This window comes from Schaalia hyovaginalis (assembly GCF_014208035.1).
GTDB lineage: Bacteria > Actinomycetota > Actinomycetes > Actinomycetales > Actinomycetaceae > Pauljensenia > Pauljensenia hyovaginalis.
This window is the reverse complement of the sequence record NZ_JACHMK010000001.1, coordinates 2,290,383-2,347,260: the sequence shown is the minus strand read 5'-3', so window position 1 is coordinate 2,347,260 and position 56,878 is coordinate 2,290,383. Positions and strand designations below refer to the sequence as shown.

Here is a 56,878-nt window from a genome sequence, read left to right as displayed (position 1 = left end):
ACGCATTATTCGACGCATTCCACGGATGCAACGGTCAAGTACCGGCTCTCCCAATGTCGTGGTAGGCGGTTGCAGGAAGGGATCGGACGTCCCCCGAATACGGCTACCGATCATTTACGAGACGTGATAGGTGCTTGGAGAATCACTGATTCCTCACCATGGAACCTTCATCAGTGAGGTGAGTAGGTTCTTGCCCTTCTGGCTGCCGAGAAGCGAACGATCCTCAGGGTGTTGAGAGAAGTGGATGATGAGTGCTTCCAGCTGAGAGGGGGTCATCGCGCCCGCCTCCATGATCACCGAATCGACCCCTGATGCATGAGGCGCAGTCTTCACGACAGAAAGCCCCCTAATGGACACAAAGCCAGAAACTACCGGACCGTCGCACCATTCCCATCTCACCGGTTCGCCGTACAACGGACGAACCTCGATACCATCCGGGTCCAGAATCACGATCGGCGGCTCTATAACTCGCCACTCCATAAACGGATGCTCTAATATCACGGTGTATGTACAAAGAACTGCGCACGCAATCAGCCATCGGAATGAAGCTGCCTCTCCGAAACTGACCCATCGATAGAGAACGACAAGACAGATCGGAAGAAAGGAAAGCATCGACACTCGTTGCGCTAGTGACAAGAAGTGAACGAACCTATTTCCTTGAATTCTCCAGCCGTAGCCATCGTATTCGAGGCGATTCTTCACGCCGATTCGTGTGAGAAGAATACTGATCGCGCTCAGACTCACTGCTGCGATCGATGAGATCATGCAGGACATGAGCAGAAGGGTGCCGATAGCAATCGAGTCCCGCTGCCTAAGGATTACAATCGCCGCAAGGTAGGAGAAAAGGAAAAGCGCAAATCCAGCAATCATCGAGCCGCGTTCCACGGCTCGCAGATCATAAGATCTCCGCTCTCTACCTCGCATTTCGGTCCAAATCACCAGGCGAACCCAACACACTCACGGGCATCACGGATTCCTTCATCAAACCAATCGCGCCACTCCAAGGGCGTCGCATATTCGTATGTAGTTCGTGTAGCCGCATCGCCGGCAACTCCCGCTGCGACGCCAATTGCAATTGGTAACCCTGGAATTGCAGCAGCCAAAGGAACGCTCAAGGTTCCACTCACCGCACCAGAGCCAATCCCGCCGATGCCGCCAGCAAGGCGTGCGGAGGGTGATTCCTCTGTGGTGGCCACGTCCCATGCGACGAAGGCTGCGCCGGCAAAAGTCGCGAACTCGCTCGCGCCCCGGGCGAGCCCGGCGGCTTTCTTCAATGTGGTGGATCGTTCGAGTGCCGCCTCCAGTTCCGGTGCCGACACCGCCTTCTGCGGATTTCCAGCGCGAGCCTTGATCTTCGCCGTTTCACGAGCGGTAACCGCGTCTTCGACAGCCAACACCCGGTTGTCGAGCACCTGCGAGAGGTCAGCGAGATTCCTGGTGATCCAACTCTGATAGCGAGTGATGGTCCCATTTTCGTCGGCCAATGGTTCTGCTTCCTCCATGGCATTCTCACCATGGAACCTTCACCAGTGAGGTGAGTAGGTTCTTGCCCTTCTCACTGCCGAGAAGCGAACGATCCTCAGGGTGTTGAGAGAAGTGCTCGATGACGTTCTCCAACTGCGAGAAACTCATTGCCCCAGCTTCCATGATGACTCGCCGCGTTTGTACCGAGCGGCCACCGCGGGACGTGAGGAGTGCCGAGACGGGAGGTGCAAGACCCTCAAAACAGACTGTGTCTATCCATGAAGCAGAGAAGCCCTCACCCCACATGGGACGAACCACAATCCCTTCTGGGCTGAGTTCCACGACGGGGTCCTCGAAAATCAGCCAAGACTTGAATGGGTGCTCAACTATTATCACGTAAACTGAATACAGCAAGATCATGAACATTAGTCGACCAGGTATCTCTTCCCCTAATTTGAAGACGCGGAAGAAGATAAGTCCGTAGGCGGGAAATGTCAACAATGCGACGATTCGCTGCAGAATGCTGAAACAGTGGGCCAGTCGATCCCCTCGAAAGCGCCATGCCTCCCCGGTGAAAGAACTCCTCCTCATTATGAAAATGCGCGCAGGAATGGCAAAGACCCCTGCAAAAGAACCGGTGAGGAACAGGGAAAAGAAGAGTGCGCGGTACAGGAACTCATTAACTGTGGTCTTTGGAGTTTCGCGCAGGACGATGATCGTCCAAGAAAAATAGGCGACTAACAGGAGTGAGCTGATGGCATATGATGCACGGTCTAGGGAGCGAGCTGAACGATTACCACGCAAAGCCGATGGCCTCCCTCTGATCGCGGAGAGATTCGTCAAACCAATCCCTCCATTCAAGGGGCATCATTTGCTCATAGGCATTCGTACCGGACGCATTCGCTGCAGAAGCGACTACCGCTCCTGCTCCGAGTGCGGCGAAGACATTGCCTTCGAGCGCAAGACCAGTTGCAGAGCCTGCTGCGGCTCCCGCGACGAGGCCAAGTGCTCCACCGATCAAATGTGCGGAGGGTGATTCCTCTGTGGTGGCCACGTCCCATGCGACGAAGGCTGCGCCGGCAAAAGTCGCGAACTCGCTCGCGCCCCGGGCGAGCCCGGCGGCTTTTTTCAATGTGGTGGATCGTTCGAGTGCCGCCTCCAGTTCCGGTGCCGACACCACCTTCTGCGGATTTCCAGCGCGAGCCTTGATCTTCGCCGTTTCACGAGCGGTAACCGCGTCTTCTACAACGGACACCCGGTGGTCCAACGCTTGCGTGACGGCGTCAGGGATCAGCTGTTGCGGTTGATCGAGTGTTTCCTTCAGATTCGTGAAGACCTTCTCAACGAGCATGCTCCCAAAACACGTATCCGAAACCTCACCGAAGTTCCTGGTGATCCAACTCTGATACCGACTGACGATGTCGTCCCTCTTCGCTGCCAGGAGCGGATATTCATTCCAACGCCGCACAAGATCTTCATACGCCTGCGCCGCGACGATCTGCACGTCTAGAGGATCATTCACGCTTGCAGCGGGTTCCTCTGGTAAAGGATCCGGCGCTAGGATCTTCTCGACCTCGATCGAGAACCCCTCAAACGCTGCGTGAGCCATCAAATCCTGCATGTCCTCACGGCGGTACTCGATCTGAGCGGCGAAGGCCCTTAGGACCTCGGCAGCGTCCTCGATCGCGGTATCGAGTTCCCGAGTCGCATTCTCCACATCCATCCGCACATTCTCGTAGGCGGTCGCCGTGGCACCCATCCAGACGTCGAGCGGGACAGTCATCAGGCCGGTCTCCTCGAGAAGCAGATCGTTGACAGCCGAGGCGAGAGTCTCAAGCCTCGAAGCCGCATCTCGAATCGCTTGCGGATCCCCTGTAATAGAAGTGTCGATGAATCCTTGTTCCTCTACGCTCATTTTCAGACATCAACTCTCTTGAGAGCATTTGCAATGCCCTGATCATCAAGCTCTACACTCTTGACGACCTCACGCAGTGAGTCGTTCATCAATTCGCAAACCGTCGTGAGCTTCTTGGCGAGGTCCACGATCCGGGAGGTGAGCGAATCAACCATCTCAGCGACATCACCCACATCCACCGTGAGCGGAACAGCTTCCGCCGCAGCGTCGATCTGTTCTTGAGCATTCGAGTACCGTTTCGCGACTTCCAGCAGATACCCCGAAGAGAGCCTGAACTCAGTTTCATTCATGGCAGAATCTTTCGTCGCTCCGGCGGCACGACCAGATCGAGCGCCGCAGTATCAGCACCCCACTTGGTCAAGAGGCCACCAATCGCCTCTGTCCGAATGACGACCCACTCCTGATCCTCCCCCAACCCGTCAATAAGGCGATCCAGCGCACTGTATGCGAGCAGCGCCTTCCGCCCGCCCTCAAAGACCGCGACACGCGGCATGTAACCACCATCAAGACGCTCAACCACCTGCGCCATCACAACAGGCACATACACGAAGGGCGGGATCAGTCGACTATTCCCGGAAGAGACCGCCACCCGTTCAGCCTACTCGCGAATCCCGGCGGCACACAAGCAAACAGCTACGACACCCTCGCCCAAGCAAGACGCGTTCGGCGTCACATACCCCGAGCCCAGGCCGGTGAGTTCTTCTGTCGCGCCAGAGTGGCGGCAGGGTTACTGCGGTTCTCAACGTGGGGGCAGTGGGCCCGCTCAGGCCGGTGCGCCGGTGTTTCACCGACTCTCCGAGAGCTTGGCTGAATACAAGAAACCTGCACAGGTCCTCGCCGTCGGGGATGCGCCCGAACTTGAGCCTACCCGCATGGACCGGGCCGTCCGGCCGTTCTTCTCGCAGCGCAGGGGATCGGATCTGTGTGCCGCCAGCGAGGCGGCCCGATCCACGTCTGCGAGGAGCGGCATACGACATCGCGACAGAATCTGTTCCAGCGTCGAGCGGACCAGATGCAGGGCGAGAGCCTGCGGTCCGCGCCCCGGCAGCGCGTGACGCACAGAACGATGATCCGGACGCAGGTCATCTCGAGGACTCGAAGCACCGCGGCCTCATCGTTGCGTGCGGCACTGGTGGCACGGTCAAAGCCGACGGGTGGCGCAAGATCCTCGATGACATCACGAGCGAGTACGCCGGGCAGACGACGGTCTTCCTCCTCGATCCAGGCGCTACGGAGATGGTGAATGCCCGCGTTTCGCTCAAGCGCGCGCTCCCGCCCGATCCTCTCCTGCGCAGGCTCGACACGATCAGCGACGCCGAGTTCGATCGTGCAACCCTCTCAAATTCAGGAAGGCCGAGGATCGAGGCCGGGATGTGCCATGGCCCTCTGTCTTCGCGCGCCCGATGGACGAGGCCAGGGACGTCGTACCCGGCGACGACTCGGTGTTCCTCGTCAACGCCTGGATCCGGCAGGAGGCAATCGTCGGACCGAGCACTTCGCTTGCGGAGATGGCCAATGAGGCCGTACCCGGGGAGCCTGCCCGCGCGGAGGATCTCGGTCTGAAGTCCTCCGGCGCGAGGCGCTGAGTGATCTCGGTGTCGGCGTCTTCGCCGGTGAGGAGATGGTGATCCCACCAGAGGAAGAACTCGTGGTGCTTCTGAGTCTGCAAGCGGGGCTCGAGTCGCTTGCAGAAATTTTCGACGAGAGAGCTATTCAATCGGGACCGGGATGGGAAGAGATTCACGGACATGAGAGGCTCCCCTGCATCGTGCAATCGTTGCGCGACAAGACTGTCATTCTTCTGTCATGCCCTTCAAGAAGGAGGAACAGCTTTCCTCACGGATTCGTTGCCTTGGTACCACCGCCGAACGGTGCCGGTCGCTTCAGGCCGACACGACCTCGAGTTCCTTCTCCAGCCAGGTGAGGAGCGGCTGCCAATCCCCGGGGCCGCTGTAATGGGCACGGCGGACTTGGTCGTTCCGACGGCCCGCCACCTTGATCCGTTCCCATTGCTCAGGGCTCACCGTCCCAAGCCGAGCGAGCAGACGGGCGGTCCTTTCGGAGGTGTTGAATGAGTTCGAGCTCCCGAGTGCTTCAATCCACGAGTCCGCGAGCAATGGCCTTATCTTCTCCCGGCGGATCAGCCAATTCGTCGTTTCCTTGGCAGTGCGTGCCGGAGTCGAAGACTTGGCGTTGAGGACCTGCTTGAAAGCGAGAAAGCCGCAGGGAGGCTCCGCGGGATCGTAGCTCACCCACAAGACGGGGACGTGGCGCCCCAGGGCCCAACCGATCTCCTGCTGACACCACGCGCTTGCCGACACGCCCGTCGTCCCGACGACGACCAGCGCCGACGACTCCTCCAGGAAGTCCTTGATCCATTGCGCCCAGTCCTCACCGGCGGGGATCCGTTCGGGGGCCATGATCGCTTCGATGTAGCGTTTTTCAAGCTCATCGCGGAGCGAAGAGGCTGCATCGCGCCCGGCCTCATCCTCGACGTAGCTGAGGAAGATCTTGATTCGGCTCATCGGTCCTCTTTGGCTCCTTCGAACGCCCTGCGTTTCGTCATGCCCTTGATGACAAGCCCGGCCACATCGCACGGTCGGCGTGTCGAGGCGAGTGCTCGAAGGTCCTCGGCTCCGAGTCCGGTCGAATCTCGATCAAAGAGCTGAAGGATTTCCTCGACGGTGTCTCTCGCGGGAGAGTGGGCGATGAAGGCCTCGCGCGTCTCCGCATTGATCGGAAGCTTGTCGGCAAGCCCCAGCTCCTGCGCGAGCACGGCTGCCGCCCCTCCGAAGCCGCCGGCGACATACAACGGTTGACCAGCTCGAACGGTGTATAAAGCCTCTTCGACGATCCCGGGGAGTGCGCCCGAGTATCCATCGGGATGCCTCGAAGACTTCGCGCGCGTCTTCCCGCCGATGATGAGCCGTGCGTCGCAGTGATGAGGGAGCGCCCGACGGATCGCTCTCAAGGCCTTCGCGGTGTCCGCCGCACTGCGCTCGGACCACGGGAGAGCCTCACTGAGGCGGATGTCATTTCCGTCCTCGGTGAGAACCCTGATTTCGCCGGTCGAACAGCTCCGAGTAGAAACGGCACGAAGCTCGGCGATCGCCTCCTTGCTCGTCAAGACCGTGCAGGGAGGCGTCAGGAGGAACATCCTTCCCGGATGAATTCCCTGGTCGGCAGGAGTGTTTGCACCGTACCTCCGGTGCTGCTCGAGCTTCGCGGCCTCGACGTACCGGTTGATGGTGTCGACCACCGAGGCGGTCAAGTCCGGATCATGTGTGCCGAGTGCGCCCGCGTAGGTGATTCTGCCGCCGGCGAGGAGCATCACTTGGGCGACCTCGGCGATGACGAGGCTGAGGTGCTTCGTGCGCAGTCCCAGCGCCTCGCAATCCTCCGACGCGGCCATCGACACGCCGAGTGTTACGCCCGCCAGCGGACGATCGACCATGATGTTGCCGCTCGAGAGGTGCGGCGCGGCTCCATGGAGGGAGCCTCCACCCGCGAAGTAGGTTCGAGGGGTCAGCAGGTGGACCTTGTCGCGGTCGTATCCGGACAGCGCGCACAGATCAGTCATGATCGCGTGCTCAGGAGGCAAGAGCGGCGGATCGGGGTGGAGGAGCCAGAAGGCCGTGTCCTTGGGAAAACGCTCCTTATGTTCCTTGAGGAACTCGGTGAGCATGAGCGGTTCTGGTGGGGCCGGTGGTGCAGCGTCAAAGAAATCGTCATTGAAGCCGCCCGTAGTGGCTGTCGCATCATGAGAGCGCTGTTCGTCCTCGGCATCGAGAGCCCTGGAATGACGGTCGGCGACCTCGCGCGGGAGCGCTTGGTGCTTCCACAGTTGATGTTTCAGCGCCTCATCGACCAGGCGGTTCAATGCGCGGGTGATCGAGTCCTCAGAGGGTCCTTCCGCCTCTCCTTCCTTGAAACGAAAGGAATCGTCGGAACGTGGTCGAGAAGGAATGAGCCGCGTTCTTCTCCGTTCTCGAGTGCGCTCAGACAGACGATCGGAACCTGTGCTCGCTTCGCGCTGAGAACCTCCCATTGCGTCCATTCCCTGATCGAGTAGTGGTCGGTCCGGACCATGAGCAGCGCCCCGCTCCCGGCTTTCTGACGGATCTTTGCGTCCCAATCATCTCCTGGCTGAATATCCTGGGCGTCGACGAAGTCCGCGAGGTGCGTCTTCTGGATGACCGTCTTCGTGAGCTCCAGGACGCCGCTCGAGGATGGGGCTCCGGATTCCGTGCGGGGGATGTCCGCTCTTGCGTGGGAAATGAAAATCGTCAGCCTCTCGTCCTTCGAGGAGTTGAGAAGTGTCTGGATGATGGCCTGACCGAGGTCGCGGGCCAGCGCGCCCACGTCGAGCGACGAGGGCGCGGCTGGTACCTCGGCCGAGCTGACGCTCGTGATCGACAAGCCCTGTCGTTCCAGGAGGCGTCCGATGCGGGGGTTGTTCGAGTAGTCAAGGGACTGTTCGGGAAAGAGCGGGAGGATGAGGACAGAGGGGTCCGCCTCCTTGTCGACCGTTGTGCGCAGCTCGAGGAGGGAGTCGAGATATGTGGACCAGTTCGAGTCCTCTTCACCGGTTTCGCGGATGAGATTCTCGCCGATCACCGGGAGAATGACCGTATACGGTGCCGGGTCTTCGAAGAGGCTGCCCGCATCGCTTCCGACCGTCCCTTGACGGGTGATGATGGGAGCCGGCTGCTCTCTCTCACCGGGGAAGGGCAGGGAGTGGCCGAACACTTCGATCGCGCTGCCGGCGAAACCCGAGAAGCGATCGGAATGGTAGTGGTCCATGAGCGCGTTGCAGACCGCTCCTCCGATCTCGTCATCGGGATGCCACAGGATGATGATGTCGAGGATCGTCGAGTGAACGCGAAGATCGGCTTCGCGGCCGAAGACGGTGTTCGCCAAGCTCTCCATGCCTGAACGATACTCGCTACGCCTTGGTTCGAGGTGCTGCCACCGCTCCACGGCGGGCGTGCGGCGAGCCCGCGCGAGGTGCGCTCCCTTCGGGTGAAGCTCTATCAGCGAAGTCCTCGGACGGCGGGCATCGTAGGGATGTTCGACCGGCGGCCGAGCGTCCGAATCTTGGGTGCTGCGGCCCAGGTAGACTCCTCATGTGACCAATGAGAACACGATTACCGCAACCCCCGAAGAGAACGACGCCCCCGAGCAGGTGCGGGTCCGCAAGGATAAGCGCGAGCGCCTCCTCGATGACGGGGGCGAGGCCTATCCGGTTGTCCTCGCGATCACTTCGAGCATCGCCGAGGTGCGTGAGAAGTACGCGCACCTCGAGACGGGTGAGGAGACGAGCGACGAGGTCGGGATCGCCGGTCGCGTCATGCTGGCGCGCAATGGCGGCAAGCTGTGCTTCGCGACGCTCCAGGACGGTGCGGGCAACCGCATCCAGGTGATGCTGTCCGCGGCGGAGGTCGGCGCCGAGTCGCTCGCCCAGTACAAGGCGGATGTCGACCTCGGCGATCATCTTTTCGTTCACGGCCGCGTGATCTCCTCGCGGCGCGGTGAGCTGTCGATCATGGCGTGCCCGGGCGTCGCGACCGCCGGTCTCTTCACCCCCGGTATTGCCGAGGGCGAGGCCGTGCCCGCCTGGCGGATCGCGGCGAAGTCGCTGCGGCCCCTGCCCAAGACCTACACGGCCGAGGACGGAACCGAGATGTCCCTGTCGGAGGACATGCGGGTGCGCCGTCGCTACCTCGACATGATCGTGAGGCCCGCGGCGCGCGACATGGTGCGGATGCGCGCGAATGTCGTGAAGTCGCTGCGCAGCTACTTCGATGAGGCGGGCTTCATCGAGATCGAGACGCCGATGCTGCAGAACCTTCACGGCGGTGCTGCTGCTAGGCCCTTCTCGACGCACATGAACGCCTACGACACCGAGCTCTACCTGCGGATCGCGCCCGAGCTCTTCCTCAAGCGCGCAGTCGTCGGCGGCGTCGACAGGGTCTTCGAGATCAACCGGAACTTCCGCAATGAGGGGGCGGACTCGTCGCACAGCCCCGAGTTCACGATGCTCGAGGCCTACGAGGCCTACGGCTCCTACGACACGATGGCCCGCCGGACGCGCGAGTTCATCCAGAAGGCCGCGCGTGACGCGCTGGGCACGGAGGTCGTCACCCTGGCCGATGGCTCCGTCTACGACCTGTCGGGGTCGTGGAAGGAGATCTCGATGTTCGAGGCGACCGCAGAGGCGCTCGGACGCGAGTTCACCGTGGACACGCCGCTCGACGAGCTCGTGAAGATCGCCGAGGAGCTCGGCGAGGACGTCGCCGATCACTGGGGGCCGGGCAAGGTCGCCGAGGTGATCTTCGAGGCCGCCGTCGGCGACAAGCTGTGGGAGCCAACCTTCGTGCGCGACTATCCGGAGGACTCGTCGCCGCTGACTCGCGGGCACCGCACGAAGAAGGGCCTGGTCGAGAAGTGGGATCTGTACGTCCGCGGTTTCGAGCTGGCGACGGCGTATTCCGAACTCGTCGATCCGGTGATCCAGCGCGAGCGCTTCGAGGCCCAGGCGCTGGCGGCTGCGAACGGCGACCCGGAGGCGATGGTCCTCGATGAGGACTTCCTCATGGCGATGGAGTACGGCATGCCCCCGGCCGGAGGCATGGGCATGGGGCTGGACCGTTTGCTCATGGCCCTGACCGGTCAGGGCATTCGAGAGACGATCACCTTCCCCCTCGTGAAGAAGCTCTGAGGGTCTGAGCTGAGGGTCTGATTCGATCCTCTGTTGACTCGGTCGGGGTGGGGCTCCGGGCGCGCGGCGCCCGGAGCCCCACCGCGTTTCGGTTTCGGGGTCTTGAATTCCGGTGTGATGCGCCTAGACTTATACCTAGCACTGCTAGGTATGAAGGGGGTGGGGGAATGCGCATCGACAAGGATCTGGTCGCCGCCTCCGCCACGCCCATCGTCCTCGGCGTGCTCGCGCAGGGGGAGGAATACGGGTATTCGATCCTCAGGCGCATCAAGGAGGCCTCCGGCGGCGGACTCGACTGGAACGAGGGGATGCTCTACCCCCTGCTCCACCGTCTCGAGCGCCAGGGCCTCGTCGAGAGCCGCTGGGTGAGTGCCGAAGGCGCGCGTCGCAGGAAGTACTACACCCTCACGAAGCTCGGCCGCCGGGAGCTCGACGAGCGGACAGAGGCGATCGGCCTCGTCGCCGCGACCCTCACCGGACTGCTCCGTGCAGCTACGAGGAAAGAAGGACACGATGAAGACTCCTGAGCCGAGCTGCGGCTCCCCGATCGTCCCCGAAGCGCTCGCGCCCCTGATCGATTCGCTGAGCCGACGCCGCGGCCTGACGGGCGATGACCTCGCCGAACTCGCCGATCACCTGCGTTCGGAATACGACGAGCTCCAGGCCCTCGGCCTGTCGTCCGCCGAAGCGGCCCTCATCATCAACCACCGCTTCGGCGCGGGGGAGGAAATCGCCTCCGAATACCTCCTCGCGCACCCCGAGCGGGCATGGCGGCGCCTCGACGAGGACGCGGAACGCCCCGCCTGGCACCTCCCCGCAGCGCTCGGGCTCGGCCTCGTCGCCGGCGTCCTCACGCGGCTCTTCGCGGAGTTCGCGCCCGCGGATCAGACCGAACTCCTCATGCGCTCCGTCTTCCTCATCCCCCTCGCCCTCCTCGCCGTCTACCTCGCCGCGACGGCGAGAAGCCGTGAGGCCCGCGGGCTCGTACTCCTCGGCGTCGCCGTCGCGGCGGGGGCGGGCATCGCGATCGCCTATCCGGGCGACCCCAACGGCCAGACGGTCTTCCTCACGATGATCCATCTGCCGGTCCTCGTCCTCGTCCTCGTCGGCATCGCCTATCTCGGTGCGCGGTGGCGGAGCCTCGAGGCATGGATGGACTGGGTCCGCTTCCTCGGCGAGGGCGCGATCTACTACATCCTCACAGCCCTCGGAGGGGGCGTCGTCATCGCCCTCATCACCGCGGTCTTCGCCGCGATCGGCATTGAGACGAACGGCCCCTACGGCACCGTCCTCTCGTGGCTCATCCCGATCTGCGCGGTCGGCGCGCTCTTCGTCTGCGCGTGGCTCGTCGAACTCAAGAAGTCGGCGATGGAGAACGTCGCGCCGGTCCTCACGGCCGTGTTCACGCCGGTGATGACGATCGCCCTCCTCAGCTTCCTCGTCGCCATCGCCGTCACGGGCAATCCGATCGAGGCGAATCGCGAGATCCTCATCGTCTTCGACGTCCTCCTCATCGTCGTCGAGGCGATCGTCATCTTCACCGTGTCGGCGCGCCCCTCGGAGCTGCGGGTGCGGGCGCTCGATTGGATGCAGATGGCACTCATCGTCGCGGGGATCGTCGTCGATCTCCTCCTCCTGTGGGCGCTCGGCGGCCGGGTCGTCGAGTACGGGGCCTCGGCGAACAAGCTCGCCGCCCTCGGCGTCAACATCCTCCTCCTCATCCACCTCGTCGGCGCCCTCGTCGGCTACGGGAGGCTCGCGCGGGGGAGGGGCTCACTCGCCCTTGAGCGCTGGCAGTCGGCGGCGCTCCCGGTCTTCGCCGTCTGGGCGGGGATCGTCGCCTTCGTCTTCCCGCTCGTCTTCCGCTTCGCCTGAGCACCTCAGCCGGCGGGCGAGACGCTTGCGTGTGGAAAACCTGGGGATTTGTGATCCCATCCTGTAGACTCGCGAGCGATCGGAGTCTCTGGGTGTCACTGTTCGGCAGGCATCACCGGGGAAGCACTCGGGTGAACCCGGGTGGTATCGCTCAAAGAGGAGCCCCAGGTGACCGAGGAGAGCTTGTCCCAGCCGCAGTGTCCCTACCGTGTGACGCATGCGCTGAACAACAACGCCGTCGCGGCGGTCGATGTTGATTCCGATACGCCGGTCATCCTCGTCGGAAAGGGACTGGGATTCGGTCGGCGTCCCGGTGATGAGATCCCAGAGGAGGCCGTCCGGGAACGCTATATCGCGGTAGGGGAGGATCGTTCCCACTACCTCAACCTCCTCAAGAACATTCCCGCAGCCACGCTCGAAGCGGTTTCCGGCGGGGTCGAGCTCGCGGAGGAACAGCTCGGCGCCCTCCACCCCTCCGTCTACGTCATCCTCACCGATCATCTCGCCTTCGCCATCCAACGGCTCGCTGAGGGACAGATGATCGAGAACCCGCTGCTGCCCGAAATCCGTGCCCGTTTCCCCCGCGAGTTCGTCGCTGCCGAAATTCTCCTGCGCTACGTCAATGCGAGGCTGGACATTGTGCTCCCTATCGACGAAGCCGCTTTCATCACCCTCCACCTGCGTGCCGCCGCGACTGGCGAAACGGTGAAGCGCCCCCTTTCACAGGCGAACGCCCTCGCTGGACTGACCGACACGGTGATCGCCCGGCTCGTCCGTGGCACGACCGTTCGCGAGGACGCCCGCGCTGAACTTGTCTCTCACATCGTCGCCCTCTCGCGCCGTCTCAAGGGCGGCGAGCTGCGGGCCAACGCGGCTCTTCTGTCGATCCAACGCGACGCGCCGGACGACTACGCCCTCGCTGAGGAGATCGTCCAGATCCTCTCCGAGGGTTTCCAGACTCCCGCGGCCCAAGTCGCGGGTGAAGTCGCCTTCACGGCGCTCTTCCTCCATGGCTGGCGTCAAGACGTCAGGCGTCATTCCTGATCACAGACACATCGCGATTCGAAGGAGAATCAATGGACGCGATCATGACGAGCCTTCAGAAGCTCGGGAAGGCCCTCATGGGTGCGGTGGCGGTCATGCCCGTCGCCGCCCTCCTCATGGGCATCGGCTACTGGATCGATCCCGAAGGTTGGGGTGCCAACTCCATTCTCGCGGCGGTCCTCATCAAGGCGGGCGCTGCCATTCTTGACTACCTCGGCTGGATCTTCGCTGTAGCGATCGCCTTCGGCCTCGCCAAGGACTCTAACGGCGCCTCCGCTCTCGGCGGCTTTATCGGCTACGGCACGGTGACAGCCCTTCTCAGTGAAAAGGCTGTAGCGGGTTATCGGGGTGTGGATCTCGAGGCGCTCGAGGGGGCCGAAAAGCTCGCCTGGATCGCCGACGGCTGGGGCAAGATCAACAACGGCAACGTCCTCATCGGCATCCTTGTCGGCGTTCTTGCCGCCTGGACCTACAACCGTTTCCACAATACGAAACTTCCGGATGCCCTCGCCTTCTTCTCAGGCCGCCGCCTCGTCCCGATCATGATGTCCTTCTTCTCCATGATTCTGTCGGGCATCCTCTACTTGGTGTGGCCGTTTCTCTACTCGATCCTCTTTCACTTCGGTCAGTGGATCGTCGGCCACGGTGCTCTCGGCGCGGGCCTCTACGGCTTCTTCAATCGCTTGCTCATTCCAACGGGTCTGCACCACGCCCTCAACCAGATCTTCTGGTTCGACGTCGCTGGTATCAACGACATCGGTGATTTCCTCGGCGGTGGTAAAACGATCGAGGCTGCCGCGGCGGCAACCGACGCGGCCTCCTGCCCGGGTGTATGGGATGCCGCCGCGGGGTCTTGCGAAGTCATCGGCTATGTGGGTATGTACCAGGCCGGATTCTTCCCCGTCATGATGTTCGGCTTGCCTGCTGCGGCCCTCGCGATGTATCTGCGCGCGGACTCGAAGCGCAAGAAGACCGTGGCTTCTCTCATGATGGCCGGGGCCCTCGCATCTTTCTTCACGGGCGTGACCGAACCCCTCGAATTCTCCTTCATGTTCGCTGCCCCGATCCTCTACATACTTCACGCGCTTCTCACGGGTATTGCGGTGGCAGTAGCAGCGGCGATGCATTGGACTGCCGGTTTTGGATTCTCCGCGGGCTTCGTCGACATGTTCCTCTCCACGCAGAACCCGATCGCGCACAAGTGGTACATGCTGCTCCTCCAGGGCGTTGTATGGGCCGTTATCTATTTCATCGTCTTCTACTTCCTCATTCCGATCCTCAAGCTCAAGACTCCCGGACGCGATGATGAGGATGATACGGATGTGGACACGGCGAGGGTTTTGGCTCCGTCCCGGGCGGCGCAGCAGATTCTCGAGGGCCTGGGCGGGGCGGCGAACATCGTGTCCATCGACTACTGCGCGACCCGTCTGCGCGTCGCTGTCGCGGATCATCTCGCGGTCAAAGAATCGCAGATCAAGAAAGCAGGAGTCCCCGGTGTGATCCGTCCGTCGCAAAAGTCGGTTCAGGTCATTATTGGGCCGCAGGTCCAATTCGTGTATGACGAGGTGGCCGCCCTGCTCGCTTCGAGTGGAGCTGAGCTCAAGGGCGAGCAGTCGATCTGAGGTCGGAGAGGATTCGTCGTGTTCACTTTTGGGAGGAAAAAGGTCCAGATCGCCGCTCCCTTCGTCGGCGAGGTTGTGGAGATCGGTGAAGTCCCGGACCCCGTTTTCTCATCGGGGGTGCTTGGCCCCGGACTTGCAGTGATTCCGGAGCCGGATGCTGCGGGAGTGGATGTCTGCAGCCCGGTGAAGGGCAGACTGATTCGGGTGTTCCGAACTCTGCACGCCTTTGTCCTTGTCACTGAAGGTGGGCTGGAGGTACTCGTGCATATCGGTCTCGATACTGTCGAGCTTGGCGGCGCAGGATTCGAGTCCCTCGTTCCAGAGGGCACTGAGGTTATGCTCGGTCAGCCCATTATCCGATTCGATGTCGCAGCTGTGCGCGCCTCTGGACGCAATCCGATCACGCCCGTCGTCTTCTCAAAGCGCAAACAGGTCGCCGAGGTGAAAGCGAAGAAAGGGAGGGTGATAGCCGGTGAGCCAGCGGCGGTGGCATTTCTCGCTTAGGTGCACAGTTCGGGCACCGAAATTGGAGGAACGTGACCCGGACACGTGACTGAGGGGGCCTTGCTGGCGAAACGACTTATGAAAGCATTCAGCGCCAGGAAGGCTCTCCCGCCTCTTATCCTCCTACGACTATGATTTCGTGCTTCAAAGGTGCATGTTTGAGGAGTAGGGCGGCTTCCGCTGCTGGGTTCCGGCCAATACACCTAGTTCCTCGCGGTCGCATTCCTCGCGGTCGTGAGGAGCAGGGCGCTCTCGGCCTCGCCGAGGCTCGTCACGGGGCGGCAGCCCTGGCGGATCCACCCCCGGACCATCGCCGGCTCCTTCCTGGCCAGGTGCATCCCGCGCAGGACGAGGACGTGCGGCGCCTTCCTGCCTTCGCCGAGATCGCGGAGGAAGCGGTACCACATGTTGCGCAGGGGGGAGCGCGCGATGCAGAGGGCGTCGGCCAGCACTCCGGCTTCCCGGAGATCATCGACGAGGGAGGCGGCGAAGACTCCTTCGGCGATGAAGACGGTCTCGGCCTCGTCGAGGCACAGGGTCTGGACCGCCGTCCGCCTGTTCGTCGGGATGTCGTAGACGGGGATCTGGGCCGAGCCCGCTCGGCACAGCTCGATGAGCGCGTCCCGGGCCTCGTCGTGGTTCCACGAGGCCGGGTCGTCCCAATCGATGAGGCCCGTGGGGAAGCGGGGCATCCCGTCCTCCGTGTCGTCCCTGTAGAAGTGATCGAGGGAGACCGCGCGTATCCCCGTTCGCGTCGACAGTGAGGTCTTCCCGGAGCCGGAGGGTCCGGCGAGGATGATGACGCGGGCTCTGGGGGCGGGGGTGACGGCCATGAAGGCCAGGATACGACGGACGAGGGCCGTCAGGAGTCCGCATGAGGCGCGAGGGGGTGTGAGAGTGCTTGCCCGATCCCTCACAGGATTCCTCAGGAGCCTGAGAAAGGCGGATAGAATGGGAGGCTGCGGTACGGATCGAGCAGGCGTACGGATCGGGGAACATGTCAGCGTCGAAGAAACGGAAGACGGAGGACTCCTCACCCTGCAAAGGGCGCCCGCCTCGGATCGACCGTGACAAGATCATCGAAGCCGCGCGCGCCCTTCCGCCCGAGAAGGTCACGATGCAGGCCGTTGCGCAGATCCTCCAGGTCGATCCGACGGCCCTCAATTACCACGTCGGCGGACGCAGGGACTTCCTCCGCCTGGTCGCGCTCGACCGCGCCCGGCTCGCCGCCAGGGCCTTCGTCGAGGGCGAGGCCCCTGTGAACTGGGAGGCGGCCCTTCGGCGCTTCGCGCTGGCCATGCGCGCCTCGATCGCATCGATCGGACCGCTCGCCCCGCATCTGGAGTTCGACTCCTCGAGCGCCCTCGCCTTCATCGAACCCGTCGAACGGATCCTGCGGACCCTCGTCGATGAGGGCCTGGGGTTGAGCGACGCGGTTCGCGCGCTCAGTCTCGTCGCGCATACGGCCGTGCACGCGGGCAGGGCGGATGCGATGCGGCGATCGGGCGAGGACCCGCATGGGGCGCGGCCCCTCCCGGAGGGCCCCGGTTCGCGCCTCTTCGGCGTGCTCGACGAAGTGCCCGGCGCCTTCCCCCTGCTTGAGGAGCTCGCGGGCGGAAAGGTCGAGGGGCTGAGGATCGTCGAGGGCGGTGATGTCGACGCGCAGTTCGCCTTCGAGCTCGAGACCGTCCTCGCCGGCATCTCCGCGCGCATCGCTCCGTTCCGGGGGGGCTGACGAACCGCGGGCCCGCCGAATCAGTCGATCCGGCGGGCCCGCGGGCGGAGTTTCGAACTCAGAGGTCCTCGACGAGGAGGACGACGAGGGAGCGCGGACCGTGCACGCCGTCGACGCGGACGAGCTCGATGTCCGAAGTGGCCGAGCCCCCGGCGATCCAGGTCGTCGGTCGCGTGGGGTTCTCGCCGATGATGCTGACGGCCTGCGGCACGGTCGCCTGAACGGTCGAGGCGTTGACGACGCACAGGTGCAGGTCGGGCAGGAGGGTGATGATCCTCCGGCCCTGATCGGGCTCGCCGTCGAGGATGATGGTCCCCGACAGTGAGACGGCGGTGCGTGAAGCCGTCACGACTGCGTGCGTCGCGTCGAGCTCGTCCTTGCTCAGCGGGTGCTCGACGGAATCGACGCGCAGGAGGCGCTCCCCCTTCCCAGCGGCCTCTTTCCAGGCCGCGTCGAGCCCGGCGGGCACGACGACCGATTCGGCGCCGCGCGCGTCGAGAACCGATGAGATCGTCTCGGGGATCGCATCCGCCGTGATGCGATGGACCTCGACGTTGTAGTCCTCGAGCTTCTCGACGAACTCGGCGAGCACCGAGGCGGACCCCGGGGAGTCGTCTCCCTCGAGACGGTAGTCGCGCGGCACCTCGGTCGAGGGGGCGGCGGACTGGGAGGCGTTGCGGGCAGCCCTCAGGGTTGCCAGGATCTCATCCCTCGAGCTCACAGCTGGGCTCCTTTATCGTCGATCAGCGGCGTCGTCGCGGTCCCCGACGGCGTTTCGGAAGAACCCGCGCAGGCCCCATGGCATCCGCAGGCCGGAGCGGGCCCCGATTCGGCGTGCTCGGCCATCCACTGGCGGAAGGTCTGGGCGGGCGGAGCGGGGACGTCCCGGGAGTTCGACCATGCGGTGCCGGGCCACGGCAGGTTGACGATGCGCCGATCCGAGCCTGCGAGGGCGCGGCCCACGGGCATGAGGCGCCCGGCGGCCTTCATGAGGGGCCCGGAGGCCATGGGGATCTTCGCCGCGTTCATCGCGACATCCCACACGCTCGGCAGGCCGCCGCGCTGAGCCTCGACGGCGCGGTGGCGGAGCTCGACGAGGACCTCGGGGATGTTGATGCGCATGGGGCAGGCGTCGAAGCAGGCGCCACACAGCGAGGAGGCGAAGGGGAGGGAGGCGCCCGGGTCGGAGTGCGAGAAGGAGCCGCGCAGCTGCGGGGTGAGGATCGCGCCGATCGGGCCGGGGTAGACGCTCTGGTAGGCGTGGCCGCCGACGTGCTCGTACACGGGGCAGACGTTCATGCATGAACCGCAGCGGATGCAGTGCAGGGCCTGACGGCCGACCGGGTCGGCGAGGACCTTCGAGCGCCCGTTGTCGAGGAGGATGAGGTGGAACTCCTGCGGGCCGTCGCCCGGGGTGACGCCGGTCCACATGGAGGTGTAGGGGTTCATGCGCTCGCCGGTCGCCGAACGGGGGAGGAGCTGCGCGATGACTTCGGCGTCGCGGTAGTTCGGGACGATCTTCTCGATGCCGACGATCGAGATCAGGGTTTCGGGCAGGGTGAGGCACATGCGGCCGTTGCCCTCGGACTCGAAGACGGTGAGGGTGCCCGTCTCGGCGATCATCATGTTCGATCCGGAGATGGCCACCTTCGCCGAGAGGAACTTCTTGCGCAGGTGAGCGCGCGCCGCTCCCGCGAGTTCGACCGGCTTGTCGCCGAGGTCCTCGGGGGCATCGCCCATGCGGGCCTTGAAGATGGCGCGCACTTCGGAGCGGTTGCGGTGGATCGCCGGGACGACGATGTGACTCGGCATGTCATCGGCGAGCTGGACGATCATCTCGGCGAGGTCGGTCTCCCAAGCGGCGATGCCGCGCTCGGCGAAGTACTCGTTGAGCCCGATCTCCTGGGTCACCATCGACTTCACCTTGACGACCTCGTCCACGCCCTTGGAGGCTGCGATCGCGTAGGCGATCGCATTGGCCTCCGCGGCGTCCTTCGCCCAGTGGACGACGCCTCCGCGTGCGGTGACGTTGCGCTCGAGTTCTTCGAGGAGCTCGGGGAGCCTGGACATCGCGCGGTTCTTGATGGCCGATCCGGCGAGGCGGAGCTGCTCCCAGTCGGGCATCTCGGCGACGCGCAGGGCCCGCTTGTTGCGGATGGTCGTCGTCGCGTGGGTGAGGTTGCGGCGCATCTGCGTGTTGCGCAGCGTCTGGGCGGCGGCCTTCGGGAAGGGCTTGCCCCACTTGAGGGGCTCTTCGGGCGCGGGGGCCGAGGGCGACCAGCCTGTCGGTGCGCTTGCGGCGGGGTGTTCGCGGGTCATTTCAGGCTCCCAGTTTCGTCGTGGTCTCGGGGGCTTCCCAGGGCTGCTCTCGCGTGCCGGCGAGGATCTCTGCGAGGTGCATGAGGCGGACGCCCGCGCGCTGGCGCGAAAGGCCGCCGCCGATGTGCATGAGGCACGAGTAGTCGCCTGCGGTGAGGATCTCGGCCTTGGTCGCCTTCACGTTGGCGATCTTGTCGGCGAGCATCGCGGTGGAGGTCTGGTGGTTCTTCATCGAGAAGGTGCCGCCGAATCCGCAGCAGGATTCCGCTTCGGGGAGGTCGACGAGGTCGATGCCCTCGACCGCCTTGAGGAGGCGGTAGGGGCGGTCGCCGACCCGGGCGATGCGCATGGAGTGGCAGGTCGGGTGGTAGGTGACCCGGTGCGGGAAGAAGGCGCCCACGTCCTCGAGACCGAGAATGTCGACGAGGAGTTCGGAGAGGTCGTAGGTCTTCTCGGCGATCTGGGCGGCGCGCTTGGCCATTCCCGGCATGCCTTCGGTGCGCGAGACCATTTCCGCCTGGTGGCGCAGCGAGCCCGTGCAGGAGCCCGAGGGGACGACGATCGCGTCCCATTCCCCGTCGAGGACCGGTTCGAAGGTCCGCACGTGGTTCTTGATGAGGGGTACGGCCTCGGGGAAGTAGCCGGTGTTGATGTGCATTTGGCCGCAGCAGCCCTGAGATTCGGGGAAGACGACTTCGTGCCCGAGTCTTTCGAGGAGATGAACGGTCGCCTGCGGGGCCTGCGGGAACATGAGGTCTCCGATGCAGGTGGCGAAGAGTGCGAGTCGCATGGGCGTCCTTGTCGTTGCGTCTGTCGAACAGTGCCGACTGTACGTCACGACCGGCGGAGTGCGCCCTTCGACTTGGAGGTCGGCACGGCTCTTGGCGCGTTCGCGGGGGAAAGGGGGCCTGTCCTGTCCGCCCGAAGCGAAGGGCGCACCGGGTGCGGGAGGACGAATAGCGTGAACCCGCACTTAGGAAATTGGTCCCGGGGTGCGAGGCCTAGCCCGCGTCGGCGGTGGCGCCGTCGAGATCGCGCATCATGCGGGTGTTGCCGAGTGTGTTCGGCTTGAAGGAGGCGAGGTCGAGGAACTCCTTGATGCCGTCGTCGTGGCTGCGGATCATCTCGTAGAACACGTCTTCGCCGACGGGCGTGCCCTCGATCTCGTAGAAGCCGTGGCGGGCGAAGAAGTCGACTTCGAAGGTCAGGCAGAAGACGCGTTTGAGGTCGAGGTCCTGGGCGCGCGCGATGAGGGTGCGCAGGATCGCCGAGCCGACACCTGAGTGGAGGTGGTCGGGCGACACGGCGAGGGTGCGGATCTCGGCGATGTCGTCCCACATGACGTGCAGGGCGCCGCAGCCGATGATCTCGCCGTCCTCGTCATTGACGGCGACCACGAATTCTTGGACGTCTTCGAAGTAGGCGATGAGCTCCTTGACGACGAGGATCCGGCGCATCGCATAGGGCTCGACGAGCGCGGCGATCGCGCGGACATCGGTGGGGCGCGCCTGGCGGATGACGTGCGTCATCGGAGGCCGCCCCGGGTCTGGTTCGAGCGCGTGCGGACGAGGTCGAGGAGTTCGCGCGCCGCGCCGTCGTCGAGGACGAGATCGGTGACGACGCGGGCGCGCAGCGCGCCGAGGAGGGGGAGGGCTTTGGAGGCGCCCGCGACGACGCAGAGGCGCCGGGGGATGCGGCGCAGGGTCTCGGGCGTCGGGCCCGACGCCCGGGAATTGAGTTCCATGTCGGTGGAGCCGTCCTCGCGTAGGAGCACGGTGCAGACGTCGCCGACGACTCCGTCGCGTTGTGCGGCGGCGATCTCCTCGGTGTCGAGGAATCCGCCCGAGTAGACGTGGGAGGGCAGGCGCGCCGAGAGGGAGCCGACGCCGAAGAGGGCGATGTCGCAGTTGTCGATCGTTTTGAGGACCGCGCGGACGGAGCGCTCGCGCCACAGGGCGCTCTTCGTCTCGGCGTAGTCGAAGAAGGTCGGCACGGGGAAGTGGACCATCGAGCCGCCGATGGCCCGGGCTGCGCGGGAGATGATGGCGTCGGCGTAGGGCATGCCGGATTCGGTGGCGGTGGCCGCGCCGTTGAGCTGGACCACGGTTGAACCGGGGAAGCTGACCTTGGGGAGGCAGCGGGTGATCTCCGAAGTCGTGTTGCCCCAGGCGATGCCGAGGGTGGCGCCGGGCTTCATCATGTCGATGAGCCGTTCGGCGGCGACGAGGGCGACGTTGTGGAGCCGGTTGACTTCGGTGTGGACGTCGTGGACGGGGACGACGGAGGTCTGGACGCCGAAGAGCTCAGAGATCTGTCCGGCGAGGGTGCCCTTGTTCCCCGGGGCGGCGCTGACGGAGATGCGGACGAGCCCGGTTTCGCGCGCGTAGGACAGGAGGCGCGAGACGGAGGAGCGCGAGACGCCCAGGTGGCGGGCGATGGTCTCCATCGTCTGCCCCTGGAGGTAGTACATCGAGGCCGCTTCGTGGGCCTGTTCGTCGCGAATGGTCACGGGCCTAGTGTGCCATGCACAGGCGTGCAGGGACATTTCCTGGAATGTGCACGTGCTTGGGGGCGGTGCGAGGCGTCACGTATGAGCGGCGTCACGATTTGCAGATGCACAAACGCCCAATGGTTCCGGATCAATGTGCAGGCGCTGGCATACTGAGGCCGTCCAAGTGAATAGGGCAACGTTCCGCCGAGTCCACAGGCGGCGCCGCCCACCGGTTCGACCTCCGATGAATCGCCAAGCTTTTCCCAGCTCGTGCGCGATTTGAAGAGTTACGATCAGCGGCGGTGGCGAAGTGCGTTGACCTTTTCGCCATCGGCACATACGGGCGGGAGACCGTCCGGAGATCCGGCGCAAGGATGCGTTGGAGAAAGATAGGGAAAAATGCTCGCAACACTTCTTCCTGCAGTTGCTGAAGTCGGCTCCGGCAAGATCTTCATGTCGGAGTTCCTCGGCACCGCGATCCTCCTCCTCCTCGGTGGCGGCGTTGTCGCGACGAACCTCCTGCCGAAGTCCAAGGGCAAGGGCGGCGGCTGGCTCATGATCAACTTCGGCTGGGGCTTCGCAGTCCTCGCCGGCGTCTACGTCGCCTACACGACCGGCGGCCACCTCAACCCCGCCGTGACCATCGCCAAGGTCGTCGCCTACATGTTCGACCCGGCCGTCACCCTCAACGGCCCGGCCGTCGGCGAGGGCGGCATCGCCGTGACCGCCGCGAACGTCGCGATCTACATCGTCGCCCAGTTCCTCGGCGCCTTCGTCGGCGCCGTCCTGTGCTGGCTCACCTTCAAGCAGCACTTCGATGAGGACTGCGACCCGGCCCTCAAGCTCGGCGTCTTCTCGACCGGCCCGGAGATCCGCTCCTACGGATGGAACACCCTCACTGAGGCCATCGGCACCTTCGTCCTCATCCTCTGGGTCTTCGTCTCCGGATACACGACCACCGCGATCGGCCCGCTCGGCGTCGCCCTCATCATCGTCGTCATCGGCAACTCGCTCGGCGGCCCGACCGGATACGCGATCAACCCGGCCCGTGACCTCGGCCCGCGCATCGCCCACGCGGTCCTCCCGATCAAGGGCAAGGGCGGCTCCGACTGGGGCTACTCCTGGGTCCCGGTCGTCGGCCCGATCCTCGGCGCCGTCGTCGCGGTCCTCGTCGCCTACGGCTCCGGCCTCGTCACCGCCGCCTGATCCTCGCAGCAGACCCGTACTCCGAACGCGGGGTCCCGGGCGGACTCGCCTGGGACCCCGCGTCCTGCTGAAACACAAAGAAGTGACCAGAAGGGAACATGAGAATGTCCGTTGAGAAGTTCGTCCTGGCGATCGACCAGGGCACCACGTCCTCGCGCGCGATCATCTTCAACCACTCCGGCGAGATCGTCTCGGTCGGCCAGAAGGAGTTCACCCAGATCTTCCCGAACCCGGGCTGGGTCGAGCACGATCCCGTCGAGATCTGGGAGTCCGTCCGCGCGGTCGTCGCCGAGGCCCTCCAGAAGGCCGAGATCAACGGCGAGCAGCTCGCCGCCGTCGGCATCACCAACCAGCGCGAGACCACGATCGTCTGGGACAAGAACACCGGTGAGCCCGTCTACAACGCGCTCGTCTGGCAGGACACCCGCACCGCTCCGATCGTCCGCGAGATCGCCGCGGGCGACCCGCTCGGCACCGAGCGTTACCGCCAGATCACCGGTGAGAACATCTCGACCTACCCCTCCGCCCCCCGCATCACCTGGATCCTCGACAACGTCGAGGGCGCGCGCGAGAAGGCCGAGGCCGGCGACCTGCTCTTCGGAACCCCGGACACCTGGGTCCTGTGGAACCTCACCGGCGGCGTCAACGGCGGCGTCCACGCCACCGACGTCACCAATGCCTCCCGCACCCTCCTCATGGACGTCCGCACGCTCGAATGGCGCGAGGACATCTGCGCCGACTTCCGCATCCCGACGTCGATGCTCCCCGAGATTAAGCCCTCGGCCGCCGTCTACGGCGTCGGCCGCCCGAACGGCCTGCTCGCGGGCGTTCCGATCTCCGGCATCCTCGGCGACCAGCAGGCCGCGACCTTCGGTCAGGCCTGCTTCGAGAAGGGCACCGCGAAGAACACCTACGGCACCGGCTGCTTCATGCTCATGAACACTGGCGAAGAGCCGATCTTCTCGAACAACGGCCTCCTCACCACGCTGCTCTACAAGCTCGGCGATGAGAAGCCCGTGTACGCCCTCGAGGGCTCGATCGCCGTCGCCGGCTCGCTCGTCCAGTGGGTCCGCGACAACCTCGGCATGATCGAGAAGTCCTCGGACATCCAGGCCCTCGCCGAGACGGTCGAGGACAACGGCGGCGTCTACTTCGTCCCGGCGTTCTCCGGCCTCTTCGCCCCGTACTGGAAGGACGACGCCCGCGGCGCGATCGTCGGCCTCACCCGCTACGTGACCAAGGCCCACATCGCCCGCGCCGTCGAGGAGTCGACCGCCTTCCAGTCCGCCGAGGTCCTCGACGCGATGAACGCCGACGCCGGCGTTCCGCTCAAGGAGCTCAAGGTCGACGGCGGCATGACCCGCGACGACCTCGTCATGCAGTTCCAGGCCGACCTGTGCGGCGTGGACGTCATCCGCCCGGTCGTCGCCGAGACCACCGCCCTCGGCGCCGCCTACGCTGCCGGCATCGCCGTCGGCTTCTGGAACGGCACCGAGGACGTCATCGCCAACTGGCAGGAGGACAAGCGCTGGACGCCGTCGATGGACGCCGCCGAGCGCGACCGCACCTACCGCCTGTGGAAGAAGGCCGTGACTCGGACCTACGACTGGGTCGACGAGGACGTCAAGTGACGCTCTGACTCGCGCCCGTGCGGGGGCGGGGCCGGTTCTTCGGAATCGCCCCGCCCCCGCCGCTTCCCGCCTGCGGACCCCCGCGAAGCGCGCACCTGCAGCGCGAAGCGCCAGCGCCGATGGCGGGGCGCGCGGAAAAGCGCGGGCCGCTCTAGGCTGGTGCCATGGTGACACCTATGAGCGAAAAGACTTATCTGATCGTCGACGGCGAGAACATCGACGCGACCCTGGGGATGTCGGTCCTCGACCGGCGCCCCCTGCCCGAAGAACGACCCCGCTGGGACCGGGTGCTCGAAGCGGCGGCGCACCAGTGGGACGAACCCGCCAAGGGCCTCTTCTTCCTCAACGGATCCTCCGGCATCCTGCCGATGGGCTTCATCCAGGCCCTCAACGCGATGGACTACTCGGTGATCCCGCTGTCGGGCCCGGAGGACATGAAGGTCGTCGACGTCGGCCTCCAGCGCACGATGGACGCGATCGCCGAACTCGAATCCGGCGCAGTGATCCTCGCGAGCCACGACGCCGACTTCGCCCCGCAGGTGGAGAACCTCCTCGACATGGGACGGCGCGTCGCCGTCATGTGCTTCCGGGAGTTCCTCGCATCCTCGCTCCACGAGCTCGAGGACAAGGGCCTGGAGATCATCGACCTCGAATACGACGTTCACGCCTTCCAGGTGACGCTGCCGAGGCTGCGGATCATCGACGTCGACGACTTCAACCCCTTCGACTTCCTCTGATCGATTCCCGTCCGCGCCGGGGCACGACGGGAGAGGGCCTGCGGGATCAGTGATCCCGCAGGCCCTCTCGGCGTCTCATCCCGCTCCGTCGATCGAGCGGCGAGGCCTCACTGCCGGTTCTTCAGCGCGGCGAAGCGCGCCTCGATCTCCGTGGAGGACGAATCCGTCTCGAGCTCGGCGAACTGGGCGTCGAGGCTCTCGGCGGCTACCTCGGTCTTGCCCTGGGCGAGGGCCTCCGCGCGGCGGACGCGGTCCTCGAAGCGGGAGAGCTCCGAAGTCGGATCGAGGACGTTGATCGACGAGATCGCGTCCGTCACCTTCGCCTGCGCCTCGGCGGTGCGCTGGCGCGCGACGAGCTGGTTGCGCTTGTCCTTGAGCTCGCTGAGCTTCTCCTTCATCTGAATGAGGCCGGTCTTGAGCTTCGCCACGACCTCGGTCTGCGAGGCGATGAGCGGCTCAGCCGCCTTCGCCTCCTCTTCGAAGGAGATCTGCTTGCCGATGGCGGTCTTGGCCAGGCCGTCCCAACGATCCGCACCCGCGGCGTCGCCCGCGGCGCGGAGCTCATCGGCCTTGCGGGAGGCGGCCAGGGCCTTGCGGCCCCAATCGTCAGCGGCGGCGACGTCGGCTTCGTGGTCCTTCTCGGCCAGACGGAGATCGCCGACCGTCTGCGCGACGGCGGCCTCGGCCTCGGCGATGGAGTTCGTGTAGTCGCGGATGAGCTGGTCGAGCATCTTCTGCGGATTCTCGGCGCGGTCGATGAGGGCGTTGATGTTCGCCTTGGCGAGCTGGGCGATGCGCCCGAGCACGGACTGCTTTTCAGCCATGGTCTGGTCCTTTCTGGGGATGGAGAAGAACGTCGGTGTGTCCCTCCATGCGGACGATTCGACCTTAGCAAGTATCCCTGGGCGGCGTCTGGGAGCGGCCTGCGCGATCGGCGGGGTCCGTTTCAGAAGGAGCCGCCGCGCCCGCCGCCGAAGCCGCCCCCTCCGAAGCCGCCCCCTCCGAAGCCCCCGCCGCCGAAGCCCCCGCCGGAAGCTCCTCCGAACCCGCCGAAGCCGCCCCCGAATCCGGCGTCCCGGTGATCCGAACGCTCGTGCGATCGCCCGCCGCCCAGCAGCACCGACCAGAGCAGGGCGTCGCCCAGGGTCGATCCGGTCATGGACCCCCGATCGGGAGCCCCCGTTCCGAAGAGGCGCCCGTCCTCGGCGCTGGGGGAAGCCGGAGCGGACAGGACGGTCGTCGCCGCGGAGCGCGCAGAAGCCGCCAGGGCGAGCGCACGATCCGGGTCGGAGGCGGTCAGGGCGTCCGCCTGGGCGAGCTCGCTTTGAGCGCGCGACAGGAGGGATCGGGAGTCGAGGCCGATCATGCCGCGACGCGACTGGACGAAGGACTCCGCGCGGAGCACCTGGGCGCGCGCGTCGGCGAGGGCCTTCACCGCCGCTCCGCGCTTCTTCTCGAGAGCCGCCTCGGCGCTCCGCAAGGATTCGAGGGAGGCGTCGAGCGCCAGCTCCGCCATGCGGAGGTCCTCCAGGGCCGCGAGCGGGTCGCCCTTGCCCGATCGCGCCGAGCGCGCGGCGTCAACGGCCCTGTTGGCGTCCTGGACGAGCGGCGCGAAGGCCGTCGGATCAGCGCCGAGGCGCGTCACGTCGGCCAAGTCCGCGGTGATCGAGGCGATGGCGTCCACGAGGAGCGCATCGACGCGGGCGAGGTCGTCCTTCGCCGTGAGCACGCCGTCGATCTGATGGCCGGCCATCGCGACGGCGCGTCTAGCGGTGTCGAGGGCGACGAGGGCGGAGGAGGCGTCGTGCGGTGCGAGCGACGCCGCTCGTTCGACGGCATCGCGGGCCGAGTCGAGGAGGGCGTGCGCCTGCCCGGGGTTGTCCTGCAAGGAGGCGATGGTCTGTGCGGGGTACAGGGCGGCGAGGGCGGAGAGCTCGGCGTCGACGGTATCCATCCGGGAGGCGTTCTCCTCGATGCGCGTGCGCACGTCTTGGATCTGGGCCTCCACCCCGGCTTCCTGGTCGCGCAGAGCGGCAAATTCCTGCTGGCGCGCCAGAAGATCGGGCATGACCGCGTCGAGAGAGCCCCCGATCTGATCGGCGAGGCCGGCGCGCTCACTCGGGATCGTCGAGGAGTTCATCGCCTCCTGGAGAGTGAATCCCTGCGCGACCGCGGCTCCGGCGCGGTCGAGCGCCGCGGCGTAGGCGTCGGTCCTGGACGCGCCGAATTGCGCTCGGGCGTATTCGAGCTCGTCGCGGGCGGAACGGACCGTTTCGTCGGCTTGAAGGAGGAGCGAGTTCGCCCGGGCGACGCGCGCTTCGGCGGACTGCGCGTCGCGCTCCTGCGCCTCGCGCGTCGACCGGGTGAGTCGGCGCTTGTTGCGCATGGCGAACACTCCGGTGCCGAGCGCGGCCAGACCGCCGACGGCGGCCACGGCGGGGACCCACGAGGTCGTGGCGGACGAATCCGCGGAGGAGGAGGTCGTGCGAGAGGCTCCGCCCGATCCGGAGCCGGTCCCGGCGGCCGAGGTCGCGGAATCGATGAAGGCGCCGATCGCCGTCGCCGCAGTCGCGGGATCGAGGGGGTCGGCCCGGCCGAGGACGGACTTGGCATCGGCCATCGCGCCGGTCAGGGCTGAGTCGGAGACGACCTGCTCGTCGGCGTTGCCGCAGGAGGCGTGGCTGCGCTCCTCGTAGGCGAGGACGTACACGATGGATTGATCGGACAGGCCGGAGTTCGCCCCCGTCCGCTGGCACCATTCGACGGGTGCGGAGCCCGAAAGGTCGGGCACGGCCACGACGTACACGTCGAGGCCGGCGGAGGCGGCGGAGTCGATCGAACGGGTGATCGCCTCGGTCTGGGACGCGTTGAAGTAGGAGCCCGGGTCTGTGAGGTGATCGGACACGGTGACCGGGCTCGTGGCGACGGCCGCCGCGGCGCTCATGGCGAGAAGTGCTGCGCTCACGGCTCCTGTGGCGAGAACGCGGATCGCGGGGCTCGGCAGTGTCACGGTTCCTCCTGGTCGTCGCGAAGTCGCTGTTCGGCTTCAGCCTAGGCCCAAAGGGCCCCGGGGACGCACTGAGCGCGAGTGGGAACTAGGATGGTGGGACGAGATCCGAACCCGGATCGTGTCGAGTCCTCGAGGAGGGGTTCTGTGCCCACAGGAAAGGTGAAGTTCTTCGACGCCGAGCGCGGCTTCGGCTTCATCGGCGGCGATGACGGTGCGGAGGTCTTCCTCCACGCCTCCGCCCTCCCCGAGGACGCGCCCGCGCCGAAGCCGGGCACGCGCGTCGAATACGGCGTCGCAGACGGCCGGAAGGGCCCGCAGGCCCTGTCGGTGCGCATCCTGGCGCCGAAGAAGTCCGCGGCGGCGGCCCGCAGGCGCAAGCCGCAGGCGATGGTCCCGGTCATCGAGGACCTCATCAAACTCCTCGACGCCTCCTCGGCCGGTCTGCGCGCGGGCCGCTACCCGGAGAACTCCGCGCAGGTCGCGAAGGTCCTGCGCGCGGTCGCGGAGGATTTCGATGCCTGAGACCAGTCGGAACGCCCGGGCGAAGTCCGCCCGGACGCGCACCCCCAAGACCGATGCGGTCCTGTCGGGCGCGGTGGGCCTCGCGAAGGAATCCGCCGAGGCCGTCGCCCACCCGCGCCGCGTGGGCGAGCACCTGGGTTTCGTGATGGACGGCGAGCGCCTGGGCACCCACTTCTTCGCCTCCCAGGACGCCGGATACCGCGGCTGGGCCTGGGCGGTGACGGTCGCCCGCGTCCCGCGCGGCCGCGCGGCGACGGTGTGCGAGGTCGACATGATGCCCCGCGAGGGCGCCCTGCTCGCACCCGAATGGGTGCCCTGGGAAGAGCGCCTGCGCCCGGGCGATCTCACCCGCGAGGACACCCTGCCCTACCAGGCCGATGATGCGCGCCTGGAGGCGGCTTTCGAGGATGCGAGTGCGGATCTGGATCTCCCGGAGGTCAAGGAGATCGGCCTCGGGCGCAAGAGGGTCCTGTCGGAGGAGGGGCGCCGGGCGGCGGTCGAGCGCTGGTACCGTTCGGAGCAGGGCCCCAAGGCGGGTCGTCCCCCGAAGAACTCCTGCTCGACCTGCGGGTTTCTCGTGAAGATGTCCGGTTCGATGCGCACGGTGTTCGGCGTGTGCGCCAATGAGTGGGCGCCGGACGACGGCAGGGTCGTGAGCCTGGACCACACCTGCGGGGCCCATTCGGAGACGGATGCGCCCAAGCAGGGGACGCAGTGGCCGGTTCGCCCCTCGCGGATCGACGAGGGCGCCCTCGATGCCGAACCGATGCCGAAACAGCCGGAGGCGGACGCCTCGACGGCGGTCGCGCAGGACGCCGTCGAGGCCTGAGCCCCGCAGGATCGCGCCCCGCCCTCGTCCATTCCGTCCGGCCGCGCCTGAGCGGCGGAGGGGTGATGCGTGTCACTGCATGATTGTTGCGTCGCTTTGGTGACCGAAGGCACGATTGTCCCGTGAGCACAAAGAATACGGCCGCGGCCTCCCATCCCGCGGCAGCCACCTCATCCATCGACAAGTTCTTCCACGTCTCCGAGAGGGGATCGACCGTCGGTCAGGAGGTGCGAGGAGGCTTCGTCACCTTCTTCGCGATGGCCTACATCCTCGTCGTCAACCCGATCATCCTGTCCACGACCCTCCCCGAGGACGCCGGCTTCGGCTTCGGCGACATCGCCGCGGGCACGGCCCTGGTCGCCGGGATCGTCACGATCCTCATGGGCCTGGTCGCCAACTTCCCCCTCTCCCTCGCCGCGGGCATGGGCCTGAACGCGGTCGTCGCCTTCACCCTCGTCGGCGGTTCGGGCCTGACCTACCAGGAGGCCATGGGCCTCATCGTCTGGGAGGGCATCCTCATCACGGTCCTCGTACTCACGGGCTTCCGCGAAGCCGTGTTCAAGGCCGTGCCCCGCCAGCTCAAGACCGCGATCTCCGTCGGCATCGGCCTGTTCATCGCCTTCGTGGGCCTCATCAACGCGGGCATCATCCGCCCCGGCGGCACGCCGGTACAGCTCGGCGTCAACGGCTCCCTCGCCGGGTGGCCCGCCCTCGTGTTCGTCATCGGCCTGATCCTCACGATCGTCCTCTACATCCGCAAGGTGCGCGGCGCGATCCTCATCGGTCTGCTCTCCTCCACGGTCGTCGCGATGATCCTCCAGGCCCTCCTCCACATCCCGGCGATGAAGGACGAGACCGGCGCGGTCGTCAACCCGACCGGCTGGGGTCAGACGATCCCCGAGATCACGGGCTCCCTCGTGTCCCTGCCGAGCTTCGGCTCGCTCTTCCAGGTCGACATGTTCGGGGCCTTCGCGAAGCTCGGCCCGATCGCGGTCGTCCTCCTCATCTTCTCGCTCATGCTCGCCGACTTCTTCGACACGATGGGCACGATGGTGGCCATCGGCGGCGAGGCGAAGCTCCTCGACGAGCACGGGAACCCGCCGAAGTCCCGCGAGATCCTCCTCATCGACTCCCTCGCGGCGATCGCCGGCGGCGTCGGCGGCGTCTCCTCGAACACCTCCTACATCGAGTCCTCAGCGGGCGTCGGCGAGGGCGCGCGCACCGGCCTCGCCTCGGTCGTGACCGGCCTGCTCTTCCTCGCCTCCACCTTCCTCGCGCCGGTCGTCGAGCTCGTGCCGACGGAAGCCGCGTCGACGGCCCTCGTCTTCGTCGGCTTCCTCATGATGATGCAGGTCGCGGAGATCGACTGGTCGAAGGCCGAAATCGCGATCCCCGCGTTCCTCACGATCGCCTTCATGCCCTTCGCCTACTCGATCACCGTCGGCATCGGCATCGGCTTCATCACCTACACGGTGATCCGCATCGCCAAGGGCGAGGCCGGAAAGGTCCACGGACTCATGTGGCTCACCTCGGCGCTCTTCATCGTGTACTTCCTCCTCGGCCCGATCCAGGCCCTGTTCGCCTGAGCCCGAAGGCGCCCCGGCCCTGCCGGAGCGCCGCCGCGAAGCACGTGAACCCCGCGGAAGGCGATTTCCGCGGGGTTCCTCTATTGTTGGAGGAGTTCCATCCGATCACCACGACGCACGTGGCTCCGGCACGATCCGAGGAGGCGCACCCGCGAGTGTCCCGCACCTTCCAGTCACTGGGGATCTTCAACTTCCGCCTCTGGTTCTTCGGCAACATCATCGCCTCGACGGGGACCTGGATGCAGCGGGTCGCCCAGGACTGGCTCGTGCTCACCGTCCTGACGGATCATTCGGGCACGCAGATCGGCATCGTGACGGCGCTCCAGTTCCTGCCGCTCCTCCTCCTGTCGCCCTGGGCCGGCGTCCTCGTCGACCGGATGGACCGGCGGCGACTGCTCCAGGCCGCGCAGGTGACGAATGTCGTCCTCTCCGCGATCCTGGGCGCCCTCGTCCTCGGCGGCTGGGCGCTCCTGTGGCACGTCTATGCGCTCGCCCTGCTCGGAGGGGTCCTCGGGGCGCTCGATTCCCCGGCCCGCCAGGCCTTCGTCTCCGAACTGGTCCCCGGCGACTCCCTCTCCAATGCGGTCGCCCTCAACTCGACCGCTTTCAACGCCGCCCGCCTGCTCGGCCCCGCCGTCTCCGGCCTCGTCATCGAATGGGTGGGCATCGGCTGGGTCTTCCTCGTCAACGCCGCCCTCCTCGTCGCCCCGGTCGTCACCCTGGCGGTGATGAGGTCCGCCGAGATGGTCCATCGCGAGGCCGTGAAGCGCTCGCCGGGACAGATCCGCGAGGGGATCGCCTATGTGGCCTCGCGCCCGGACATCGTGCTCATCATGCTCCTCATGATGGTCGTCTCGGCCTTCGGTTTGAACTTCCAGCTGACCAGCGCCCTCATGGCGACGGAGGTGTACGGGAAGCAAGCGGGGGAGTACGGGATCCTCGGCTCCTTCATGGCCGTCGGCGCGCTCGCGGGCTCCCTGATCGCGGCGCGTCGCGCCAGTCCCCGGCTGAGGTTCGTCATCATCGGCGCCGCATCCTTCGGCCTCATCGAGATCGCCCTCGGCCTGGCTCCCGGCTACGAGCTGTTCGCCCTCCTGTCGATTCCGGCGGGGCTCGCGGCGCTCACGATGATCACCGCGGCCAACGCCGCGATCCAGATCACGACCGATGAATCGATGCGCGGCCGCGTCATGGCGCTCTACACGATGATCTTCCTGGGATCGACGCCCATAGGGTCCCCGACGATCGGGTGGATCGGTGAAGCCTTCGGGGCCCGCTGGTCCCTCCTCGCCGGAGGGATCGCCTCGCTCCTCATGGCGCTCGGCTGCGCCCTGTGGGGGATGCGCCACTGGGGGTACCGCATGCGACTCGGCGCTTCGGGGCGCCTGCGCTTGGAAGGGCCCGCGAAGCGCCCCCGCGTCGAAGCCGACCCCGCTCCTCTCGACTAGGCCCTCTCGGGACCGAGCCCCGGGCCGGAGCCTTGGAGGGAGGGGCGCGGCTCGACCGGATGCCGCTGAGGACTCAGAGGATCCGTTCGATGATCCAATCGAAGCAGACGACGAGGGCCTCGACGTCCTCGATCGCCGTCGAGGGCCACGTGGCGATCCGCAGTTGATTGCCGCCGACGCCGCGGTAGGGGTCGATGTCGACGACGCCCTGACTGCGCAGAGCCGCCGACAGGGCTCCCGCATCGATCGCCTCATCGAATTCGATGGTGACGACGACGGGGGAGCGGTGCGCGGGATCGGCGACGAAGGGGCGCGCCACCGAGGACGCATCCGCCCAGTCGTAGAGCACCCGGGAGGCGGCGCGCGCACGCGCCTCCATCGCCGAAAGGCCGCCCATGTGGAGCATCCAGTCGATCTGCTCGGCCAGCATGACCAGGGTCGCGATCGCCGGAGTGTTGAGCGTCTGGTCCTTCACCGAGTTCCTGACCGCGGCGGACAAGTCGAGGAAGGTCGGCACCCAGCGCCCGGGAGCCGTCGACAGCTCCGCGGCGCGCTCGATCGCCGCGGGGGACAGGATCGACACCCACAGCCCCCCGTCCGATCCGAAGGCCTTCTGGGGCGAGAAGTAGTACGCATCCGCCTGTGCGGGATCGATCGGGACGGCGCCCGCGATCGAAGTCGCATCGATCAGGGTGAGATCGCCCTCGTCGCCGAGCCTGCGCACCGGGGACAGGACGCCCGTCGAAGTCTCGTGATGCGGGTGCGCGAACACGTCCGGACGGCCCCCGTCCGCCGAGCGCTCCCGGCCCGTCAGCAGGGCGAGCGATCCGGGCGCGGCGGTCACGCGGAGCGCGGGCGCCAAGTGGGGGGCGCGGTCGATCTCCTTGGCGAACTTCTCCCCGAACTCCCCGAAGGTCGCCAGGGCGGCGCGCTCGCGGACCAGGCACGCGGCCGCCGCATCCCAGAAGGCCGTCGCCCCGCCGTTGCCGAGGACGACTTCGTAGCCCTCGGGCAGGCCGTAGAGCTCGCGAAGACCCGCCCGGACGGAGGCGACGACCGCCTTGACGGGACGCTTCCTGTGGGAGGTCCCCATGATGAGCGGGCGGGCCAAGGCGTCGATCTGCGGCTTGCGGATCCGCGAAGGCCCGGATCCGAAACGACCGTCCGAGGGGAGAAGTTCAACGGGAACGCGCGGGTAGGACTCCATGGCTCCACGCTATCGCCCTCGTCGCCCCTCAGCGAGCGCTTTCCGTCAGACGGCGGCGCAACGGTTGCGAGGGCGGGAACGCCGGATGAAGCGCCAAGAGCAGGCGATGCCCGATGATCGACACGCCCTGTGGCCCGGGGGCCGAGGACCTATGCTTGAGGGCATCGTGAGGCGAGCAGGGAAGGAACACAGACGTGGGCGACCTTATCGACACCACCGAGATGTACCTCAAGACCATTCTCGAAATGGAAGAAGACGGGGTGACGCCCCTGCGCGCCCGCATCGTCGAGAGGCTCGATCATTCGGGCCCGACGGTCTCCCAGACGGTGGCCAGGATGGAGCGCGATGGACTCCTGCACGTCCTGGGCGATCGTCGTCTCGAACTCACCGAGGAGGGGCGGCGTCAGGCGATCGACGTCCTGAAGAAGCACCGGCTCGCGGAGCGCTTGCTCGTCGACGGGATCGGCCTCGACTGGGAACTGGCTCACGACGAGGCCTGCCGGTGGGAGCACGTCATGTCCGACCGCGTCCAGGCGCGCCTCGTTGCGCTTCTGTCTGATCCTGAGACTGACCCTTACGGGAATGCGATTCCCGGGACGGGCGAGCCCGTCCGGGGCGAGTCGGTCGAGGTCGCGGTGCGGACGCGACTGGGACAGGAGCTCGAGCTCGTGCGGATCGGCGAGCCCCTTCAGGCGGATGCGGAGATCATCGCGGACTTCTCCTCGGCGGGGCTTCGCCCGGGGGCTGAGCTCCTCCTCGAGGACGAGGGCGATTTCGTGCGTCTTCGCCCGCTCGACGCGTCGGGGGCGCCGGGGCCGGGGTTCCGGATTCCTCTGAACCTCGCTGCGCACCTCTTCGTGCGCCCCCTCTGAGCTCCTCAGGGGCCGGATGGTGCCTCTTTCTGCTGTTTCTCAGCGAAAATGCTTACCCGTTATCTCCGTTATCTTGGCGTGACATTTCGAGGACGGCGGTTTAGAGTTGGCGGTGGCCGACAGGCCGACCGTTCCTCATGCACCGAAGTTGGACCGTGGGGGATGCGAGAAACAGGTCCAACGTGGGGGAACCATCGCGGCCGCAAGGCCTTGGGGTGAAGCCTGGGAAACCGGGCCGGGCTCTCCTGCCCGAATCCGACAGCTTACCTCGCAGGTCAACAAGGAGAACTAACGCACGTGACTCACGTCAAGCCCGCGCCGCGCCACCGCAAGGCGCGTCGTCCGCTCCGACCGATCCTCGACATGACGGACACGATGACCGCCATCGGCGCCGTCAAGCCCGCAGCGATCGCGTCCGTCACCGGCCTCGCCCTCACCGCTGTCGTCGGCGGTAGCGCGACTGCCGCCGGCGGCCAGGCTGATTCCACCCAGCCGACCCTTGCGCCGACCACGACCACGGCCCCGAAGTCCGTGGCGACCACCGTCGTCGTCCCCGACATCGCCTGGACCGCCGAAGAGGTCACCGTCTCCGCCGAGGCGCCCGCCGCCGTGGCGGAATCCCAGCCCGCCGCGGAGGAGACGGTCACCCGTTCCGAGGTCCGCGAGGAGATCACCCCCGCATTCGATCCTTCCGCTCAGGCCGCCGCGTACAACGCCGCCGGCGGTTCGATCGCCGCCGCCGCCCTCGCGCTGACGGGCATCCCCTACGTCTGGGGCGGCACCACGATGGCGGGGCTCGACTGCTCGGGCCTTACCCAGCTGGCTTACGCCGCCGCTGGAATCAGCCTGCCGCACACCTCCGATGCGCAGGCCGCGGGGGGCACCCCCGTTTCGGCCGCGGAGGCTCAGCCGGGCGACCTCGTCGCCTACCCTGGTCATGTCGCGATCTACGTCGGCAATGGCCAGATGGTCGAGGCTCAGATGCCGGGGCGGCTTTCCACCGTCACCGCGGTTCGCCCCGGGGGCTACTTCGTCCGTTACTGAGTGCTGATCCTCAGCGCTTCGCTTGTCATGGCTGGTCGGGCCCGTACGGGCCCGACCAGTTCGTGCATTCGGGGTGGTCTTCGGGACCTGCTGGGACCTTCGGGTCTGGGGCGGGTGGCGACAAGTCGGACACGGGCTCTCGGGTTTGTGGCGACAACTCGGACAGCCGTGACGGATTGAGTCTGATTCATCAAGGCTCACCTGGGCATTCGCAGATTAGGCATCCGTCCGATGCTCGACTTGTTGTCGGGTCGTTGCGTGATGGTCGGGGTTGATGTCCGATTTGTTGTCGGGTCGTTGCGCTGCGGCCGGGGGGGGGTTTGGTGTCCGACTTGTCGCCGCTTATCGCCGCCTCGTCGCTCTGCGCCTTTGTCCGCCCCTGCCGCCTCGGCGCTCTTGCACGAATGGGCCAAGGTTGTGGACAGGTTCTCCTGACTGAAACGGTCGAGATGAGGCACAATAGACGTGAGCTACATCACGAGGAGGCCATCATGGGTTCCACCGAAGTCATTCTTGTCGGCGTCGACGGCTCGACGGAGAGTCTCGCCGCAGTCAAATGGGCGACCGATCGTGTGCTGAGAACAGGAGGGCGCGTGCACGTCCTGTGCACCTATGCCCTCGCGTCGTACTCGGCCGCCGCGCTCGACGGAGGCTACGCCGTCCTCGATGATGAGGCCCTGAAACGAGGGGCCAAGCAGGTCGTCGATGAAGCCGTCGAGATCGCGAAGAACCGCGGAGACGTCCGCATCTCCAGCTCGATCGAGCCCGGCGACCCCGCGGCGGTGCTCGTCGAGATGTCGGCCGAGGTCGATATGGTCGTCGTCGGCTCGCGCGGAGGCGGTTCCTTCGCCGATCGTCTGCTGGGGACCGTTTCCTCCGCGCTGCCCGCGCATGCGAAGTGCCCGGTCGTCATCGTTCCGCGGCACACCTCGGGCAAGAAGTTCATGCCGATCGAGCGGATCGTCGTCGGCGTGGACGGTTCGGACGTCCCCTCCTCTGGCCTGCGCCGGGCCATTGACGAGGCCGAGATCTGGGATGCGCGCCTGACCGCCGTGTCGGCGGTGCCGATCGCGACGGGCACCTCGATGATGACCTGGGCCCCCTCGGGCGTCGATCATTCGGCCATGCTCAAGGACGTGCGCAAGGGGATGGGGGTCGCGATCGACCAGGCGCTGGACGGGCGGGACATCGAGGTGGCGCGTCATGCCCTGGACGGTTCGCCGGCCTCGCTCCTCATCGAATTCTCGACGGCGGTCGATCTGGTCGTCGTCGGCACGAGGGCGAGGGGCGGCCTTGCGGGCGTCCTGCTCGGTTCGACCTCTCAGACGGTGCTGAGCCATTCCACGTGCCCGGTGATGATCGTCCCCTCGGATCATCTGGGGCAGGCCGAGTCGGCGGCGCCTCCGAGCTGGGAACGGCGCTGACGCGGTCCGGGTGCTTGCCGGGCCGCCGAGCCTGGTAGAGTGGGGCCCGCTCGATCCAAGATCGAGCGGGCCCTCGTAGCTCAGGGGATAGAGCACCGCTCTCCTAAAGCGGGTGTCGGACGTTCGAATCGTCTCGGGGGCACATGAAACCCTGGTTCACCAGGGAAAACGGATCGGGGTTCTGTGCCGCGGAAGCGCTCGGAACCCCGATCTGCTTTTATCCGTTCTCTTCGCTTCAAGGATCGTCCATCCAGACGTCCGTCGCCGACGCCCGTCGGGCTCGACTGCCCCTCGTGACGGCTCTGCCCGAATGCCCGCTGCGCCGGAGACCGAGCGACGGCGCCGCCCCCGAAGACGGGGCATCGCGGCGATGCCTCCCGAACCGAGGCGGCTTCGGCCGCTACCGTGGGAGAGTGGCCAATGGATTCTTCTCTCGAAATCCGCGCGGCGACTCCGAGAAGGAGTCGGCCGCGCCGGAGCCGACGCCGACTGCGGTGCCCTTCCCCCCGCTGAAGCCCGATTCGAAGCTCGAGAAGCAGCTCGCCGAATGGAACTCGGACCTCGCCCGGCTCACCCGGATCGACGGTGAGGATGCGCCGCGTCTGACGATCAACCAGGCCCATCCCGGTGGGCTCGCGCAGCTGTACACGGATCATCCGACCCGTCTCTCCCTGCTCGTGAGGGAGCCGAGCGCCCACCAGCGCGCGGTCGAACGCGCGCGCACGATCCTCGCCAGGTCCAATGAACTCGCGGCCCGTCACGGCGTGGGGACGATCCACATGTCGATCGGCTCGGCCCGCTGGATCGTCGACGGCGTCGCCCAGAACTCGGCGGCCCTGCTGCGGCCCGCGCGCCTCACTGAGAACTCCGGGGACGTGACGATCACCCTCCTGCCGGGCTTCACCCTGGATCCGCGCCTGTCGGCGGCGCTGACGCGCGCGGGCGTCGCCCTCGAGGCCGAGGAGCTCGTCGCACAGGCGACGACGATCCACGGCTTCTCCTCCTCTTCCGCGCTGGCGGCTCTGCGTGCGCACGGCGCGGTCCTCGAACGTTTCGAACTCCGCGACGAACTCGTCCTCGGTATCTTCGAGCATCCGGCATCCGGCCTCAAGCGCGAGTTCGACGATGCGAGCCACTTCCTCGCCTCGCCGATCGTGCGCGCATTGGCGGGCGATGACACCGCGGTCGAGCAGGTGCACCAGCCGCTCCCGCAGGCCGATCCCAAGGACCGCGACCCGTGGAAGGAGCGCGGCGCGGGCGATTTGACGCCCCGCCAGCTCGACGTCATCGAGGCAGTCGCCGAAGGCCGCTCGTTCCTCGTCGATCTGCCCGACGGAGCCGACGACACCGCCCTCGTCGGCGCTCTCCTGGCCGACGCCGCGGCCTCGGGCAGGACGACCCTGCACATCGGCGGCTCGCCCTCCCTGACGACGAGGGCGGAGGACCGCCTGCGCGAACTCGGACTGGGGGAGGCCGCGGCCCGGATCGACGGCACGACCTCCTCCGGTGAGGAGCTGCACGACCTCCTGCGCACCGCGATGAGCGACACCTCAGTCGTCGCCGACGTCCGCGAGGTCGACGAGATGCGGAAGCGACTGCGCGACCTGCGCTCGCGCTTGTCGAACTACACCGAGGCCCTGCACCGTCCCTACGGCGCTTTCGGGGTGTCCGCCTTCGAGGCGCTCCAAGTGCTGACGGACCTGACGAGTGCTCATCCGACTCCGGCGACGAAGGTCCGCTTCCGCGAGGAGGTCCTGCTGGGGATCGCGCAGGACCAAGGCGCCAAGGCGCGCGCCCTGCTCCACGAAGCCGCCGACCTCGGGGTCTTCTCCCGCTCGAGCGCCCAGGCGTGGCGGGGGATCGTCATCGGCTCGCAGGAGCAGGTCCCCGAAACCCTCGAGATCGTGCACCGCCTCTCGCACGATTCGATTCCCCGGCTGCGCGTCCGCATGGGCGTCCTTGCGGGTGAAGCGGGTCTTACTCCTGCCACCACGCTCGCGCAGTGGAAGGAGCAGCTCGACTTGTTCGAGGGCGTGCGCGACGTGCTCGACGTGTTCCAGCCCCAGATCTTCGAGCAGTCCGCAGCGGACATGGTGATCGCGACCGCCACGAAGCAGTGGCGCGCCGCCCACGGCATCACGATGAAGCGCTCCGAACGCGTGCGCCTGGTCAAACGCGCTCAGGACTTCGTCCGACCGGGCACGCATGTCGCCGACTTGCACGCCGAACTGGTCAAGGTGCAGCGGCGTCGCGAGGCTTGGCGCGAGCAGACGAAGGATGACGGCTGGCCGACGCTTCCGCAGCGCCTCGATGAGGCGAAGAGCGTGACCCGCTCGATCGAGGAGGACCTGTCCGACCTCGCCCCGGTGTTCGCGACCTCGAAGCTCGATTTCCAAGCGATGCCCGTAAGCGCCCTCGGCGCCCTCTTCGACTCCCTGGATGCGGATCCGGAGGGCGCGAAGGAGCTGCCGCGTCGGGTTGGCGTGCTCAAGCGCCTCGGTGAGATCGGCCTGTCTGCCCTCGCGAATGATCTGAGGGACCGCCATGTCGATGAGGAGCTCATCGACGCGGAGATGGACCTCGCATGGTGGGCGTCGATCCTCGGACTGATGCTCGCCAATGAGCCCGGATTGGGGGGCTTCGACCCGGCTCATCTCGAGGAGGCCCTCGAAGCCGGGCGCGCCCTGGACGCCGAGCAGGTGGCCTCCTTGGCTCCGCAGGCGCTCGGGCAGTTGCGGCGCCTGCGCCTCCAGGCGATGGCGACGCGGCCCGAGCAGGTCGATGCTCTGGACGCCCTGCTCGAACGCCCCCTCGGCGCGCTCGAGCTGTACACCTCGGTCGCGCTCGTGCGGAACCTCGTGCCGATCGTGTTCACCGTGCCGACCCTGGTGCCCTCACTGGTGCGCCCGGGCCACAAGGTCGACCTGCTCATTCTCGATGATGTCGAGGCGCTGCCCCTGGCGGAGCTCGTGCCGATCATCGCGAGGGCCCGCCAGGTCGTCGTCCTCGCGGATCTTTCCGCGGCCTCCGGTGAGGGCCCGACTGCGGCTCTCGCCGCCGTGCTGCCCCGGCGGAGGATGGACGTGGCTCCCGCCCTGCTCAACGATCAGGTGGCCCTGCTGCTCGCGCGCCACGGAGTGGATCACACGGGCGTGCCGGTCCCGTACACCGCGGCGAGCGCCCCCGTCACGGCGCACTGGTGCGAGGGGACGGGAATGCCCGCTCCGGGCGCCGCCGGAGTGGAGTCCACGGCCGCGGAGGTCGAGGCCGTCGTCGATCTCGTCGTCGCGCACGCGGTCGAGCAGCCCGAACGCTCGCTCGGTGTGATCGCCCTCAACGCGCGGCATGCGGAGAGGATCCGTCAGGCGATCCAGCGCACGCGGGCGAGCGAACCGGGACTCGCGTCCTTCTTCGATGCGACGAACGCCCAGCCCTTCGCCGTGGTCGATCCGCAGGGGGCGCGGGGATTGAGCCGGGATCGCATCATCGTGTCGGTCGGCTACGCGAAGACTCCGCACGGCCGGGTCATCCATGATTTCGGCGAGTTCTCGACCGGTGCGGGTGCGCGCACGATGTCCGATGTTCTGCGCGCGATCCGGGGGGATTTGACGCTCGTCTCCTCTTTGCGGCCGCGCGACATCGACCGCTCGCGCCTGACGACGGAGGGCGCGGTCATGCTCGCGGACCTTCTCGAGGTCGGTGAGGGCCAGTCCGGCGTCGGCAATGGCGGGTGGCCCGTTCTGGAGGCCGCTCCCGACAGGCTCCTGGTCGATCTTGCGGACCGCCTGTACGGCATGGGGCTCGAGGTCGTCGCGAATGTCGGGATCCCCGGCGGCATGAGGATCCCCTTGGCGATCGGGCATCCCGAGGTGCCGGGGCGCCTGCTGGTCGCGGTGCTGACCGACGATGACGCCTACGTGAGCGAGCCCTCTTTGCGCGTTCGCGATCGCATGTGGCCCGCGATGCTCGAGGCCCAGGGGTGGAAGGTCCATACGGCTCTGTCGATGGCCGTGTTCATCGATCCGGGCAAGGAGGCGGAGACGATCGTCGGTCTCGTGCTCGATGCGGTTGATGAGGTGAACGGGCCGGCGGAGGGGGATCCGGGCGTCGAGGTCCCTGAGATCGAGGATTTCGCGCCGGATCTGGAGAGGATCGTCGTGTCCGATCCGGGGCTCGATGAGTTGGTGGCGTCGACTTCGCAGGCGCGCGAGCGGGCAGATGAGCTCGTCACGGGCATGTTCGAGGTCGTGGCTGAGGAGTCGGAGGGGGCTTCGGCGGAGGATGCCGCGTCTTCTGGCGCGGGGACTGCGGCGTCGGGGTCCTTCGACGAGGGCGGTGCGCCTTCGGCGCCTCGTGAGCGCGGGCCCCGCCCGGCGATCGCGAAGGGCTTGCCTCTGGCCGCCTACTCGGACGATCAGTTGGATGAGATGGCGGTCTGGGTGAGTTCGGACGGTGTTGCCAGGAGTTTCGAGGACACCGTCGAGGAGCTCCGCAACGCCCTGGGGATCACCCGTCGGGGCTTCCAGTCCGATGCGGTGCTCGGTCATGTCGTCCGCCGGACATCGGCGGCGCGGGGCGATGCGAAGTGACTCGTCCGGGCGGCGGGAGTCACGAGGGCGGGGCTGCGGGTTCCGTCGAAGGTGGCTCCGCCGGGTCCGGGCGCGGCGCTGCCGGCTCCGCTTCCGCTGGTGCCGCTCGGAAGCGGGCCCGCCGCGTGGCGACTTATGTGTCCGAGGTCGATCGTCGTCTGATCGCGCAGGGGATCGCGCCGTCGTGGGAGGATCGCGTGCGTGAAGAGGACGCCTGGCCGGGGTCGATGCGCGATGCCCCCGATCGCGGGGACGGGGCGAATGATCGGCGTCTGCTGGATGATGTGCCACCCCATTGGCAGCCGCGCGCTTAGGGGCGTCTCGCGGAGCCCGAGTTTGAGCGCGTCTGAGTTTGAGCGAGCCAGAGTCTGAGTCGGGTTCCGCGCCCGAGCCCGGGACGCCCCCGTCGGGCTGCGCGTTCCGCACCGCGTCTTCGAGCTGCTCGGAGCTGCTCAAGGACGGCGAAGAGCCCCGGGCGGCCTGAGGTCGGCCGCCCGGGGCTCGTGAGTCCGCGGTTCTCCTTCGGGGGTCCCGGGGATCAGGCGTTCTTGGATGCGAGCAGGTCGCGGATCTCGGCGAGGAGCTTGACGTCCTCCGAAGGCTCTTCTTCCTCTTCAACCTCTTCGACGGCCTTGCGCTCCTTGAGCTTGTTCATCGGCAGGACGATCGCGAAGTAGACGGCGGCGGCGATGAGGAGGAAGTTCACGAGGGCGGTGATGATGGTGCCCGGCTGGATCGGATCCGAGCCGTTGATCGTGAACTGGAGGACCGAGTCGAAATTCGGCTGGCCGACGAGGGCGCCGATGATGCCCATGATGACGTTGGTGATGGCGTCGACGATCGGCTTGAAGGCCGCGCCGATGATGACGGCGACGGCGAGCTCGAGGACGTTGCCGTTGCTGATGAAGTCTTTGAAGCCCTTGATCATTGCGTTCTCCTGTGTTGGTCGCTCAACGGCTCCGATGGGAGCGGTGTGAGTGTGAGGCTGAGAGTTCCAGTCCCAGCGTGACCCAGGACCGCTTCGGTGTGCGCCGAATCGACGATCAGATCGATCCTGGCGATGGGGGCCGAGCCCCATGCCGGGGCCTCGTCCACCGCCACCGAGGATATTCGTCCTGAACTCGCGATTCGCTGCGCGTTGCAGCTAGTTGCGTCACAAGTTTCAGGGAAACCCCATAAATCCACATGATCCCCGGCTTCCAGGGGAGGGATGTGTGTCGAATCCAACGCGATGGAGATGAGGCTTTCATCGGGTCGAAGGTCGCGTCCGAGGGCGGATCCGGCGAGGACGGACTCGCTGAGCACGGTTCCGGCGAGGGCCCGCTCCCCAGGCCATCGGGAGGGGAGGGGCGCGTCGACGGGGATGAGGTCGTGAGGAACGGCTTGCGGGGGCAGGCGCACTTCCCGGACTTGGGAGGCGCTGAAGGCCTCGCCGCGCGCGATGTCGCGGCTGAGGACCAGGGCGGGCGTGCCGGGCGCGGGGCGCAGGAGGAGTGCGAGCGCCGTTGCGGAGCTGAGACAGGCGATCAGGATGAGGATGAGGCGGAGCTTCGGCCATGCGCGCATGAGTGTCATGCCCGGCATTCGATCGCGTTCCGCGGATCCGCGCGGGATCGGGGGCGCGCATCTGTGGATGGCGCTCCGCCGGGGCCGCTTCGTGTGGACGGGGGCCGAGGGCGGGCCGCGTGGAGGAGGCCCGGCCGGCCCGAGCCCGCGGCCCGGCATGGCCCGTCAGTCGCGCGGGCGGAGGATCCTGTAGCCGCTCGGCGTGAGGATGGCGTCCACCCCTTGATCGTGCGGCATGCGGGGCAGGGGGGAGGATGTGAATTCCTCATCGAAGAGGACGCCGACCCGCGGAGCCGAGTGGCGGGCGTGCAGGAGGGCGCGGTCGTACCAGCCGCCGCCCTGGCCGATGCGGGTCCCCCGGGCGTCCACGCTGAGGGCGGGAACGGCGATGATGTCCGCCTTCGCGAGGGCCTCGGCTCCGAGGAGACGGGAGGGGAGGGATCGGGGTCCTCGTCGCGCCCCTTCGGGAGCGGATTCCTCCGAGTGCGGGATCGAAGCGGTGGGGGTCCCTTCGCTCGGGAGGGGCGTCCAATCGGGGTGCGTCAGCGGGGCGCCCGAAGGGGCGACGAGTGCGGGCACGATGCAGGGGCCCGAATCGAGGATGAGCCGGATATCGGGTTCGCTCGCAGTGGGGAGGAAGAGCGCCGGGAGGATCGGCCGACTCAGGCCGTAGTGCTCGATCAGCGCGAGCCAGGCGTCGAGGAGGCCGCGCGCTTCCTCCTTTTTCGACGCGCGGTCATCGGGGCGCGGGCGGGCGGGAGGCTGTTCGAGACGCGCGCGCCGCCGGGCGCGCGCTACGGCCCTGATGCGCCTCTTGCCCTCGTCGTTCACGCGTTTTCCCGCTTCCAGTCGCTACTGTGGTCATCATGGCAGATACGAAGGGCCGGTCTGCGCATGCGCTCCGTGTGGAGGCGTCGCGCGCGGCGGCCCTCGACGATGAGTGGGCGGGACCGCGAGTGGGCGGGTTCCTTCGCAGTGCAGGGGGAGAGGTCTGATGCGGACGGTTGCGGAGTTCTACCAGGATTGCTTGGCGGCGGTATCGCAGCAGCCGCCCCTGGACGTGCAGTTGGCGGACGCCGTGTCCTGCGTCCTCGCCGAGGATGTCGAGGCGCCCTTCGACTTGCCGATCGCCGACTTGGCGGCTTGCGACGGCTATGCGGTCCGCTCCGAGGACCTGGCCGGCGCGCGCCCGGACGCCCTCGTCGAGCTGGCGGTCACCGAGGAGATCCGCGCCGGCGATGTGAACCCCGCGGCCCTGGTCCCCGGGACGGCGATCCGCATCGCTTCGGGCGCGCCGATGCCGGCGGGCGCGGATTGCGTCCTGGCCTTGGATTTCACCGATCGCGGTGTGGCGCGGGTGAATGCGAAGACGCAGCCGGCGGTTGGGGAGAACATCCGCCGTCGCGCGGAGGACGTCGCCGAGGGCGAGGTCGTTCTTCGCAAGGGGACGCGTGTGGGGGCCCGCCAGGTCGCGCTTCTCGCAGGGGTCGGGCGCTCGCGGGTGCTCGTGCATCCCAGGCCGCGCGTCGTGATCCTGTCGATCGGCGACGAGATCGTGGAGCCGGGCCGTCAGGCGCGCCCGGGCACGGTCTTCGATGCGAACGGTCACGCCCTGTCGACGGCGATCTCGGATGCGGGCGCGCAGACCTTCCGCGTCGCCGCGGTGCCCGATGAGCGTTCGGTCCTGCGCGAGACGATCGAGGATCAGCTCGTCCGAGCGGATCTCATCCTGACGACCGGCGGCATCTCCTACGGTTCGGGCGATACGGTCCGCGAGGTCCTTTCGGTGCTTGGCACGGTCCGTTTCGACAATGTGGCCGCCTGGCCCGGGCACATCCTCGGCGTCGGCACGGTGGGCGGGGACGGGACGGGCGAGGGCGGGACGCCGATCTTCTGCCTCCCGGGCGATCCGGTCTCGGCCCAGGTGTGCTTCGAGGTCTTCGTGCGGCCGGCTCTGCGGCACATGCAGGGGTGGGTGCAGCTGACGCGCCCCTCGGTGCGCGCGGCCGTGGACCGGTCGTGGTATTCGCCGAGGGGGCGCCGCGAATTCGTCCGGGTTCGTCTGGTGGGCGAACCGAAGTCGGGCTATCAGGCGAAGGTGATGGGCGCCCCGGCCTCTTTGCTCCTGTCGGCGCTCGCGGAGTCGAACGCGCTGGCGATCGTGCCCGAGGCGACGACGAATGTGAAGACCGGCGACATGCTGCAGTGCCTGGTGCTGGAGTGACGTGAGCGCTGCACTGCCGCTCGTCCGTCCCTTCGCGAGGGTCTGGGGGAGGCGTTTGCCCGATCTCCTTCTCGAGGTGCGCGATCCGGTGGGGCGCGGCCTCATGCGCGCCGTCGCGGCTTTAGCGCCTCCTTCGAGCGCCGAGGGCGGGGCGCGCGTCCTCCCCGCGGGGAGCGCCGAAGCCCGGGCGCGTCCTCGATGCGTGACTCTGAGTCCGGCATGGGGGAGGGATCACTTGGTCCTGGACGCGCTGCGGCGTGAGAACGCGGATTTCCTGGCGCCGTGGGAGGCGACTCTGCCCTCCGGTTCGGACGAGGCGCTTCCCGATGTCTGGCAGTATGCGCGCTCGACGGATCGGGATCAGCGCAGTGGACGCGCCCTGGTGATGGCGGTCCGGGTAGATGGGGCCGTGGCTGGTCAGTTCACGGTGTCCAATGTGGTGCGCGGCGCGATGTCGCAGGGAATGCTGGGGTATTGGCTGGCCGAGAGCTGGGCGGGTCGTGGTCTGGGGTCTTTGTGCGCGGCGCTCGTCGTCGATCTCGTGATCGGGGAGCTCGGGCTGCATCGACTGGAAGTGGCGGTTCGTCCGCAGAACGCCCCTTCGCTCGGAGTGTGCCGCAGGCTCGGGCTTCATCGCGAGGGGATCCGTCCTCGTTTCATGCACATCGCGGGCGCGTGGGCGGATCATGTCGTCTTCTCGGTCGATGCGGAGTCCTTGCCCGAGGGCGGGGTCCTCGCCCGACTCGAGGGGTCCGGGGGCTGAGCGCCCGTTAGCGGGGACAGCCCCGAATTGGGGCGCATGGGGCAGCTGTGGCGAATGTGAAACATGTGGTGGGGAGTGCTTTCGCGATATTCAACACGCGCCGCGGGCCGCGCGCGCAATGCCTGCGCGAACGCATAGCGTGGGACTGTGGACTTCGGAGGCATCGTCATCATCGCGGCAGCGTTCACGCTGTTCGGAACCATCCCGCTGCTCGTCGCACGCAGGACCGCGATGATGGAGACGCGCGAGGGCGACCGCTATTCGCAGCGCCTGCGCCTCCTGGACGACACCTGTGCACGAAGCGGATCGGAATGCGAGAGGTCTTCGGGGGCCCTTCTCGCAGTACGCAGAGTCCATCCCGAGGCGACTGGAGGCGACATGGCGGATCAATCGCTCAATCACCGCGAGGTTCGCGTCGAGCGTCGCGCCGTCGAATCCGTCCATGAGATCGCCCGCCTCCGCGCCCGGCGAGCTGCGAGGCTTTCCGTCGAGGCCGCGGCCGGCCGCAGGCGACTGCTCATGTCCGCGATCCTCGCCCTGGCGACCGCCGTCGTGGGGATCGTCGCGGCGCTGACGGCCCTGGCCTGGTTCTGGACCCTGATCCCCGGAGCCCTTCTCGCCCTCGCCCTGACGGCTTCGCGCCTTGCCGCCGTGCGCTCCCACAAGGCCGATGCGGCCGAGCTCGAGCTCCTCGCCGAGCTCCGCGAACACGCGGGCAGGGCTCCTGCGCGCCGCCCCCGTCACTCCGATCACGACTCCTCCGATGCCGCCGGCGCCGAGTCTGCGGCAGAAGCCGCAGCCGAGGGTCCGGCTCCGCTTGAGACCCCCGCCCTCGGCGATGAGGCCCCGCGAGCCGAAGAACCCGTTGTGGTCGCCGGAGCCGAAGACGCTGAGGACCCGCTCGCCGCTTCCGCCTCCGTCGAGCGCCGCACCTGGTCCGTCGCCTCGGTGCCCGCCCCGACCTACGCGATGCGCGGGCGCGTCGCGGGCCGGGTCGTCCACTCCGACACCGACCTGCGCGGCATCCCGAGAGTCGACGCGCTGGTCCCCGCGCGCCCCTTGGCGGTCTCTGAGATGAAGGCCGCGCGTTCCACCGCCGACGTCGCATCGGACGCCGGTTTCGCCTTCGACCTGGACGCGGTCTTGGAGGCGCGCCGGGCGCAGTGACGGAGGTCGCCCGACCTCGATTTTCATGCGCCCGTCCGAGGGTGTTATGCTGGTCGGGCACTTGGGGCTATGGCGCAGTTGGTAGCGCGTCTCGTTCGCAATGAGAAGGTCGGGGGTTCGAATCCCCCTAGCTCCACGATCACCACCGGTTCCGCGAAGCTCCGCGGAACCGGTGCTTCGTTTCAGCGCCGGCCGCTCTGCCGATGCTTCCGGTGGACCTTCGAAGAGGTGCTCGCCTTGCCCGTCGGCTCTGTGGGATCGCGCACGAGCGGCTGAACCCTCAGGATTCCCTGGTAATCTATGTCCGAAATCTGAAGATTGACCTTTGAAATTGAAGGCGCTGCGCACCCGCTCATTCCCCGCGGATGGGCCCCGCGAACATGACCCTTTGAAATTGAAGGCACTGCGCGCCAGTGGGAACGAAAGGCTTGCCCGTGCCACACTCGACCGCAAGAACCGTGAGCGCGATCGCTCTGAGTTCGATTCTTGCGGGGGATCCCTCGTCATGCTCGGATCGAGCTCACATGCTGCGAACTGGGAGGCATGGAGCCAATGGGAACGGCCCGGACAGCCCGGCGTCGCCCCGGCGAAAGAGCAACTGTTCTGGGAGGCCTCCGAGAACCGCAAGGGCGACTGGCAGATGCTCGCCGACTACGTCGGTGAACCGGTCAACGGCAAGGGCTACGCGAATTCCGGAACCCGCTACGCCTCGGATCCCTACTGGCAGTCGGACCCCAACTGCACGGGCCTGCTGTTCGACGCGAATCTGAACTCGAAGCCCGCCAGCCTCATCGCCGGACAGGTCTTCTGCGGGGCCTACGCCGACTGGTTCTCAGAGGTCAAGCAGCTCGTCGGAATCCTTTCCGAAGGGAACTCGAAGACCGCGGTCGCCAGCTACACGACCGGAGACGCGGTGCCACCGGCGGACGGGATCCAGATCCGCACCGCGGAGTCCACTCCCGTCAAGGTTCCCGGGCGAGTCGATCGATTCCTCACCTACGGCATCGATGCCGCCGCCGTGAACTGCTACAACCATCGCCTCGACCACACGCACCCGCTTCTCGCATTCAGTTACAAGGATGCGAAGGGCGTCGATCATGTGCTCGCCGATAAGGTCGACGAGAACGGGAACATCCGCGACACGGCAGTCGTCAACGGGAAGCTGCCCGCGTGGTTGGCGAACCCGAACGGTCTTCCGGGAGGGCCGTCCAAGGCCCTTCTTCAACAGGGACGCGCCGCCTGCAACCGGCACCTACTTCTCGAACGCTGAAGATCCCTGGTTCAAGACGATGATCGCGAAGGGCGGCAGCTACGCTGAAGCCCTCGGCGTCAACTACTTCACGGTCACGGACCCCTTCCTCATCAATCCATGCTCAGATCCGGGATCGACCCGCTCGCTCGTCGATTACCGCGGGTGGTCCTTCAGGGACGTCGCCGCCGGCTCCTACGTAGCGCACGTCGCCTTCCTCAACGAGGGCGATACGGTCGACGTCATCGTCCGCAACCGCACGGCCTCGGGCCGCGGCAACGACGGGGCGATCAACAACCTCCGCGTCTTCAACGTGACTCCTCAGCTCGACATCCAGTTCGGGGAGTGGAACGCGACGGATCCGAAGCACGAAGGCGGGGATCCGAGCGATCGTGAGACCCTCGAATTCGGGCAGCCCTCGACGATCACCTACACGATCACGAACCGCGACGACCACGGCTCGAAGTACGGGTGGACCTTCGACAACTCCCTCCCCGAGGATCTGAGATTCGTCGGCGCCCTCGTGCTGCGTCGTCACGGCAAGCAGGGCTGAGGCCGGCGCGCTTCGCGTGCTCGTAGAGCCCGGACCCGTACGGATCCGATAACGGAATCCGACGCGCTGCGGCGGGGAGGCGAACCTCCCCGCCGCAGCCGTTTCGACTCTCAGGAGGAAAAGCGCATAAGCATGGCGATTCGATCCCTTCCTTATTCCGCGCGTCACAAGGGCGCGCGTCTTCGCGCCTCAGGCGAGGGCATGGGTCCTGATGGATCGGCGGAAAGTCATAGGCCGGAGGGAAGAGGATGGAGGCTCAATCCGCTCTCGCTCATCCCCGCCCTCCTCTCCCTCATCGGACTGCTCGCCGTCAGCTACCCGAGCGTCTCCTCCTGGATCAGTCAGTACAACCAGTCCAAGGTGATCGCAGGATACGAGGAGCAGATCGACTCCGTCGTACCGGGACGGGAGGAGCAGCTCCTCCTCGCGCATGAGTACAACGAGGCCCTTTCCGTCGGAGCCCTTCTTGAGACCAACGCGAATGTGCCGAGCGGAAACGGTTCGAGTTCGAATGCGGCGCTCGAATACGACTCGATTCTCAGGGTGAACTCCTCCGGCCTCATGGGGCGGATCAGGATCCCGAGCATCGAAGTCGATCTGCCGATCTACCACGGGACCTCCGACAGCACGCTCCTCCAGGGGATCGGCCACCTCGAAGGAACCTCCCTCCCGGTGGGAGGGCCGAATACGCGCACCGTCCTGACCGGCCACCGAGGGCTGGCGGATGCGCGGATGTTCACAGACTTGGATGAGGTGGAGCTCGGCGACAGCTTCACACTCGAACTCTTCGGAGAAGTCCTCACTTACAGGGTCGTCGACAAGCGCGTCGTCGAACCGGATCAAACCGAGACCCTCAGGGTGGAGGCGGGCAGGGATCTCGCCACGCTCATCACCTGCACACCTTTGGGGATCAACACCCACAGGATCCTCCTCACAGGGGAACGGGTGAGCCCCACTCCGATCACGGACATCGAACAGGCGGGGAGGAGCCCGAGCGTCCCGCACTTCCCCTGGTGGGCGATCTGGATCCCGCTCGGCTTGGTAGCCATCGGACTCTACATCCTTTGGGCCGGGCGCATGACGCCTCCGACGGAAAGAAAGGTCATGCGAGCGCCTCGATCCCAAGGAATCGACTGAGGCATGAGAGTCGGGGAAAGGAACGGAGAAACACCCCGATCGCACACGGCGGTCCTCAGGTACCAGGCGGATCGAGGACGGCAGTGCTTCGACGACTTCCCCTCGGGGAGCGAGGAATTCCGGCCGTTCCCCAAGGCGCCGCATACGATGTCCCCATGACCACCCCCTCTCTTCGAGAAGAGCTCCTCGCCCTCGCCGATGAGGGCAATGCCGCCTTCCTCGCGAAGCTCATCCCGGGACTGAACCCGGCGACGATCATCGGCGCGAGGAACCCCGCATTGCGCGCCCTCGCGAAGAAGCTGCGGCGCGAACGCCCCGATGAAGCGCTCGCCTTCCTCGCGGAGCTGCCGCACGGGCTCCACGAGGAGAACATGCTCCACTCCTTCCTCCTCGGGCTCGAGAAATCCCCCGACGCCGCCTTCTCGGGAGTCGAACGCTTCCTGCCCTTCGTCGACAACTGGGCGGTCTGCGACTCCCTCGCGCCTGCGGGATTCGCTCGTGACCTCGAACGCCTCGAACGCGAGGCCGAGGCGTGGGTCGGAGCCGGTCAACAGGCGCCCTACACGGTGCGTTTCGGCATTTGCATGCACATGGGGCATTTCCTCAAAGAGCACTTCCGACCCGACTTCCTCTCGCTCATCGCGGGGATCGCATCGGAGGAGTACTACGTCCGCATGGCGCAGGGCTGGTACTTCGCCGAAGCCCTGGCGAAGCAACCCGACTCGGCGCTTCCGTGGTTCCTCGAGGATCGCCTGCCCCTGCCCGTTCGGCGCAAGGCCATTCAAAAGGCGGTGGAGTCCTATCGGATCCCGACGGCGACGAAGGACGTATTGCGCGCCGTGCGCGCGGGGTTGCCGAGGGCGTGATGCCCTCTCACCGGTGAGGGGTCGCCTCCCGCCTCGGACGCCCGCTAAACTTGGTGCGCCCCAATAGCTCAGTCGGTCAGAGCAGCGGACTCATAATCCGTCGGTCGTCGGTTCAAGCCCGACTTGGGGCACCAACTCAGGTACCCGATCGCCGCGCGCCGGGCGATACGGAGCAGGCAACCAGCCGCCCAAGCCGTCAGCCTGGGGGATCAGGTCTTGAACTGAGATGTTGAGGAAAGCCGCAGTGAGCATGAGCTCTTCGGTCGACCATCCCACAAGGCCGCGAAGCTTCCGCGAAACAGTGGCACTGGACAGTTCGAGAACACTTGCCAGTTTCGTTGCGGGGATCGCGTTGATGAAGAGGTATTGCTTCACCGCAATTCCTACGGCTTGGTCGACTGTCAGGTGCGTGACGAGCTCGGACGCTTGTGAACCGATCATGTGTGCAATCTAAGCGAGATGTGCAAAAGATGCAAGGAGGGTGTGTTGACTTATCGATCGGTGCATGTAATCATGACAGCATGACAATACAGAATATGCAAAGCAATGTGCGAATTGATGCACGTCAGGCGGGTGAGATTCTCGGTGTGACTGCCTATACGGTGCGACGTTGGGCGAAGGCAGGTGAGCTGCCGTGCCTGCGGTATCCCTCGGGTCGGTTGTACTTCCGTCGCGCGGATATTGAGGCTTTGCTGACTCCGGTCACCGCCGCAGCTCCCACGTCACACGATGCGCCGACTTCGCCCTCGGTCACCGAAGTGTCGGATCTTGTGACGGCGGTGTGACAACAATGACGGTGCGCTGGTCAGGCGTAGTAGATGATCCGCCGTTTGTGGATGCGGGGAAGGTCGTCTGGTGCGAGCCGGTGGTCCCGCGTGCTGGGCAGGTGGAGGTGTTCCGGTGTGTTCGTGTCGCGTGTGAGGTCGTTGATGCGGCTGTCGGTGTCGTCCTTGTTGTTCTCATCGTTGCCGGCGTGGCGTTGATCAGCGCGCGTCGGCTCCCTGGTCGGCGGCCTTCGCTGGTGGGGGGCGTGCGGTGATGTGTCGGGTGGCAGGTGTGTTGCGCGGTCACGGTGCCCAGGCTTGGGGCCTGGGCACCGTGGGGGCGCAATCAGCTGCGGCTCGTGGTGATCACGGTTCCGTTGCTGATTCGGATGTCAATGGCTTGGCCGTTGCCGGTGAAGCGCAGGTGTGCGATGCCAGTGATGGTGAAGTTGTTGAGGTCCGGGGTCAGGGCGTCGAGTTCATCGTCGGTGACGAGGTATTCGGCGTTGTTGATCGAGATGAATCCCATGAGGGTTCTCCTTTCGGGGGTGCGACAGACCGTCTGTCGTCACCTCTTGGGAGACAGTGGTCGTTCCTCTGTTTCCCGGTGGGCGGGGAAGCTCGTTACTTCCTCGCCCGCATACAACGTCGCGTGTGCACACACGGGGCGTGGTCTCTCGTGGCGCCGCTTTCGGGCGGCGCCACGAGGGGTCGGCCTGCTCATCGTCGGGGTGATGTCCACGGTCGTGCAATCGTCAGCCTTGGTGGGCGTGTACCGTCGACTTGTCGGGTAATGGATGCGGCGGATTGTGGAGGAGATCGTCGTGGAAGTGAATGAGTGTGAAGCTTTGGATGCGGCTTTTGCTGCTGAACGTGTGGAGGAGACGTTCCTTTCGCGTCATCGCGCGATGGTGTTCGGTGTTGCGGCCTCCTGTGTGATTGCCGCGCTGGGGGCTGTGGTCGCCTGGGAGGCGCATCTTGATTCCCGGGCTGAGGCAGCTTATAGCGAGGCTGTGTCAGCGGTGGCTGCGGCGTGCACGCCGGTTGAGGTTGATGCTGAGCTTGTCGAAGCGGGCAAGAGCCTTGATGATGCGAGCCTGGTGGAGGCGGTGACAGCTCCGGGTGTGGTGGCACCTGCGGCAGGTGAGATGCCTGCGGGGCGCGAGGCCTTGGAGGCGGCCGCTCGCGAATTGATGGCGAGGGCTGGTGAGTGCCAGGCGGCTTCAATGGACATGACGGCTGCGGTGGAGGCGTTGGAAGAGGCTGTGATTGCCAAGAGGTCTGCGGCGCTTACGGCGGCACGTGAATCAGCGGAGGCCGACGTTGATGCGTGGTATGCGGTGATCGGTCAATCGCAGGGCAAGGTCACTGATGAGGGGGTGCGTCATGTGGCGCAAAGCGCGGTGGATGCTCTCAAAGAGGTGACTGCCATCCCGGTGAAGGCCGATGACTGGAAAGCGATGACAGCTGCTATCAGCCGGATCGCTGAGGCACAGGTCGCGGCGGAGACAGCGGTGAAAGCAGTCTCGGATTCCCAGGCTGCGTGGACCCAAGCCCAGCAGGCGCAGGCGGCCGCGTCCTACTCCTCGGGAGAGTCTTCGTCGAGTGCGGGGAATGGCGGAAATGCCTCATATTCGAGCGGATACTCAGCCTCCCAGGTCTCCCAGGACTACTCGAACGGCTCGTCCAATGGGACTGGCGTCAGCTCGTCAACGGGTGCGGGCGCAGGCGCTGCGTGGAGCGCTCCCTCTACGACGGTGCCAGACGGTTACTTCGATGATCCCGACGGTCACAAGCACTATCAGATTCAGCCGGACGCGAACGGATCTTATACCGGAGCGGAGACTCCGCTCTGGTAGCAGCTTCAAGCTCCCCGAAAGATGCGCCGTGAGCGGCGCACCGAAATCTCCCTGGCAGGCAGGCAGTGGTTCCTAGGCCTTTCGGCCTGTCTGTCAGGGCTTATCCCTTCAATGGAAGGAAGGTCCAATGGCAAAGTCTGCCATCGGCGCCCCTGTGCGCCACTCACGGCTACGGTCCATCGTAGCCGCAGCATTGGGAGTCGCGATGATCGCGATGACGATGATCGTGTCTCTGCCCGCGATGGCTGCGGGCTCCTGGGTGCGAGGAATGCCGATCCCTGGCGGGACCGGATGGCTCGGCACCTGGATTCCCTATCAGGGTCAGCCTGTTCCGGGCCTGTGCATCCAGGCGAACGCCGTGAACCCTTCGGCGGAGGTGGCGGTGACACCGGGACAGCTGACAGACCAGCCGAATCTGAGCCGGCCCGCTGATCTGAGCGTCGACATTCCGCAGATGGCGTACATCATGAAGAACTGGATGCCGACGTCACTTCAGTTCTCTGACACCGACCTGGATGCCGCTGCAGTCGGATTCCTTGCACACGTGAACTTCGAGAACGCAGGTGCGCAGTCGCAGACGAACGTCAACACGCTCCTCGGGATCACGCCGGCGACGATTCAGGACCGCGCGCGTCAGATGGTCGCTGCTGCGCAGGCGGCTGGCGTTGTCGCGTGGGAGCCGGGTGAGGTGACCGGCACTGGGACTCGCTTCGGCACGATCGACGGAATCGGCGTGAAGAACGGGGCTGCTGCCTATGTGGCGGGCAAGCCGTTCACCATCACGATGACCGGCCCGGCTGTCTTCGATGCCACTGGTACGAACACATACTCTTCCTCGACCGCTGCAACGCGAATCGACGGTATCAAGTGGCATTCAACTGGAAATGGAGGTGCAAGCTACCACGTTGAATATGGCGATCTTGGCAACTCGTCTCTTGGCTATGCGTCTCCCGGGGGCGGTCGCCAGGATGTGATCTGGGGTGACAATGAGCACCCGCGTTCTGAGATTGCTCAGGGGCCGACGTGGGATGTGATTTTTGATTTCCAGCCTGTTGGCACGTCGGACGTTGCGGCTGCTCGCGTCGTTGATGAGGGGACCCCGGTTTCGGATACGTTTACTGCTGGCGCGAAGGCTGATTACGGTGATGGCCAGTGGCTGTCTCTGGATGGGAAGAATGTGCCGGTGACCTATGTGGGTACGGCGTATTGGACGGGTGAGCGGCCGGCCGCGAAGTCGGATTCGGTGCCTGCTGATGCGAAGATTCTCGGGTCTGCGACGCTGACGTTTGATGGGCCGGGTACGCAGACCGCCACCCTTGAGGGCGTGCAGGTCCCGTCGGGCTTCGTGACGTGGGTGTGGAAGGTCGTCAAGGCCGACCAGACGGCTCCGGTCACCACGGGCGGCAAGGAGTACACGGCTTCTGAGTTCGTCCATGAGGACTGGACTGACGGGTATGCGATGGACAAGGAGATCACGTCGAAGCGCTTCCCGGTGGAGATCAACACGGCGATCTCGTCGCGCGAGACGAAGGCTGGCACTTATCTCGTTGATGACGTGTGGGTCGACGGATTCCCGTCGGATCATCCGGATTTCGCGGGTGACCGGGGCTTCAAGGCTGACGTGAAGACGATGGATCAGACTCTTCTGTTCTTCCCGGAGGGCCTGGACGTGACCGAGGCGAACAAGGCGCAGGCGAGGGTGGTCGCGAAGGTTACTCTCCCTGCCAAGAATGGCTTCAATCCGACGGTGGGCTCGAACTCTTTCAAGGTTGATCCGTCCGAGTCCGGCACCTACGTGTTCGTCACTTCCTTTGCGGGTGATGATCGTGTGGCGCCGATGACGACTAGCGTTGAGGACAAGACCGAGCAGTTCACGGTCGAGGGCGTGATCCCGACCCTTAAGACGACTGCGACGGACAAGGCGGACGGCGACAAGGAGCTCGCTGCCTCCGGCACCGTTACCGTGTCTGACAAGGTGTGCTACACGGGCCTGGCTGTGGGCAAGGAGTACGAGCTCACTGCCACGCTCATGGACAAGGAGACGGGCAAGCCGTTCGTCGACGATGAGGGCAAGACGGTCCAGGCGACGGTCAAGCACACGCCGACCAAGGCTGACGACTGCACGACGGTGCACATTACTGTCGATGCCTCGGTTCTCGCGGGCAAGACGACGGTCGTATTCGAAGATCTCACGCGTGACGGCAAGACGGTCGCGACCCACGCGGACATCAACGACGAGGGGCAGACCGTGAAGACGCCCGGCCCGAAGCTTGGCACCACGGCCACCGATCATGCCGACGCCGACAAGACGCTCGCCCCGAACGCTGATGTCGTCCTGGACGACAAGGTGTGCTACGAGAACCTCGCCGTCGGCAAGGAGTACGAGCTGTCGGGCACGCTCATGGACAAGGCCACCGGCAAGGAGCTCATGGTTGCGGGCAAGCCTGTCACCTCGTCGGTGAAGTTCACCCCGGCGGATTCGAAGGGCTGTGAGACCGTCTCGTTCCACTTCAACACGTCCGGTCTTGCTGGCCAATCGATCGTCGTCTTCGAGAAGGCGACGAGCAACGGTGTTGAGGTTGCTGCGCACGCGGACATCAACGACGAGGGCCAGACCGTTACGGTCGACTCCCCCAAGCCGACCTTGCCGGTGACGGGCACCGACGCTGCCTTCTTCGGTGTGACCTCCCTGGTCGTCCTGGGCGTGGGCGTGACGATCCTCGGCATTCGTCGTCGTCAGCTCGTCTGACCCGATTCCCCCGCGCTGTATTTGGCGGCGCGGGCCCGTCGCAAGCGGTCGCCCTCCACAAGGCTGCTTGCACCGGCTCGGTGGGGGAGTGGACTCCTGCCACATCCCCCACCGGGCCGCCGTAGACGCAAAAGAGGGGAAGCGGGAAAGACGAACGAATCGTCTTTCCCGCTTCCGCGCTATTGA

Annotated in this window: 53 protein-coding genes, 3 tRNA genes and 1 riboswitch; of the genes, 33 read left to right on the top strand and 23 right to left on the bottom strand. The window is 66.2% G+C overall.

Annotated features, from left to right (window positions below):
- Window positions 1–153: 153 nt before the first annotated feature.
- From HD592_RS10400 to HD592_RS10375, 6 genes are read right to left on the bottom strand one after another with little or no spacing between them, the layout of a single operon-like run.
- Window positions 154–885 carry a hypothetical protein gene (locus HD592_RS10400; RefSeq protein WP_184453919.1) on the bottom strand — a complete coding sequence of 244 codons (732 nt, stop codon included), beginning with the start codon at window positions 883–885 and terminating at the stop codon, window positions 154–156.
- 50 nt (window positions 886–935) lie between these two features.
- Window positions 936–1,502 carry a hypothetical protein gene (locus tag HD592_RS10395; protein WP_184453917.1) on the bottom strand — a complete coding sequence of 189 codons (567 nt, stop codon included), beginning with the start codon at window positions 1,500–1,502 and terminating at the stop codon, window positions 936–938.
- 7 nt (window positions 1,503–1,509) lie between these two features.
- Window positions 1,510–2,307 carry a hypothetical protein gene (locus HD592_RS10390; RefSeq protein WP_184453915.1) on the bottom strand — a complete coding sequence of 266 codons (798 nt, stop codon included), beginning with the start codon at window positions 2,305–2,307 and terminating at the stop codon, window positions 1,510–1,512.
- Window positions 2,258–3,379, bottom strand: coding sequence for a WXG100 family type VII secretion target (locus HD592_RS10385; protein ID WP_184453913.1), 1,122 nt, complete (start codon window positions 3,377–3,379; stop codon window positions 2,258–2,260). Before HD592_RS10385 ends, HD592_RS10390 begins: the two co-directional genes overlap by 50 nt.
- Window positions 3,380–3,381: 2 nt before the next feature.
- Complete coding sequence (locus tag HD592_RS10380; protein ID WP_184453911.1) at window positions 3,382–3,669, bottom strand: hypothetical protein; 288 nt, start codon at window positions 3,667–3,669, stop codon at window positions 3,382–3,384.
- The gene (locus HD592_RS10375; protein ID WP_184453909.1) at window positions 3,666–3,968 is read right to left on the bottom strand and encodes an SAV_915 family protein; all 303 of its coding nucleotides are present in this window, start codon (window positions 3,966–3,968) and stop codon (window positions 3,666–3,668) included. The genes HD592_RS10380 and HD592_RS10375 overlap by 4 nt, the downstream gene beginning before the upstream one ends.
- Window positions 3,969–4,752: 784 nt before the next feature.
- On the opposite strand from HD592_RS10375, the gene HD592_RS10370 reads away from it, so the two are divergent.
- The gene (locus HD592_RS10370) at window positions 4,753–4,965 is read left to right on the top strand and encodes a hypothetical protein (protein ID WP_184453907.1); all 213 of its coding nucleotides are present in this window, start codon (window positions 4,753–4,755) and stop codon (window positions 4,963–4,965) included.
- Between the two features lie 297 nt (window positions 4,966–5,262).
- Here HD592_RS10370 and HD592_RS10365 read toward each other — a convergent pair whose 3' ends face one another.
- The 3 genes from HD592_RS10365 to HD592_RS10355 all read right to left on the bottom strand — a co-directional run bounded on the left by HD592_RS10365 (window position 5,263) and on the right by HD592_RS10355 (window position 8,308).
- The gene (locus HD592_RS10365; RefSeq protein ID WP_184453905.1) at window positions 5,263–5,904 is read right to left on the bottom strand and encodes a toll/interleukin-1 receptor domain-containing protein; all 642 of its coding nucleotides are present in this window, start codon (window positions 5,902–5,904) and stop codon (window positions 5,263–5,265) included.
- Entirely contained in the window at window positions 5,901–7,064 is a 1,164-nt protein-coding gene (locus HD592_RS10360) for a hypothetical protein (RefSeq protein ID WP_184453903.1), read from the bottom strand. The genes HD592_RS10365 and HD592_RS10360 overlap by 4 nt, the downstream gene beginning before the upstream one ends.
- Before the next feature lie 191 nt (window positions 7,065–7,255).
- Entirely contained in the window at window positions 7,256–8,308 is a 1,053-nt protein-coding gene (locus HD592_RS10355) for a toll/interleukin-1 receptor domain-containing protein (RefSeq protein WP_184453901.1), read from the bottom strand.
- 199 nt (window positions 8,309–8,507) lie between these two features.
- Between HD592_RS10355 and HD592_RS10350 the strand changes: the two genes are divergently transcribed.
- The 6 genes from HD592_RS10350 (at window position 8,508) to HD592_RS10325 (ending at window position 15,145) form a co-directional block, all read left to right on the top strand.
- Entirely contained in the window at window positions 8,508–10,100 is a 1,593-nt protein-coding gene (locus HD592_RS10350) for a lysine--tRNA ligase (protein ID WP_184453899.1), read from the top strand.
- A 167-nt stretch (window positions 10,101–10,267) separates the two neighbouring features.
- Window positions 10,268–10,627, top strand: coding sequence for a PadR family transcriptional regulator (locus HD592_RS10345; protein WP_184453897.1), 360 nt, complete (start codon window positions 10,268–10,270; stop codon window positions 10,625–10,627).
- The gene (locus HD592_RS10340) at window positions 10,614–11,975 is read left to right on the top strand and encodes a hypothetical protein (RefSeq protein ID WP_184453895.1); all 1,362 of its coding nucleotides are present in this window, start codon (window positions 10,614–10,616) and stop codon (window positions 11,973–11,975) included. The genes HD592_RS10345 and HD592_RS10340 overlap by 14 nt, the downstream gene beginning before the upstream one ends.
- 168 nt (window positions 11,976–12,143) lie before the next feature.
- Window positions 12,144–13,019 carry a PRD domain-containing protein gene (locus HD592_RS10335; RefSeq protein WP_184453893.1) on the top strand — a complete coding sequence of 292 codons (876 nt, stop codon included), beginning with the start codon at window positions 12,144–12,146 and terminating at the stop codon, window positions 13,017–13,019.
- A gap of 32 nt (window positions 13,020–13,051) precedes the next feature.
- On the top strand, window positions 13,052–14,641 hold the full coding sequence (gene nagE, locus HD592_RS10330) for an N-acetylglucosamine-specific PTS transporter subunit IIBC (RefSeq protein ID WP_184453891.1): 1,590 nt from the start codon (window positions 13,052–13,054) through the stop codon (window positions 14,639–14,641).
- Between the two features lie 18 nt (window positions 14,642–14,659).
- Window positions 14,660–15,145: a PTS sugar transporter subunit IIA gene (locus tag HD592_RS10325; protein WP_184453889.1), complete on the top strand. Its 486-nt coding sequence runs from the start codon at window positions 14,660–14,662 to the stop codon at window positions 15,143–15,145.
- A 203-nt stretch (window positions 15,146–15,348) separates the two neighbouring features.
- Here the strand turns inward: HD592_RS10325 and HD592_RS10320 are convergent, their stop codons facing one another.
- Window positions 15,349–15,978 carry a uridine kinase family protein gene (locus HD592_RS10320; RefSeq protein ID WP_184453887.1) on the bottom strand — a complete coding sequence of 210 codons (630 nt, stop codon included), beginning with the start codon at window positions 15,976–15,978 and terminating at the stop codon, window positions 15,349–15,351.
- 164 nt (window positions 15,979–16,142) lie between these two features.
- Here HD592_RS10320 and HD592_RS10315 point away from each other — a divergent pair, with 164 nt between their 5' ends.
- Window positions 16,143–16,880 (top strand): TetR/AcrR family transcriptional regulator C-terminal domain-containing protein, encoded by a 738-nt coding sequence (locus HD592_RS10315; RefSeq protein WP_184453885.1) that lies wholly within the window; start codon window positions 16,143–16,145, stop codon window positions 16,878–16,880.
- A gap of 58 nt (window positions 16,881–16,938) precedes the next feature.
- On the opposite strand, the gene HD592_RS10310 is transcribed toward HD592_RS10315, so the two are convergent.
- The 5 genes from HD592_RS10310 to HD592_RS10290 all read right to left on the bottom strand — a co-directional run bounded on the left by HD592_RS10310 (window position 16,939) and on the right by HD592_RS10290 (window position 21,669).
- Window positions 16,939–17,601, bottom strand: coding sequence for a LutC/YkgG family protein (locus HD592_RS10310; RefSeq protein WP_184453883.1), 663 nt, complete (start codon window positions 17,599–17,601; stop codon window positions 16,939–16,941).
- Window positions 17,598–19,199 carry a LutB/LldF family L-lactate oxidation iron-sulfur protein gene (locus HD592_RS10305; protein WP_246430021.1) on the bottom strand — a complete coding sequence of 534 codons (1,602 nt, stop codon included), beginning with the start codon at window positions 19,197–19,199 and terminating at the stop codon, window positions 17,598–17,600. The genes HD592_RS10310 and HD592_RS10305 overlap by 4 nt, the downstream gene beginning before the upstream one ends.
- A 1-nt stretch (window position 19,200) precedes the next feature.
- Complete coding sequence (locus HD592_RS10300; protein ID WP_184453881.1) at window positions 19,201–19,989, bottom strand: (Fe-S)-binding protein; 789 nt, start codon at window positions 19,987–19,989, stop codon at window positions 19,201–19,203.
- A gap of 211 nt (window positions 19,990–20,200) precedes the next feature.
- The gene (locus HD592_RS10295) at window positions 20,201–20,728 is read right to left on the bottom strand and encodes an amino-acid N-acetyltransferase (RefSeq protein WP_184453879.1); all 528 of its coding nucleotides are present in this window, start codon (window positions 20,726–20,728) and stop codon (window positions 20,201–20,203) included.
- Window positions 20,725–21,669 carry a sugar-binding transcriptional regulator gene (locus tag HD592_RS10290; protein ID WP_184454645.1) on the bottom strand — a complete coding sequence of 315 codons (945 nt, stop codon included), beginning with the start codon at window positions 21,667–21,669 and terminating at the stop codon, window positions 20,725–20,727. Before HD592_RS10290 ends, HD592_RS10295 begins: the two co-directional genes overlap by 4 nt.
- A 420-nt stretch (window positions 21,670–22,089) precedes the next feature.
- Between HD592_RS10290 and HD592_RS10285 the strand changes: the two genes are divergently transcribed.
- From HD592_RS10285 to HD592_RS10275, 3 genes are all read left to right on the top strand, one after another.
- A complete protein-coding gene (locus HD592_RS10285) occupies window positions 22,090–22,896 on the top strand; it encodes an MIP/aquaporin family protein (protein ID WP_184453877.1) in 807 nt (268 codons plus the stop codon).
- A 104-nt stretch (window positions 22,897–23,000) separates the two neighbouring features.
- Window positions 23,001–24,527 (top strand): glycerol kinase GlpK, encoded by a 1,527-nt coding sequence (gene glpK, locus HD592_RS10280; protein WP_184453875.1) that lies wholly within the window; start codon window positions 23,001–23,003, stop codon window positions 24,525–24,527.
- Window positions 24,528–24,691: 164 nt separating this feature from the next.
- Window positions 24,692–25,264, top strand: coding sequence for an NYN domain-containing protein (locus HD592_RS10275; protein ID WP_184453873.1), 573 nt, complete (start codon window positions 24,692–24,694; stop codon window positions 25,262–25,264).
- Between the two features lie 107 nt (window positions 25,265–25,371).
- Here HD592_RS10275 and HD592_RS10270 read toward each other — a convergent pair whose 3' ends face one another.
- Window positions 25,372–26,088: a PspA/IM30 family protein gene (locus tag HD592_RS10270; protein WP_184453871.1), complete on the bottom strand. Its 717-nt coding sequence runs from the start codon at window positions 26,086–26,088 to the stop codon at window positions 25,372–25,374.
- 122 nt (window positions 26,089–26,210) lie between these two features.
- Window positions 26,211–28,274 carry a TPM domain-containing protein gene (locus HD592_RS10265; protein WP_184453869.1) on the bottom strand — a complete coding sequence of 688 codons (2,064 nt, stop codon included), beginning with the start codon at window positions 28,272–28,274 and terminating at the stop codon, window positions 26,211–26,213.
- Between the two features lie 144 nt (window positions 28,275–28,418).
- Between HD592_RS10265 and HD592_RS10260 the strand changes: the two genes are divergently transcribed.
- The 4 genes from HD592_RS10260 (at window position 28,419) to HD592_RS10245 (ending at window position 32,659) form a co-directional block, all read left to right on the top strand.
- Window positions 28,419–28,796 carry a cold-shock protein gene (locus HD592_RS10260; RefSeq protein ID WP_184453867.1) on the top strand — a complete coding sequence of 126 codons (378 nt, stop codon included), beginning with the start codon at window positions 28,419–28,421 and terminating at the stop codon, window positions 28,794–28,796.
- Window positions 28,789–29,625: a DUF3027 domain-containing protein gene (locus HD592_RS10255; protein WP_184453865.1), complete on the top strand. Its 837-nt coding sequence runs from the start codon at window positions 28,789–28,791 to the stop codon at window positions 29,623–29,625. Before HD592_RS10260 ends, HD592_RS10255 begins: the two co-directional genes overlap by 8 nt.
- Before the next feature lie 122 nt (window positions 29,626–29,747).
- Window positions 29,748–31,211, top strand: coding sequence for a solute carrier family 23 protein (locus tag HD592_RS10250; RefSeq protein WP_184453863.1), 1,464 nt, complete (start codon window positions 29,748–29,750; stop codon window positions 31,209–31,211).
- A gap of 155 nt (window positions 31,212–31,366) precedes the next feature.
- Window positions 31,367–32,659 carry an MFS transporter gene (locus HD592_RS10245; protein ID WP_184453861.1) on the top strand — a complete coding sequence of 431 codons (1,293 nt, stop codon included), beginning with the start codon at window positions 31,367–31,369 and terminating at the stop codon, window positions 32,657–32,659.
- Between the two features lie 73 nt (window positions 32,660–32,732).
- Here the strand turns inward: HD592_RS10245 and serC are convergent, their stop codons facing one another.
- The gene (gene serC, locus HD592_RS10240; protein WP_184453858.1) at window positions 32,733–33,866 is read right to left on the bottom strand and encodes a phosphoserine transaminase; all 1,134 of its coding nucleotides are present in this window, start codon (window positions 33,864–33,866) and stop codon (window positions 32,733–32,735) included.
- A 194-nt stretch (window positions 33,867–34,060) separates the two neighbouring features.
- On the opposite strand from serC, the gene HD592_RS10235 reads away from it, so the two are divergent.
- From HD592_RS10235 to HD592_RS12255, 6 genes are all read left to right on the top strand, one after another.
- Window positions 34,061–34,738 (top strand): metal-dependent transcriptional regulator, encoded by a 678-nt coding sequence (locus HD592_RS10235; protein WP_184453856.1) that lies wholly within the window; start codon window positions 34,061–34,063, stop codon window positions 34,736–34,738.
- 130 nt (window positions 34,739–34,868) lie between these two features.
- Window positions 34,869–35,029, top strand: a riboswitch (cyclic di-AMP (ydaO/yuaA leader).
- 6 nt (window positions 35,030–35,035) lie between these two features.
- On the top strand, window positions 35,036–35,782 hold the full coding sequence (locus HD592_RS10230; RefSeq protein WP_320658317.1) for a C40 family peptidase: 747 nt from the start codon (window positions 35,036–35,038) through the stop codon (window positions 35,780–35,782).
- A gap of 491 nt (window positions 35,783–36,273) precedes the next feature.
- Window positions 36,274–37,206, top strand: a complete 933-nt coding sequence (locus HD592_RS10225; RefSeq protein WP_184453855.1) for a universal stress protein — start codon at window positions 36,274–36,276, stop codon at window positions 37,204–37,206.
- A gap of 69 nt (window positions 37,207–37,275) precedes the next feature.
- Window positions 37,276–37,348, top strand: a tRNA-Arg gene (locus HD592_RS10220).
- 271 nt (window positions 37,349–37,619) lie between these two features.
- Complete coding sequence (locus HD592_RS10215) at window positions 37,620–41,795, top strand: prevent-host-death family protein (RefSeq protein WP_184453853.1); 4,176 nt, start codon at window positions 37,620–37,622, stop codon at window positions 41,793–41,795.
- 125 nt (window positions 41,796–41,920) lie between these two features.
- Window positions 41,921–42,109: a toxin gene (locus HD592_RS12255; RefSeq protein WP_277299033.1), complete on the top strand. Its 189-nt coding sequence runs from the start codon at window positions 41,921–41,923 to the stop codon at window positions 42,107–42,109.
- A gap of 224 nt (window positions 42,110–42,333) precedes the next feature.
- Here HD592_RS12255 and mscL read toward each other — a convergent pair whose 3' ends face one another.
- The 3 genes from mscL to HD592_RS12510 form a co-directional block, all read right to left on the bottom strand.
- Window positions 42,334–42,723, bottom strand: coding sequence for a large conductance mechanosensitive channel protein MscL (gene mscL, locus HD592_RS10210; RefSeq protein WP_184453851.1), 390 nt, complete (start codon window positions 42,721–42,723; stop codon window positions 42,334–42,336).
- Entirely contained in the window at window positions 42,720–43,370 is a 651-nt protein-coding gene (locus HD592_RS10205) for an SAF domain-containing protein (protein WP_184453849.1), read from the bottom strand. Before HD592_RS10205 ends, mscL begins: the two co-directional genes overlap by 4 nt.
- Before the next feature lie 156 nt (window positions 43,371–43,526).
- Window positions 43,527–44,192: a 5-formyltetrahydrofolate cyclo-ligase gene (locus HD592_RS12510; protein ID WP_184453847.1), complete on the bottom strand. Its 666-nt coding sequence runs from the start codon at window positions 44,190–44,192 to the stop codon at window positions 43,527–43,529.
- Between the two features lie 163 nt (window positions 44,193–44,355).
- On the opposite strand from HD592_RS12510, the gene HD592_RS10195 reads away from it, so the two are divergent.
- From HD592_RS10195 to HD592_RS10155, 9 genes are all read left to right on the top strand, one after another.
- A complete protein-coding gene (locus HD592_RS10195) occupies window positions 44,356–45,585 on the top strand; it encodes a molybdopterin molybdotransferase MoeA (RefSeq protein ID WP_184453845.1) in 1,230 nt (409 codons plus the stop codon).
- Window position 45,586: 1 nt separating this feature from the next.
- Complete coding sequence (locus tag HD592_RS10190) at window positions 45,587–46,348, top strand: GNAT family N-acetyltransferase (RefSeq protein ID WP_320658193.1); 762 nt, start codon at window positions 45,587–45,589, stop codon at window positions 46,346–46,348.
- 147 nt (window positions 46,349–46,495) lie between these two features.
- On the top strand, window positions 46,496–47,515 hold the full coding sequence (locus HD592_RS10185) for a hypothetical protein (protein ID WP_246430020.1): 1,020 nt from the start codon (window positions 46,496–46,498) through the stop codon (window positions 47,513–47,515).
- A 63-nt stretch (window positions 47,516–47,578) separates the two neighbouring features.
- Window positions 47,579–47,651, top strand: a tRNA-Ala gene (locus HD592_RS10180).
- A gap of 369 nt (window positions 47,652–48,020) precedes the next feature.
- Entirely contained in the window at window positions 48,021–48,785 is a 765-nt protein-coding gene (locus HD592_RS10175; protein ID WP_184453843.1) for a hypothetical protein, read from the top strand.
- A 19-nt stretch (window positions 48,786–48,804) separates the two neighbouring features.
- Complete coding sequence (locus HD592_RS10170) at window positions 48,805–49,317, top strand: hypothetical protein (protein ID WP_184453841.1); 513 nt, start codon at window positions 48,805–48,807, stop codon at window positions 49,315–49,317.
- Window positions 49,318–49,518: 201 nt separating this feature from the next.
- A complete protein-coding gene (locus HD592_RS10165) occupies window positions 49,519–50,454 on the top strand; it encodes a class C sortase (RefSeq protein WP_184453840.1) in 936 nt (311 codons plus the stop codon).
- Window positions 50,455–50,609: 155 nt separating this feature from the next.
- Complete coding sequence (locus tag HD592_RS10160; RefSeq protein WP_184453838.1) at window positions 50,610–51,320, top strand: DNA alkylation repair protein; 711 nt, start codon at window positions 50,610–50,612, stop codon at window positions 51,318–51,320.
- A gap of 57 nt (window positions 51,321–51,377) precedes the next feature.
- A tRNA-Ile gene (locus HD592_RS10155) sits at window positions 51,378–51,454 on the top strand.
- Here the strand turns inward: HD592_RS10155 and HD592_RS12720 are convergent.
- On the bottom strand, window positions 51,411–51,761 hold the full coding sequence (locus HD592_RS12720; RefSeq protein ID WP_184454637.1) for a helix-turn-helix domain-containing protein: 351 nt from the start codon (window positions 51,759–51,761) through the stop codon (window positions 51,411–51,413). The genes HD592_RS10155 and HD592_RS12720 overlap by 44 nt on opposite strands.
- Window positions 51,762–51,841: 80 nt before the next feature.
- Between HD592_RS12720 and HD592_RS10145 the strand changes: the two genes are divergently transcribed.
- Window positions 51,842–52,105 (top strand): MerR family transcriptional regulator, encoded by a 264-nt coding sequence (locus HD592_RS10145; protein ID WP_184453836.1) that lies wholly within the window; start codon window positions 51,842–51,844, stop codon window positions 52,103–52,105.
- Window positions 52,106–52,430: 325 nt separating this feature from the next.
- Here the strand turns inward: HD592_RS10145 and HD592_RS10140 are convergent, their stop codons facing one another.
- A complete protein-coding gene (locus HD592_RS10140) occupies window positions 52,431–52,613 on the bottom strand; it encodes a hypothetical protein (protein ID WP_184453835.1) in 183 nt (60 codons plus the stop codon).
- 280 nt (window positions 52,614–52,893) lie between these two features.
- Here HD592_RS10140 and HD592_RS10135 point away from each other — a divergent pair, with 280 nt between their 5' ends.
- Window positions 52,894–53,943 (top strand): hypothetical protein, encoded by a 1,050-nt coding sequence (locus HD592_RS10135; RefSeq protein ID WP_184453833.1) that lies wholly within the window; start codon window positions 52,894–52,896, stop codon window positions 53,941–53,943.
- A gap of 205 nt (window positions 53,944–54,148) precedes the next feature.
- The gene (locus HD592_RS10130) at window positions 54,149–56,692 is read left to right on the top strand and encodes a VaFE repeat-containing surface-anchored protein (RefSeq protein ID WP_184453831.1); all 2,544 of its coding nucleotides are present in this window, start codon (window positions 54,149–54,151) and stop codon (window positions 56,690–56,692) included.
- Window positions 56,693–56,878 lie beyond the last annotated feature (186 nt).

Coding starts and splice junctions, on each gene's coding strand:
- HD592_RS10320 (WP_184453887.1), bottom strand. CDS start 15,978: ATGGCCGTCACCCCCGCCCCCAGAGCCCGCGTCATCATCCTCGCCGGA.
- nagE (WP_184453891.1), top strand. CDS start 13,052: ATGGACGCGATCATGACGAGCCTTCAGAAGCTCGGGAAGGCCCTCATG.
- HD592_RS10285 (WP_184453877.1), top strand. CDS start 22,090: ATGCTCGCAACACTTCTTCCTGCAGTTGCTGAAGTCGGCTCCGGCAAG.
- HD592_RS12720 (WP_184454637.1), bottom strand. CDS start 51,761: ATGATCGGTTCACAAGCGTCCGAGCTCGTCACGCACCTGACAGTCGAC.
- HD592_RS10380 (WP_184453911.1), bottom strand. CDS start 3,669: ATGAATGAAACTGAGTTCAGGCTCTCTTCGGGGTATCTGCTGGAAGTC.
- HD592_RS10385 (WP_184453913.1), bottom strand. CDS start 3,379: ATGAGCGTAGAGGAACAAGGATTCATCGACACTTCTATTACAGGGGAT.
- HD592_RS10365 (WP_184453905.1), bottom strand. CDS start 5,904: ATGAGCCGAATCAAGATCTTCCTCAGCTACGTCGAGGATGAGGCCGGG.
- HD592_RS10295 (WP_184453879.1), bottom strand. CDS start 20,728: ATGACGCACGTCATCCGCCAGGCGCGCCCCACCGATGTCCGCGCGATC.
- HD592_RS10145 (WP_184453836.1), top strand. CDS start 51,842: ATGACAATACAGAATATGCAAAGCAATGTGCGAATTGATGCACGTCAG.
- HD592_RS10395 (WP_184453917.1), bottom strand. CDS start 1,502: ATGGAGGAAGCAGAACCATTGGCCGACGAAAATGGGACCATCACTCGC.
- HD592_RS10305 (WP_246430021.1), bottom strand. CDS start 19,199: ATGACCCGCGAACACCCCGCCGCAAGCGCACCGACAGGCTGGTCGCCC.
- HD592_RS10170 (WP_184453841.1), top strand. CDS start 48,805: ATGATCGCGAAGGGCGGCAGCTACGCTGAAGCCCTCGGCGTCAACTAC.
- HD592_RS10270 (WP_184453871.1), bottom strand. CDS start 26,088: ATGGCTGAAAAGCAGTCCGTGCTCGGGCGCATCGCCCAGCTCGCCAAG.
- HD592_RS10130 (WP_184453831.1), top strand. CDS start 54,149: ATGATCGCGATGACGATGATCGTGTCTCTGCCCGCGATGGCTGCGGGC.
- HD592_RS10275 (WP_184453873.1), top strand. CDS start 24,692: ATGGTGACACCTATGAGCGAAAAGACTTATCTGATCGTCGACGGCGAG.
- HD592_RS10175 (WP_184453843.1), top strand. CDS start 48,021: ATGCTCGGATCGAGCTCACATGCTGCGAACTGGGAGGCATGGAGCCAA.
- HD592_RS10355 (WP_184453901.1), bottom strand. CDS start 8,308: ATGGAGAGCTTGGCGAACACCGTCTTCGGCCGCGAAGCCGATCTTCGC.
- HD592_RS10160 (WP_184453838.1), top strand. CDS start 50,610: ATGACCACCCCCTCTCTTCGAGAAGAGCTCCTCGCCCTCGCCGATGAG.
- mscL (WP_184453851.1), bottom strand. CDS start 42,723: ATGATCAAGGGCTTCAAAGACTTCATCAGCAACGGCAACGTCCTCGAG.
- HD592_RS10300 (WP_184453881.1), bottom strand. CDS start 19,989: ATGCGACTCGCACTCTTCGCCACCTGCATCGGAGACCTCATGTTCCCG.
- HD592_RS10165 (WP_184453840.1), top strand. CDS start 49,519: ATGGGTCCTGATGGATCGGCGGAAAGTCATAGGCCGGAGGGAAGAGGA.
- HD592_RS10315 (WP_184453885.1), top strand. CDS start 16,143: ATGTCAGCGTCGAAGAAACGGAAGACGGAGGACTCCTCACCCTGCAAA.
- HD592_RS10345 (WP_184453897.1), top strand. CDS start 10,268: ATGCGCATCGACAAGGATCTGGTCGCCGCCTCCGCCACGCCCATCGTC.
- HD592_RS10340 (WP_184453895.1), top strand. CDS start 10,614: ATGAAGACTCCTGAGCCGAGCTGCGGCTCCCCGATCGTCCCCGAAGCG.
- HD592_RS10360 (WP_184453903.1), bottom strand. CDS start 7,064: ATGCTCACCGAGTTCCTCAAGGAACATAAGGAGCGTTTTCCCAAGGAC.
- glpK (WP_184453875.1), top strand. CDS start 23,001: ATGTCCGTTGAGAAGTTCGTCCTGGCGATCGACCAGGGCACCACGTCC.
- HD592_RS10195 (WP_184453845.1), top strand. CDS start 44,356: ATGCGGACGGTTGCGGAGTTCTACCAGGATTGCTTGGCGGCGGTATCG.
- serC (WP_184453858.1), bottom strand. CDS start 33,866: ATGGAGTCCTACCCGCGCGTTCCCGTTGAACTTCTCCCCTCGGACGGT.
- HD592_RS10205 (WP_184453849.1), bottom strand. CDS start 43,370: ATGACACTCATGCGCGCATGGCCGAAGCTCCGCCTCATCCTCATCCTG.
- HD592_RS10140 (WP_184453835.1), bottom strand. CDS start 52,613: ATGGGATTCATCTCGATCAACAACGCCGAATACCTCGTCACCGACGAT.
- HD592_RS10290 (WP_184454645.1), bottom strand. CDS start 21,669: ATGTACTACCTCCAGGGGCAGACGATGGAGACCATCGCCCGCCACCTG.
- HD592_RS10255 (WP_184453865.1), top strand. CDS start 28,789: ATGCCTGAGACCAGTCGGAACGCCCGGGCGAAGTCCGCCCGGACGCGC.
- HD592_RS10225 (WP_184453855.1), top strand. CDS start 36,274: ATGGGTTCCACCGAAGTCATTCTTGTCGGCGTCGACGGCTCGACGGAG.